32 protein-coding genes and 2 pseudogenes (1 of these 34 running past the window's edge) are annotated in these 57671 nt (G+C 72.7%); 23 read left to right on the top strand and 11 right to left on the bottom strand.

Features of this window, described 5'->3' with window-relative positions; all coding sequences use genetic code 11:
• The 10 genes and pseudogenes from ACIQAK_RS22175 to ACIQAK_RS22130 form a co-directional block, all read right to left on the bottom strand.
• A pseudogene (locus ACIQAK_RS22175) lies at positions 1–702 on the bottom strand (FHA domain-containing protein) (it extends 109 nt beyond the left edge of the window).
• Between the two features lie 250 nt (positions 703–952).
• Complete coding sequence (locus ACIQAK_RS22170; protein WP_366390624.1) at positions 953–2365, bottom strand: glycosyl hydrolase family 32; 1413 nt, start codon at positions 2363–2365, stop codon at positions 953–955.
• A 42-nt stretch (positions 2366–2407) separates the two neighbouring features.
• Positions 2408–2566: a hypothetical protein gene (locus ACIQAK_RS22165; RefSeq protein WP_366390623.1), complete on the bottom strand. Its 159-nt coding sequence runs from the start codon at positions 2564–2566 to the stop codon at positions 2408–2410.
• A gap of 54 nt (positions 2567–2620) precedes the next feature.
• A complete protein-coding gene (locus ACIQAK_RS22160) occupies positions 2621–3727 on the bottom strand; it encodes a BTAD domain-containing putative transcriptional regulator (RefSeq protein ID WP_366390622.1) in 1107 nt (368 codons plus the stop codon).
• A 129-nt stretch (positions 3728–3856) separates the two neighbouring features.
• The gene (locus ACIQAK_RS22155) at positions 3857–5158 is read right to left on the bottom strand and encodes a YrhB domain-containing protein (RefSeq protein WP_366390621.1); all 1302 of its coding nucleotides are present in this window, start codon (positions 5156–5158) and stop codon (positions 3857–3859) included.
• A 4-nt stretch (positions 5159–5162) separates the two neighbouring features.
• Complete coding sequence (locus ACIQAK_RS22150) at positions 5163–5465, bottom strand: YrhB domain-containing protein (protein WP_366390620.1); 303 nt, start codon at positions 5463–5465, stop codon at positions 5163–5165.
• Positions 5466–7175, bottom strand: coding sequence for a putative T7SS-secreted protein (locus tag ACIQAK_RS22145; RefSeq protein WP_366390619.1), 1710 nt, complete (start codon positions 7173–7175; stop codon positions 5466–5468).
• Positions 7175–7837, bottom strand: a complete 663-nt coding sequence (locus tag ACIQAK_RS22140; protein WP_366390618.1) for a hypothetical protein — start codon at positions 7835–7837, stop codon at positions 7175–7177. Before ACIQAK_RS22140 ends, ACIQAK_RS22145 begins: the two co-directional genes overlap by 1 nt.
• 9 nt (positions 7838–7846) lie before the next feature.
• The gene (locus ACIQAK_RS22135) at positions 7847–8455 is read right to left on the bottom strand and encodes a hypothetical protein (RefSeq protein WP_401848735.1); all 609 of its coding nucleotides are present in this window, start codon (positions 8453–8455) and stop codon (positions 7847–7849) included.
• Positions 8456–8524: 69 nt separating this feature from the next.
• Positions 8525–9568: a mannose-binding protein gene (locus ACIQAK_RS22130; RefSeq protein WP_366390617.1), complete on the bottom strand. Its 1044-nt coding sequence runs from the start codon at positions 9566–9568 to the stop codon at positions 8525–8527.
• A gap of 291 nt (positions 9569–9859) precedes the next feature.
• On the opposite strand from ACIQAK_RS22130, the gene ACIQAK_RS22125 reads away from it, so the two are divergent.
• The 4 genes from ACIQAK_RS22125 to ACIQAK_RS22110 all read left to right on the top strand — a co-directional run bounded on the left by ACIQAK_RS22125 (position 9860) and on the right by ACIQAK_RS22110 (position 16587).
• On the top strand, positions 9860–10516 hold the full coding sequence (locus tag ACIQAK_RS22125) for a type VII secretion system-associated protein (protein ID WP_366390616.1): 657 nt from the start codon (positions 9860–9862) through the stop codon (positions 10514–10516).
• Complete coding sequence (locus tag ACIQAK_RS22120) at positions 10513–11847, top strand: ricin-type beta-trefoil lectin domain protein (protein ID WP_366390615.1); 1335 nt, start codon at positions 10513–10515, stop codon at positions 11845–11847. The genes ACIQAK_RS22125 and ACIQAK_RS22120 overlap by 4 nt, the downstream gene beginning before the upstream one ends.
• Before the next feature lie 145 nt (positions 11848–11992).
• A complete protein-coding gene (locus tag ACIQAK_RS22115; protein WP_366390614.1) occupies positions 11993–15304 on the top strand; it encodes a right-handed parallel beta-helix repeat-containing protein in 3312 nt (1103 codons plus the stop codon).
• Positions 15301–16587, top strand: a complete 1287-nt coding sequence (locus ACIQAK_RS22110; protein ID WP_366390613.1) for a S8 family serine peptidase — start codon at positions 15301–15303, stop codon at positions 16585–16587. Before ACIQAK_RS22115 ends, ACIQAK_RS22110 begins: the two co-directional genes overlap by 4 nt.
• 55 nt (positions 16588–16642) lie before the next feature.
• Here the strand turns inward: ACIQAK_RS22110 and eccCa are convergent, their stop codons facing one another.
• Positions 16643–20656, bottom strand: a complete 4014-nt coding sequence (eccCa, locus tag ACIQAK_RS22105) for a type VII secretion protein EccCa (RefSeq protein ID WP_366390612.1) — start codon at positions 20654–20656, stop codon at positions 16643–16645.
• Positions 20657–21058: 402 nt separating this feature from the next.
• Here eccCa and eccD point away from each other — a divergent pair, with 402 nt between their 5' ends.
• From eccD to carB, 19 genes and pseudogenes are all read left to right on the top strand, one after another.
• Positions 21059–22465, top strand: coding sequence for a type VII secretion integral membrane protein EccD (gene eccD / locus ACIQAK_RS22100; protein WP_366390611.1), 1407 nt, complete (start codon positions 21059–21061; stop codon positions 22463–22465).
• 81 nt (positions 22466–22546) lie between these two features.
• Positions 22547–24088 carry a type VII secretion protein EccB gene (gene eccB / locus ACIQAK_RS22095; RefSeq protein WP_366390610.1) on the top strand — a complete coding sequence of 514 codons (1542 nt, stop codon included), beginning with the start codon at positions 22547–22549 and terminating at the stop codon, positions 24086–24088.
• Positions 24089–24516: 428 nt separating this feature from the next.
• Positions 24517–24852: a hypothetical protein gene (locus ACIQAK_RS22090; protein ID WP_003970669.1), complete on the top strand. Its 336-nt coding sequence runs from the start codon at positions 24517–24519 to the stop codon at positions 24850–24852.
• Between the two features lie 91 nt (positions 24853–24943).
• A complete protein-coding gene (locus ACIQAK_RS22085) occupies positions 24944–25252 on the top strand; it encodes a WXG100 family type VII secretion target (RefSeq protein ID WP_109163159.1) in 309 nt (102 codons plus the stop codon).
• Positions 25253–25360: 108 nt separating this feature from the next.
• A complete protein-coding gene (locus ACIQAK_RS22080; RefSeq protein ID WP_366390609.1) occupies positions 25361–25834 on the top strand; it encodes a type VII secretion system-associated protein in 474 nt (157 codons plus the stop codon).
• Between the two features lie 49 nt (positions 25835–25883).
• Positions 25884–29513 carry an AAWKG family protein gene (locus ACIQAK_RS22075; protein ID WP_366390608.1) on the top strand — a complete coding sequence of 1210 codons (3630 nt, stop codon included), beginning with the start codon at positions 25884–25886 and terminating at the stop codon, positions 29511–29513.
• 106 nt (positions 29514–29619) lie between these two features.
• Positions 29620–30075: a YbaB/EbfC family nucleoid-associated protein gene (locus tag ACIQAK_RS22070; protein WP_366390607.1), complete on the top strand. Its 456-nt coding sequence runs from the start codon at positions 29620–29622 to the stop codon at positions 30073–30075.
• Between the two features lie 3 nt (positions 30076–30078).
• Positions 30079–30447: a hypothetical protein gene (locus tag ACIQAK_RS22065; RefSeq protein WP_366390606.1), complete on the top strand. Its 369-nt coding sequence runs from the start codon at positions 30079–30081 to the stop codon at positions 30445–30447.
• A gap of 114 nt (positions 30448–30561) precedes the next feature.
• Positions 30562–45537, top strand: a complete 14976-nt coding sequence (locus tag ACIQAK_RS22060) for a hypothetical protein (RefSeq protein ID WP_401848793.1) — start codon at positions 30562–30564, stop codon at positions 45535–45537.
• A gap of 390 nt (positions 45538–45927) precedes the next feature.
• Positions 45928–46938 carry an Inducer of phenazine A gene (locus tag ACIQAK_RS22055; protein WP_366390604.1) on the top strand — a complete coding sequence of 337 codons (1011 nt, stop codon included), beginning with the start codon at positions 45928–45930 and terminating at the stop codon, positions 46936–46938.
• Positions 46939–47191: 253 nt separating this feature from the next.
• Positions 47192–49459 carry an iron-containing redox enzyme family protein gene (locus ACIQAK_RS22050; protein WP_366390603.1) on the top strand — a complete coding sequence of 756 codons (2268 nt, stop codon included), beginning with the start codon at positions 47192–47194 and terminating at the stop codon, positions 49457–49459.
• 96 nt (positions 49460–49555) lie between these two features.
• The gene (locus ACIQAK_RS22045; RefSeq protein WP_366390602.1) at positions 49556–51394 is read left to right on the top strand and encodes a carbamoyltransferase; all 1839 of its coding nucleotides are present in this window, start codon (positions 49556–49558) and stop codon (positions 51392–51394) included.
• A 76-nt stretch (positions 51395–51470) separates the two neighbouring features.
• Positions 51471–51620 (top strand): hypothetical protein, encoded by a 150-nt coding sequence (locus tag ACIQAK_RS22040; RefSeq protein ID WP_366390601.1) that lies wholly within the window; start codon positions 51471–51473, stop codon positions 51618–51620.
• Between the two features lie 43 nt (positions 51621–51663).
• Positions 51664–52617: a TauD/TfdA family dioxygenase gene (locus tag ACIQAK_RS22035; RefSeq protein ID WP_366390600.1), complete on the top strand. Its 954-nt coding sequence runs from the start codon at positions 51664–51666 to the stop codon at positions 52615–52617.
• Positions 52618–52701: 84 nt separating this feature from the next.
• Positions 52702–53955, top strand: a complete 1254-nt coding sequence (locus ACIQAK_RS22030; protein ID WP_366390599.1) for an ATP-grasp domain-containing protein — start codon at positions 52702–52704, stop codon at positions 53953–53955.
• A 493-nt stretch (positions 53956–54448) separates the two neighbouring features.
• Positions 54449–54739: a hypothetical protein gene (locus ACIQAK_RS22025; protein ID WP_366390598.1), complete on the top strand. Its 291-nt coding sequence runs from the start codon at positions 54449–54451 to the stop codon at positions 54737–54739.
• On the top strand, positions 54736–55986 hold the full coding sequence (locus tag ACIQAK_RS22020) for a biotin carboxylase (protein ID WP_366390597.1): 1251 nt from the start codon (positions 54736–54738) through the stop codon (positions 55984–55986). The genes ACIQAK_RS22025 and ACIQAK_RS22020 overlap by 4 nt, the downstream gene beginning before the upstream one ends.
• Entirely contained in the window at positions 55983–57122 is a 1140-nt protein-coding gene (gene carA, locus ACIQAK_RS22015; RefSeq protein ID WP_401848725.1) for a glutamine-hydrolyzing carbamoyl-phosphate synthase small subunit, read from the top strand. Before ACIQAK_RS22020 ends, carA begins: the two co-directional genes overlap by 4 nt.
• A pseudogene (carB, locus tag ACIQAK_RS22010) lies at positions 57115–57671 on the top strand (carbamoyl phosphate synthase large subunit); the annotation flags it as partial. The gene carA and the pseudogene carB, both read left to right, overlap by 8 nt.

Raw genomic sequence — 57671 nt, 5'->3', positions numbered from 1 at the left:
TCCCGCTTGCCGTTGCGGCGGTCGCCCTTGCCGGGCTCGTGGGCGTCCGGGGCACCGATGCGCAGCTTCTCCTCGGCGAGGTAGTCGATGTGCGAGCTGACCGCCCGCGCGGTCAGCTCTCCGGAGGTCTGGTGCCCTCGGAGCCGCTCGACGATCTGGGGAGTCGTGGGCACCGCCACGCGTGACTGGTCGCGCGGACGCGGTTCGCAGAGCGCGACCAGGACGAGGAAGTACGTGGCCGTCTCGTTCAGGGAGTACGCGGTGACCGTGCTGCTCCCCCAGGGAGCACCCAGGGCCTCCGGGTCCAGATAGATGTGGTCGGGAGCGAACACCTGGAAGGAGACCGTGACGTCACCGCGCGTGGGCAGCACCACGCGCGAGAACTCGAACGGGATCGGCGCCCCGACCCGTCGCGGTAGAACCCTCAGGTATTCCCCGGCCCCCTCCGGGTTCTCCACGAGATAGCTGTGCGTGGTTGCTGTGGTTCGTCAGCTGCCAGTGGTCGTCGGTCACCCGGATCTCCCCGGCCAGCCGGGAGACCGCCGGGTCGTCGAGGAGCAGCTCGACGGGGACCGCCGTGGAGTCCCGCCCGAAGCGGGCGACCTCGCCCGGGCCCAGCCGTAACGTCACCGCGTCACCGCGCGGTTCGCCGCCGACGGCGCCACCGCTTCCCTGCGGCAGATGGACGACTACGCCACTCACCGCTCCCCCCCCCGTCCCTCGCGTCGCTTGTCGGACGAGCGGAACGATACTCATCTCTCGGGGGAGTTCATCGGCGTACTTCGGCCACATCGCCGGAACCCGTCGCCCGGGGCCATGGATGCCCCGTTCTGGACCGGGCGCAGTGGGGAAAGTCACCGCAGGGGGCGGCCGGGAGCCCCGGGTGGCGGGCGGGCGCGATGGGAACGAAGCCCCGGAACCCCCCTCACCTGGCCAGATCCGCACCCTTCGCTCAGAGGGCGGGGCTGCCCGACACGAGGGGCGCGACCGTGTGGTCCCCGAAAGCCGTCCACGGCTGCCACCCGCCGCTGGGCCGGGCCTGCACCCGGGTTCGTACCCGGCCCGCGGCGGTGACGGCGAAGACGTGCAGCCGGCCGGTTGCGTCCAGAGCCGTTGTGGGCGTGGCGGCGAGCCGGCTGCCGGGCTCGCCGAACTCCCCACCCGGGTGCGGGTCCCCGCCGGGAGCGACCTGCCAGCGGTGGCTGAGCCGGGCTCCGCCGGGGGTGAGCGAGAACGCCTCCAGCCGGCCGTCGGCGTTGACGGCGAGCGCGGGGGCGGCGGCGCTCCAGCCGAACAGCGGCAGCCACGCGCCCCAGCCGCCGCTCGGCACGGCCTGGCGCCGGACGAAGGTCCCCACACCCGACGGCCCGATCGCGGCGACGCCGAGCCGGCCGCTGCCGTCCCTGGCCACCCGGGGCGCGGCGCCGGACGCGGTGCCGAACCGATGCCAGGACGCCGTCCAGGCGCCACCGGCGGCCTCCTGCCAACGGTGGTCGATGCCCGCACCACCGGGGGTGAGGGCGAACACCTCCAGCCGGCCGTCGGCGTTGGACGCGACCACCGGGGGCGCGCCCGCCGCCCCGCCGGATCCCGGCTCCCACGGGTCCCAGGTGAGGGACCCGGCCGACCTCTGCCGCCGCCGCGCCAGGGAGACGCCGCCGGGGGCGAGGGCGAAGACCTCCAGCCGGCCGTGGGCGTCGCGCGCCACGGCGGGGGCGGCGCCGGCCGGGCCGCCGAACTCCTCCCAGCCGTGCCAGCCGCCGTCCGGCCGCTGCACCCGGTGGTGCAGGCCGGCGCCGCCCGGGGCCAGCGAGAACACCTCGAGCCGGCCGTCGGTGGTGCGCCCCAGCGTGGGGACCGCTCCGGCCGGCCCTCCGAAGGGCTCCCACTCCGACCAGCTGTCCGCGTACGGGTCGAGCTGGACGCGCCGCAGCATCGCGCGGTCGGTGGCGTCGAGTGCGAACACCGTCAACCGGCCGTCCACGTCGAGACCGGCCACCGGGTTGTCGGGGCTCTGCCACAGTGGTGGCGTGTCCCGCCACGACAGGGGTGCCACGTACAGCCCGTTCCGGAACCAGCCCGCGGCGCTCGCGTACCAGTTCTCCCCGTCGCGGACCACCTCCACGGCGTGACCGGCCACATGCCCCGCCCATCCGGCGAGCTCGAAATGGAACGGGTCCCGCGACGCGAGGACATCTGTGCCCTCGTAGCCGTTGCGCGGACCGATGAACAGGTAGTACCAGCCGTCCCGTTCGACGACGTACGGGGACTCGGTGACCGGGACGGTCGCCTCCGTGCTCGCGTCGGTGAACGCGACACCCGGCTCACCCCAGTGCGACAGATCGGCGGAGCGCCGGAAGGCCACCAGATGGTGGCCGCCGGCACCCGTCGCGGAGAGTTCCGTGTACTACATGACCCACCCGTCGCCGACCCGCAGCACCATCGGGTCACGCGCCGCGATCCCCCGGAACAGCGGGCCGGAGGGTTCACGGGTCCAGGTGAACAGGTCGGTCGACGTGGCGAGGTCGACCGCCGCACCGTTCGCGCCGCCCGCGGCGTAGAACATCCAGAACCTGCCGTCCGCCTCGACGACGTGCGGCGCCCACAGGTCTCCTGGTGATCACGGACCGGTGCCGGACCCGGCCGAGGGGCTGAGTCCGAGGCCGGCCTCGTCACCGCGCAGAATCATCTGGTGCGCCCGCCGCAGCATCCTGCTCGGGGGAACCCCGAGGTCGTCGGCGAGGCGGCGGCGGGCGCGTTCGAACACCGTCAGGGCGTCGGCCTGGCGCCCGTCCCGGTACAGCGCCCGCATCAGCATCGTGGCCAGCGGCTCGTCGAGGGGGTGCGCCGCCGACAGGGCGAACAGCTCGGCGATCGCCTCGGCATCCTGGCCGAGACGCAGCTGCCACTCCGCCTTCCGCTGCGCGATGGTGATCCTGCGCTCGGTGAGCCGCAGCCGCTCCAGCTCGGCGAGCGGCCCCGGCAGACCGGCCAGGGGCTCCCCGCCGAACATCTCCAGCGCCCGGGCACAGAGGTGGACCGCCTCCCGTGGTTCGCCCGCCCGGTCGGCCTTCCCGATGGCGGTGACCAGCTCCTCCATACGGGGCACGTCCACGTCGACCGCGCCGGGGACCAGCCGGTGACCGCGGGGGCCGCGTTCGATGACCGGGGCCGGGCCGCCCCCGCCGCACAGGGCCTTGCGCAACCGGTAGATGTACACCGGCACCACGTTGGCGGCCGGCGGCTCCATCCCCCATACGCCGTCGAGCAGTTCCTGCTGACTGAGGGACCACCCCAGACCCAGCGCCAGGACTGCCAGAACGGCTTGCTGGCGCAGATGCCCCAGGTTCAGAGGCCGCCCGTCCCGCCACGCCCGCAACGGCCCGAGCAGGGAGATCCGGACCTCCGGCCCCGCCGCGCGCGCGGCGGCGGTCCGGGGAACCGGCTTGGCCGGCCGCGTGCGAGGGCCCCGCCCGGCGACGGCCAGCCCGCAGTCGAAGGCGTGGACGATGGCGGCGGCCCGGTCGCGCAGACCGAGCTTCACCAGGATCCGCGCCAGATGCCCGGCCACGGCGTCCTCGGTGAGGGCCAGGGCGGCGGCGATCTCGTCGTCCCGCAGGCCGCAGCCGACCGCGGAGAGCACCTGGCGTTCCAGATGCCCGAGCGCGGTGGCGGTGCCGCGGTCGGTGGCGGCGGCCGGGCGGTCGGTGGTGAGGGTCGTCGGCATCGCTGCTCCCCGGGCTCCGGACGGGTCGGTCTGGCGGGCGCCGTCGTCAAGGTAGTGGGGGGAGCAGGGCGCAAGGCATCCGGAACGATCCGGAGTGACAGGCGAGCACGCGCCGTCCTCGGGGGCGCGTCAGCGGTACCGGATCACGTGCAGTGCGTGGACTCCCGTCGGGTCGAACGACACGGGCTCCTCGGACGCGCCGTCGAAGAGCAGCACTCCTGTCGCCGTGGTGAGTCCGTTGACCAGCCACCCGACGGCCTCGCGGCCCCGGCCGTCCGTCCGGCGGATCCAGATCAGGGCGCGTGCTCCGGGCGGGAGGGACGCCAGTTCGTCGACCGCCGACGACCAGATCTGATGGTCCGACGTGGACAGGACGGGCCCGAGCTCGGCGAGGGTCGGCTCGAACCACAGGGCACGGCCGGGCGGGGGTGGCGGGGGGAAGCCGCCGGTGCCGGGAGTTCCTCCGGCGTCCCAGTGGGCCAGCCAGTTCCAGGGGTCGGAGTTGGGCAGGCCGAAGGGCTCGGACGCGTCCTTGGGGACGACCAGCGACGCGTCGAGCATGGTGTCCTGCCAGCGCTGTCCACGCAGATGACGCCCGGTGTCGCAGGAGAAGACCCAGCCCCGCCGGGTCTCGTCGCCGGCGGTCGGACCGACCAGCTCGGCCTCGCCTCCGTAGGCGTTCTCCAGCCACAGTCGGGCCTTCGCCAGCGCCGCGTCGAAGTCGAGCGCCTCCCGCTCCCAGGGCAGACGCCGGGCCGCCAGCGCCTCGGGCAGCGCCCGGACGAGGACCAGCTCACGCACGTGGTCGGTGTCCAGCCGGGCGAGCGACGACGTCAGGCTGTCGAGGAAGACGACCCGCCCCTTGTTGTTGTGCGCGTAGAGCAGATTGCCCGTCGCTTCGAGCCCGCCGATCTCGCGGCGCACCCACACCAGGCCCCGGGTGTCGGGCCCGGTCTCCGCGAGCGCCTTCACGATCTCGTCCCAGCCGGTCGCGTGCACGCGCTCGAACTCCGGGAAATACCGCCGGGTCAGCCTGCTCCACCACCCGGGAGCCTCGTCCGAAGGCTGCCAGGCGAGCGCGACGGAAGGGTTCTTGTCGATCGCCGAGTCCAGAGCCACGACCGAGCCGCGCACATTGATCCTGCGCCCCTGGTTCTGGACGCGGGCGACGGCCGCCTCGTACGACACCGCCGGCTCCAGGTCCGCCAGGGGAGCGCTCGGCGAGGGGTGGAAGGGGGAGCTGCCGTCCTTGGGTACGACGACCGAGGCCGCGAGCATCGGCGTGTGCGGGTACCCGGGCTGCTGCACGGTCCGGCAGGCCATGAGCCAGGCCGTGGGCGACTCGGCCACCGGGTGGGGAGCGGCCAGCTCCGCGAGACCGCGGTAGGTCCGGGCGAGCCAGCCCGCCGCCTGTTCTTCTGGGCGGAGCATGTTCTCAGCCTTTCCGGGGCGGCCAGTTGCCCGATGCCTGGAGGGCCATGTACTCCTCCGTCGGGGGGAAGGTGGGAGCGAAGTGTGCGGCCGATCCGTCGTGCGGGACGACGACCACGGCGGAGAACGGCGCCTGCACGAAATCACCTGTTTCGATGTGTTCCTTGAAGTCGAAGCAGACAGTCCAGCCGTAGGTGAACTCGATTGCCGTCTCCGGGAGCATCACCACGGAATCAGCCCTGTCCGGGTAAGCGACTTTTCTGAGAAACTCGGCCGCTCTCGTCACTACGTCGTCTTTTTCTACCATCTAGGGAACTACTCCATTGCGATAGGGAATGTGTCCGATGGACGTGACGTTCTTCTCCAGCATTCCAAGAGTCCCGCTCTGGCCATCGAGGAATACGACGCCGTGCGGGGTGTTGACGGCGTTGAAGATATGGGCTGTGTTGTTGGGGCGGCTGATGTAGACGGCGCTTCGCGCGCCCTCCCCGCGGGCTTCGAGGTCACGGATGATGTCATCGTAGCTATTCACGAAGTCGTACTGCCCCTTGGCCCTGTCCTTCAGGCCGAGCTGCTCCGGTGGGATGTGGTCGCCGCCCTGCTTCGGAGCCGCACTGACGTCGATGCCGTCCAGGCGGCGATCCACGGTCACGGTGTTGTGGCTGCAGTTCATGGTGTAGCCGGGCTGCCCGGTGTTGTTGACGTCCCGCATCCACGGATACTCGGAATCCAGGAATTCCTGAGCCTTCTTCGGATCCACCGAGTCATAGTGGATCGCCTTCTCCTTCACCGTGTCCGTGCTGCGCGCGAGGTCGTTCCACTTCGACGGCACGGGACCGGCGGCTTCGTCCGCGTACTTCAGCCCGAGCCGTGCTCCACCGCGGGCGAGGCCGGCGCCCTTGGTGCCGACGACTTCGGGGAGAAGGCGGCCGAAGAACTCGGAGGGATCCTTCTTGAAGCCGTCCACGGCTGCCTGGACGACCCGCTCCGGGTGTGCGGCCGTGGACACCAGCCCGGCCAGCGTCGTGTTGACGTTCTGGACGTACTCGGCGGGGTGGGTGAGGTTGTAGGGGTCGAGGGGGTTGAGGCCACGGGCGAAGTTGAGCAGCCCCGCGGTGCCTTTGAGGGCGCCGCCGACGACGTGGGTGAGCTCGGTGTTCACGGCGTGGTAGCCGTCGACGAGGTCGTTGCCGAGCCGGTCCAGCGCCGGGGGCTCGGCGGGGGCGTGGGCCAGTGCCGCCTTGATCTTGCCGCGGGCTGTCGCGGCAGCCGTGTTCCGCTGCCCGCGGGCCTCGGCGAGCTTCTCCCGTGCGGCATGGATGTCGGCCCTGCCGGGGTCCTTGAAGGGCTCGGGCACCGGGCCGGGGTCCTGGTCGGCCTTGACCTTCGCGTTGTACGCGTCGATGCGCTGGTTGTACGCCGTCACCGCCTGCTGGGAGGCGAGCTTGCCCCTCTTGTAGAGCGCGATGGCTTCCTTCGCCTGGCCCTGTGCCCACTTGACGGTCTCGGCGTACGCCTCCAGGGCTGCTCCCGCGCTCTCGCAGGCGTCGGATGCGTGAAGCCACTTCGTGGGGTGCATCTCGAACTTCTGGCGGAAGGTGTCACCGCCCTCACCTTTCCAGTGGGCGGAGTCGAGACTGCGCATGCCCTGGCCGACCTTGTCGAAGGCCGACTGGAAGTCCTTGAGGTGCTTCGCGCTCGCCGAGATCTTGCCAGGGTTGCCATGGACGAGTTCGTCGGCGTCCTCGGTCTGGCCGAGTTGCTGTTCGCCGGGGGTGGCGCCGAGGTCGGAGGCGACCCCGTCGCCCCAGTCCTGGACGGCGTCGGCGGCGCCGTGCAGGCCGACCTGGTCCAGGCCGTCGCCGACCTTGTTCGTGCCCCAGTCGACCCCTTCGCCGACGATTCTCTTGCCCTCGTCGATGCCGTCCTCAAGCGCCCCGAGGCCGTCGTTGAGGCCGTCCTTGACGTCGCTGCCGAGGTTCCTGAGACCGTCGCCGAGGTCCCCGAGGACGCCCATCAGCCCTCGCCCCCGCCCTGCTGCTGTCGGGCGGCGGCCTCGGCGCGTGCTTCGGGAGACGGCCCGAAGGTGTCGTCCAGCATGCGGTCGTACTCGGCATCGGAGACGCCCAGTCCGCTGCGGAGGGTCTCCGGGCCGATCCCCATCGGCCCGACGGTCCGGGAGGTCATCACATCGCGCCCGGCGTCCTTCCAGCCCTGCTCGATGTTCTCCCCGGCCCGGTCCCACGATTCCCGGCTGTAGTCGACGCCGCCGAAGGCGCCGGAGGTGGCGATGTCCCCCCAGCCCTGCTGGGTGACCTCGTCCTCGGAAGCGTAAGGATTGCCGATCGCCGCGTTCGTGACGACCTTGAAGGTGCCCTCGACGTACTGCTCGGTCTCGTAGTAGGTACCGGCCGACAGGCCCGTGCGTACGGCGAACCCGTTGCCCTCGCTGATCAGTGAGCGCACGCCCCACTCCCAGCGCTCGCAGAACGAGGTGAACTCATCGGTCAGTCCTGCCTCACCCAGCTCCAGGCCCGACAAGGCGATTTCCTCGAAACCGCGCCCCCTGCCGGCCTGTCCGACCATGCCCAGTTCCTTCAACTCGCTGAGCGCGTCGGTCAGGCCCTTGGCGATCAGATTCAGGCCCTGGGTCCTCAGGTCCTCGCCGCCCCCGTTCATGGTTCTCCCCTACTCGTACGTGTTGGTTGTGCCGGCGTCGACCGCGGCCCCGCCGGGCACGATCCCCTTCACCGGCGGGAAAATCACACCGTCCGGTCCGTCCGCGCAGTCGAGCGCGACCCCGCACGGCACTCCGGCCGCAGGAACGGCCACGTCCAGCAACCGCGCACCGAGGACGGTCCGATAGGCCCACTCGCGGTGGAACTCCCCGCGGACCTGGGCGTATCGGGCGAGGGCCTGCTGATCGGAGAAGGCCAGGATGAAACGGATGCCGTTGAGGTCGGCGGTGAGCAGACCGCGTTCGGTGTCGGTCGACGGTCCCTCGCCCAGCGGCACCAGGACCGCCGTGGACCGGAACCTCTCCAGCAGGGCGGCGAACTCCAGCCGCCTCGCGGTGACGAGAGGGTCCTCCGGCGACGCGGGCACGGCCGGGCCGGTGTCCGGCTGTGCCGGAGTGTCCGGTCGCGCGGGTGCGGGCTCGGCGGGAAGGCTGCCCGCCGCACCTGCCGCCTCATCCTGTTCCCCTGCCGGACCGGCCATCTCCACGTATTCCGCCAGCCGTGACCTCGGAATGTTCGGCCGTGGCTCTCCGTCTGCCGGGCCTTCGTGCTCAGACATGGTTCACATCATCACATCTGCAATGTCGCAGAACAACGTGGCCCTGGAGCCGTCCCGTCGACCGGCGCGTCAGGTCGACCAGACCACCCTGCCGTTGTGGACGATGACCACCTTGGCGTCGGCCCCAAGGACCATCTGGGCGCCTGCGAAATCATGGGTCCTGGAAGCCCAGATCGCGCGGTCGTCCCCGTTGTGGATGACCAGGTTGCCGTCCGGCTGGAAGATCGCCCGGTGGTTCCCGCCGAAGGTCATCGCGGCCCAGATGGGCTTGTTCTGCTCGTTGTAGACGACGAGGTTGCCGTCCTGCTGCATGGTCATGCGGATGCGGTTGGTGGCCCAGGACTGGCCGACCCCGATGGAACTGGTCGCGGAGACCGTCTGGGTGCCCCAGTTCGGCTGGGGCGTCGCTTCGGGCTTGGGTTCGGGTTTGGGCTCGGGGGTCGGTTTCGCCGACGTCCTCGGCTTCGGCTTCACGGTGGGGGCGCTGGTCCGGGGCTCGGGCGCGGGGGCGGCCTTCGGCGGGGTGATCTTCTTCTGCTCGCTCGGGGACGGCGTGGGTTTCACCGCCACGTAGTCGTCCAGGGCGGCCGGGGCGGACTCCGGGTCGAGGACCGTGTCGGCGCTCCCGGCGATCGGTGCCGTGCCGGTGTTGCGGGCGTCCTCGTCGTTCGCGCTGCCCATGAGGAGCACGGGTATCGCCACCAAGGCGGCTCCGAGGAACACGGCCCCCGCCAGGACCGGTGTGCGGGGGCGTCCCTTGTCGGTCGCGGTGACCGTTCTGGTGGCCGGCGTCGTGCCGATGGCCGTCGCCGTCGCCGTCGCAAGGCCCGTCGTGGGCGCCTCGGGTTCCTCAGCCCGCTTCGCCTCGGCGGCGGCCTTCCGGGCGGACTCCGCCTCGGCGGTTGCCTTCGCGGGCGACGGGGCGGCCTGCTCGGCCTCGGAAGCCGGGGACGGGGTCTTCGCCTCGGAGACGGGGGGTGGGGACTTCGTCTCGGCGGTGGGGGGTGGGGTCTTCGTCTCCTCGGGCGGTGCGGCGGCCGTGGGGCCCGCCCTCTCCGTGCGAGGGGCGGCTGCCGCGGTGTCGGTGCCGTGGGCGGGGTGCTCGGGGGGCATGCGGTGACTCCTCCTCGGTGGCGCGCCCAACGTAGCCCGTCGCGGCGAGGGCGGGCGGTGTCTCGCCCCGAACGCCCTCGGCGCTTTGTCCTTCCACGCCCAACTGGTCCCGGAAAGTTCTCTGTTCGGGCAGCAAACGGGCACGTGGGCGACCGATACGGATTCTTCGCGGAGCCCCGCGGCAGGGGCTCGTATGACATCCTGTTGGCTCCCCGATCTGATCACGGTCGGCGGTGCGCGTGTGCCGTCCGGCGCTCAAGAATTCGTACGGAGCCAAGAGTTCAGGTGGAGATGCGGCCCGGAGAACGGCAAGAGGACGGGCACGGCGACCCGCCCGCCATCCCCGAGGCGGTGAGGGACGCCGCCCGCCGGGCGCCGGGGCACTGGGTCGGGATCGTCGACCCGGAGTGGACCGAGGAGCGCACGCCCCCGGAGTGGGCCGTGCTGGGGGAGTGGCAGTCGGACGCGAGCGGGAGCGTGGGGGAGTACCGCGCCAACCCCGCCTACCGCCCTTCGGCTCGCGTCCTCGGCTGGCCGGAGCCCACCGATCCGGTGGACGCGGCGGCTCAGCGGGCCGCCACCGGGTACGGAACGGTGGACGAGGTGCTGGCCGCCCTCGCGGACGCGGACGTCACCGTCGTACGGGGGCCGGACGGCGGGCCGCTCCTGGCCGCCGGGCGGGACGGGGCGCCGGTGGTGCTGGTGTTCACCTCGCCCACTCATGCGTTCATGTCCGCGGCACTTCACCATGACCACCTGGCCGCCGGGGAGTTGGCCCGGTCGGTGGCGACCGCCGGCGCCCTGTTGTCGGTCAACTCCGGTGCCGCGGCTCCCCTGCTCGTCCCGGCCGACAGCCTTCTCGGGTCCGTGCGTCCCGACCCCGCGACCGGGGCGGCCGGCCCCGACTCGATCGACACCTGGCCCCACACCACAGGGAGGACCCCGTGACGCGTCCGTCGCCCCAGCAGACCCCCGCCTCCCCGGAGGCTCGCCCGGAGTCCGGCACCGAGAGGGAGGGGGCGGCCGCGAAGTCCGGTGCGAGCGCTGCCCCCGTCGAGCCGGTCGCTCCTGACGCGGCTGCCGCGCCCGACTCCGCTTCCGTACAGGCGAAGACCGAAGCAGCGGCCACCGAGGCCCCGGAGACCGGGAAGGAAGCCGAGGAGCGCAAGCCCCTCGCGGTGGCCCAGACCGCCCCCGCGGCCCAGGCCGCCCCCGAGGCTCGAACCATCCCTGAGGCGCAGGCCGCCCCCGAGCCCCAGACCGCCCCCGAGCCCCAGACCACCCCCGAGTCCCGAACCATCCCTGAGGCGCAGACCACCCCTGAGGCCCAGGCCGCCCCCGAGGCCGACCCCGACCCCAGTGCCTCCGCCGCCGCCCACAGCCGGCTCCCCGCCCTCGTACGGACCATGACCGCCACCGCCATCGGCCGGCCGCAGCAGGAGACCGGGCCGGTGGGCCGGCCGGGCAAGGCCGCCCTCGCCGGCGCGGCTGTGGTGGGGGCGCTGCTCGTGTCCGTGCCCTTCCTCGTACTCGCCGGGAGCGACGACGACGGGCCGAAGCAGCCGTCCACGGCGGCGGCCGGGACGGTGCTCGACGGGAGTGACCAGGAGGCGCCCGGCGAATTCGCCGTCACCGTGCCCGAGACCAGCTCGCCGGCCGAGGACGAGAAGGGCGGCGGTGAGCCGAAGAAGCTCGACAGGCCCGTGCCGGTGGTTCCCGCGCCCGAGCCGTCGGCCGGCGGCAAGGACGGACCGAAGAAGGAGACCGCGCCCCAGGACCCGCCGAAGAAGGCCGACGGTCCGAAGGCGCAGCCCGAGAAGGCGAGCGGGCAGGCGAAGTCCGGCGGTACGAGGAACCAGCCCGCCAAGGCCGGGCCCGGCGTGACCTTCAGCGGGCCCGTCTCCTTCCGCAGCCATCTCTCCGGCCGCTGCATCGACGTACCCGGCCACAACTTCAACGACGGCCAGCCGCTGTTCATGTGGGACTGCAACGGTGCCGACGCCCAGAAGTGGCGCTTCGGCTCCGACGGCACCATCCGGGCCAAGGACAAGTGCCTGGATGTCGCCAACGCGAACTTCAACGACGGCGCACGCATCCAGCTCGCCTGGTGCAACGGGTCCGCCGCCCAGAAGTTCGCCCTCAACGGCGCCCACGACCTGGTCAACACCGTCGTCGGCAAGTGCGTCGACATCCCGAACCACAGCCGGGGCAAGGGCCCGGAGACCTATCTGATCCTGTGGACCTGCACGGGCCTCGACAACCAGAAGTGGAGCGCCTGACCCGGACGCCCCGGTGCCGGCAGCCCCGCTCCCGGCATCCGTGCGCACCGGGCGAGGCATGATGGCATCGCCGGGACCGCCGAACCGCGTCCCCGGCGAAGAGGGGCGTCCGTCGAGGACGCCGCCGTAGCGAGGAGGTTGGTGCGTGTCGCGCCAGGTACTGTCGGTCGGCCCCGGGGACCGCTTTTCGACGATCGGCGAGGCGCTGGCCGCCGCCCGTACCGGCGCGCTGATCAGCGTCCGGCCCGGAACGTACGCGGAGAATCTGGTGATCCACACCCGGGTCACCCTCACCGCCGCCGAGGGGCGGGGCACGGTGGAGATCCGGCCGCGTTCGGGCAGCGTGGTCGCACTGCGCGCCGACGCCGTGATGCTCTCCGAACTCACCCTGCGCGGCGGGGACTCCGAGCTGCCCGCGGTCGATGTCCGGCGCGGGCAGGCGGCGTTCGACGGCTGCGAGGTCATCGGCGCCGCCTGGACGGCGATGCTGGCCGGCGGCACCGGCTCCCTCGCGCTGCGGGACTGCCGGGTGAGCAACCCGCAGGGTGCGGGCATCGTCGTCACCTCCACCACCCCCACCACCGTCGAGTCCTGCACCCTCGAACACCTCGGCACCAGCGGCCTCGTCCTCGCCGAGCAGGGTGAGGCACGCATCCGCGACTGCACGGTACGCGGCGCCCGCGGCAACGGCCTGCTCGCCAACGGCGAGACCCGCGGCACCGTCGAGGACTGCGACATCTCCTCCACCGACAAGCCCTCCATCGCCCTGGAGGAGAACTCGGCCGTCTCGGTCGTCCGGACCGTGGTGCACGACACCAGCACCGGCGTGCACCTGAGCAGCGCGGGCCGCACCACGCTGGAGGACGTCCGCGTCACCGGCTCCTCCGGCAACGGGATCGCCCTGGCCGGGGGCACCGACCCGGTCCTGCGCCGCTGCCGTGTCTCGCGCGTGCGCGGTCACGGCGTAGTGGTCACCGACCGGGCCCGCGGCACCTTCGAGGACTGCTGGGTGGACGGGGCGCAGGGCGCCGCACTGCGCGTGGCCGGGGCCTCCTCCCCGGCGCTGACCGGGCTGACCGTCCGCGACTGCGAAGGCGCCGGGCTGCTCCTGGAGGAGGACTCGGCGCCCGAGCTGGACCGCCTGGAGGTCATCGGCTCCTCGCCCGCCGTCGCCCTGCAGGGCGGCGCCAACCCGCTGCTGCGCCGCGCGCGCCTGGTGGAGCCCTCCGGCGACGGGATCGTGGCCACCCGGGACGCCCGGGGCCGCGTCGAGGACTGCGAGATAGTCCGGCCCAAGGGCGCCGGCGTACGGGTGGCCTCCGGCTCCACCCTCTACCTGGCCGGCGGCGGGGTCTCCGACACCGCCACCAGCGGCCTGGTCGTGGAGGACGGCGGCAACGTCACCGTCCGCGACTTCCGCGTCGAGATCTCCGGCGAGGAGGGCGTGGTCGTCGCCGCCGGAGGCGAACTGACCGCCAACCGCACCTCCGTGCACGCCCCCAAGGGCCACGGCTTCCTGCTCCGCGAGGGCGCGCTGGCCTCGCTCAGCGGCTGCGAGGCGAACGGGGGCGCCCAGGACGGCTTCCGGGTGGAGTCCACCGCCCCCGTCTCGCTCGTCAACTGCGCCGCCCGGGAGAACGAGGGCGGCGGCCTGGTGCAGACCGCCCCCGGCGAACGGCTCGCCGTGGAGGGCCTGAACAGCGTCGGCAACGGCAAGCGGGACGCCTGGGGCAGCGGCAGCGCCGAGAACACCGACCCGGCCGGGTCCGGCGCCGCCGACGCGCCCCCGCCGGACCGTGCGGACGGCCCGCTCGGCGCCCTCAACGCGCTGATCGGCCTGGAGAACGTCAAGCAGCAGGTGCGCACCCTGGTCAACCTCACCCAGCTCGCCCAGCGCCGTGAGCAACTCGGCATGCCCGCACCGCCGATGAGCAGGCACCTGGTCTTCGCCGGCCCGCCCGGCACCGGCAAGACCACCGTCGCCCGTCTCTACGGGGCGATCCTGGCCGAGCTGGGTTCCCTGCGCAGCGGCCACCTGGTGGAGGTCTCCCGCGCCGACCTGGTCGCCCAGGTCGTCGGCGGCACCGCGATCAAGACCTCCGAGACCTTCCAACGGGCCCTCGGCGGGGTGCTGTTCATCGACGAGGCCTACACGCTCACCACCGACAGCGGCAACGGCGGCGCCGACTTCGGCCGCGAGGCCGTGGACACCCTGCTGAAGCTGATGGAGGACCACCGCGACGACGTGGTGGTGGTCGCGGCCGGCTACTCCCGCGAGATGGACTCCTTCCTCAGCTCCAACCCGGGTCTGGCTTCCCGCTTCTCACGGACCGTCGAGTTCGAGAACTACTCGGTGCCCGACCTGGTCTCGATCATGGAAAGCATGTGCGCCCAGCACCAGTACGAGCTGGGTGAGGGCACGGCCGAGGCGCTGGCCGCCCACTTCGGCGCGATGGACCGGGACGCGGGATTCGGCAACGGCCGTGCCGCGCGCGGGGTGTTCGAGGAGATGGTGGACCGGCAGGCAGTCCGGCTCTCCGCGCAGCCGCAGGTCAGCGAGCACGATCTGCGGCTGCTGCTCCCCGACGACGTCTCCGCCACCGCCGCCGCGTCCGTCGCGGGAGCCGCCGCACCGGCCGACGACCCGCTCACCCGCCTCGGCGACATGATCGGCCTGGCCGAGGTGAAGCGCGAGGTCGCCGACCTGGTCAACCTCATCACCACCGCCCGCCACCGCGCCGCCGCCGGGCTCCCCGTCCCCTCGCTCAGCAACCACCTGGTCTTCACCGGACCGCCCGGCACCGGCAAGACCACCGTCGCCCGCCTCTACGGGGAGGTGCTCACCCAGCTCGGCGTCCTGGAACGGGGCCAGTTGATCGAGGCGGCCCGCGCCGACCTCGTCGGCCGCTACATCGGCCACACCGCCCAGCTGACCCGGGAGGTCTTCGAACGGGCCCGTGGCGGAGTGCTGTTCATCGACGAGGCGTACACTCTCACCCCGCGTGGCGGCGGCGCCGACTTCGGCCAGGAGGCCGTGGACACGCTGCTGAAGCTGATGGAGGACCACCGCGACGAGGTGGTCGTCATCGTCGCCGGCTACACCGACGAGATGGAACGCTTCCTCGCCTCCAACCCGGGCCTCTCCTCCCGCTTCCCGCGCCGGATCGCCTTCGCCGACTACTCCTCCGAGGAGCTGGTCACCATCGTGCGCGCCCAGGCCGCGAACATGGGGTACGAGTGCGGGCCCGGCACCGGGCCGCTGCTCAGGGAGTACTTCGACGCGCTGCCCCGGGACCGCTCCTTCGGCAACGCCCGCCTGGCCCGCCAGGTGGTCGAGTCGATGGTCACCCGGCAGGCGGGCAGGCTCAGTTCGCTGGCCGCGCCCACCCTGGACGACCTGCGCGTCCTCCTGCCGGCGGACGTCACGGCGGTGGCCCCGAAGGCGGTCCCCCGGTGAGGCCGCCCGTCCGGGGGACGACCCGCCTGCTGTACGGTGCCGGGCTCGCGGCCGCCCTGGTGCTGCCCGCGGCCGTCGCCCCGGCCCAGGCGGCGCCCCTCTCCCGTACCCCTGCTTCGCCCCACCCCCGTACGCCCGTGGTCCTCCCCGCCGCCGACGGGAAGAAGGGCCAGGAACTGCCCGGCATGCCCACCGCGCTCGACCCTGGGGCCGAGGCGGTGGCCTGCACCCCCGCCTCCGAGGAGAAGGCGAAGAAGCAGGACTGGTCGCGTCAGCGCCTCGACCTGGACCGGCTGCGCCGGCATTCCACCGGGGCCGGGGCCGGGGTGACCGTCGCGCTGATCTCCACCGGGGTCGACCCCGGGGCCGCCGGGCTCGACGGCCGGGTCACCGCGCGGGGCGAGGCCGCCGACGACTGCGTCGGGCACGGTACGTTCCTGGCCGGGCTGATCGCCGGGACCGGCGGGAACACCCCCCGGCTGGCCGGGGTCGCCCCGGGCGCGAAGATCCTGGCCCTGCGCGGCACCGACCGGCGCGGGCAGCCGGACCCCGAGCTCGTCACGGCGGCGGTACGGGCCGCGACCACCGCCCGGGCCGACGTGATCGCGGTGGCGGTGGCTTTCCCGCGCAAGGACACCGCCCTCACCCGTGCCGTGGCCGAGGCCCGTAAGGCCGGGGCGGTGGTGGTCGCCGCGGCCACCCCGGACCCGCCGTCGCGCGGCTCCGCCGACGAGATGGCCTCCCGTACCTACTGGCCCGCCGGAGAGCCCGGCGTCCTCGCCGTCGCCGACATGCTGCCCGCCGGCACCCGCCCGGACGGCGCGCTGCCCACCGGCACCGTCGACCTGGCCGCCCCCGGCGCCGGGGTGGTCTCCGGCGGGCCGCGCGGGAGCGGGCACTACCTCGGCAGTGGCGTCGCGGTGGCCACCGCGTACGCGGCCGGTACCGCGGCCGTGGTCCGCGCCACCCACCCCGACGACTCGGCCGAGGCGGTGACCCGTCGGCTCACAGCCACCGCGTACCCGGCCGACCTCCCCCAGCTGGACGCCTACGCCGCCGTCACCACGGTCCTCGGCGAGCCCGGCGCGCCGGCCGCCGGGGCCGGGCGCGCCGCCGGTTCCGTGACCGTACGCGACACCTCCGACACCGACCGCGCCACCGGCCGGGCCACCCTCTTCGTCCTCCTCGGGTCGGCCGGTGTCCTCGCCGTCCTCTGGGCCGGTTTCGCCCTGACCCGGGCCCGCGCCCGGGGCTGGCGCCCGGCGGGGGCGGACCAGGCGTGAACGGCTGAGGCGCCCCACCGCGAAACCTCCACGGCAGGGCGCATCAGCCATGCCCTCAGCCCTCCTCCACCAGCGCCGTCTGTATCAGCCGCGGCTTGCGGCGGGCGATGTGCAGGGCCCGGCCCGGCGGCAGGTTCAACGGCTTCGCGTTACCGAAGAGGCGGCCCTCCGTGGGCGGGCAGGAGAGCAGCACGGCCGGGTTGTTCGCCTCGTCCAGGCGGCGGACCAGGCCGTCGCTCAGGCCGCGTCCGGCGCCCATGGCGCTGCGGGCGACGACCAGGTGCAGGCCCATCTCGAAGCCGAGGGTCAGATGCGCGAACAGCGGCTCGAAGGGGCTCTGGAAGGAGTTGCCGGAGACCATGTCGTAGTCGTCGACCAGGATGAACAGGCGCGGGCCGGTCCACCAGTCGCAGGTGCGCATCCGGGCCGGAGCGATGTCCGCGCCGGGGACGCGGGTCTTCATCGCACGGGCCGCGCCCTCGATGGTCTCGTTGAGGTTGTCCAGGGAGATGACGTGCCCGATGCGGTACTCCTCGGGGATGGCGTCGACCAGGGTGCGCCGGTAGTCCACCGCGATGATCTTCGCCTCCTCGGGGGCGTACCGGGCGGTGATGCCCTTGGTGATCAGGCGCAGCAGGTTGGTCTTGCCGCTCTCGGTGTCGCCGACCGCGATCAGGTGCGGGGTCCGGCTGAAGTCGTGCCAGACCGGTTCCAGCGCGTCCTGGTCCAGGCCGAGCGCCAGGCGCACACCGCCGCCCTCGGTGGCCTGGGGCGCGGGCAGGTCGGTGAGCGGGAGGCGGTGCGGGAGCATCCGGACCTGCGGGGCGGGCGGGCCGGACCAGTGCCGGGCGACTTCGGCGACCAGGTGGGCGACGCCTTCACCGAGGTCGTCCAGGGAGCCGCTGCCGTCCAGGCGGGGCAGACCGGCGAGGAAGTGCATCTTGCTGTCGGCGGTGATGCCCCGGCCGCCGGTGCGCGGCACCGTGCGGGCCTTACGGGTGTCGATCTCGGAGTCCATCGGGTCGCCCATCCGCAGCTCCAGCCGGGTGGCGGCCTGGTCGCGGACCTGCGCGGACAGCTCCACCCAGCGGGTGGTGGTGATAATCAGGTGGATGCCGTAGTTGAGACCTCGGGCGGCGAGTTCGTTGAACTTCGGGATCAGGTCGTCGTAGTCCTGGCGGACCGTGGACCAGCCGTCGACCACCAGGAACACGTCGCCGAACGGCTCGTCGGGGAACTCCCCGGCGGCCCGGCGCCGGCGGTAGGACTGCATGGAGTCGAGCGTGTGGTCCACGAAGAACTGCTCGCGTCGGGCCAGCAGCGCCATCACCTCGGCGACCGCCCGGTGCACCCGCTCCGGGTTGAGCCGTGCCGCGACCCCGCCGACATGCGGGAGCGCGGCGAGCTGGGAGAGACCGCCGCCGCCGAAGTCCAGGCAGTAGAACTGCACTTCGGCCGGAGTGTGGGTGAGCGCGAGGGCGGCGATCAGCGTACGGGCCAGCGTCGACTTGCCGCTCTGCGAACCACCCGCGACCGCGACATGGCCACCCGCGCCGGAGAGGTCCACGACCAGCGGGTCGCGGCGCTGCTCGAACGGCTTGTCCACCAGACCGACCGGGACCCGCAGGCGCCCGGCGCCCGGCCACCCCGAGGCGATCAGGCCGCGCTCCCCGTCCGGCGCGATACCCGGCAGCAGGGCGTCCAGCGGGGACGGCTCGTCCAGCGGCGGCAGCCACACCTGGTGCGCGTCGGGCCCGGAGCCGCGCAGCCGGTCCAGCGCCACATCGAGCAGCGCCTCCGTCTCCTCCGCCTCCGCCGTCTCCGGCTCCGGTTCGGGCGGGGTCTCCAGGGTGCGGGGGACCACCCAGCCGCTGGTCCACGGCACCACCTGGCTCGCCACCCGGGCCCGCACCACGGCACCGGTCCGCCGCCGGTACGTCCCCGAGGAGTACGCGGCGCGGAACCGGGTCAGCGCCTCCACCCCGGACTTCAGATAGCCGCTCCCGGGCGCGGCGGGGAGCTCGTAGGCGTCGGGGACGCCGAGCACACCGCGGCTCTCCATCGCGGAGAAGGTGCGCAGCCCGATGCGGTACGAGAGGTGGCTCTCCAACTGGTGCATACGCCCCTCGTCCAGGCGCTGGGAGGCGAGCAGCAGATGCACGCCCAACGACCGGCCCAGGCGCCCGATCATCACGAACAGCTCCATGAACTCCCGGTGGGTGGAGAGCAGTTCGCTGAACTCGTCGACCACCACGAACAGGCTCGGCAGCGGGGCGAGGTCCGCCCCGGCGGCGCGGGCCCGCTCGTACTCCAGGGCGGAGGTGTAGTTGCCCGCCGAGCGCAGCAGCTCCTGGCGGCGGATGAGTTCGCCGTGCAGGGCGTCCTGCATGCGCTCCACCAGGGCGACCTCGTCGGCCAGGTTGGTGATCACGGCGGAGGTGTGCGGAAGTTCCTCCAGGCCGAGGAAGGTGGCGCCGCCCTTGAAGTCGACCAGGACGAAGTTGAGGGTCTCGGAGGAGTTGGTCAGGGCCAGACCGAGGACGAGGGTGCGCAGCAGTTCGCTCTTGCCGGAGCCGGTGGCGCCGATGAGCATGCCGTGCGGGCCCATGCCGCCCTGCGCGGACTCCTTGATGTCCAGCTCGACCGCGCGGCCGTCCACACCGACCGCGATCGGCACCCGCAGCCGGCCGGCGCCGGAGTGCCGGTCGAAGAGGGTCTGCGGGTCGTGCCGGTGCAGGTCGGGGATGCCGAGCAGGGTGGTCAGCTCGACGTCGGTGTCCAGCGGCTGGGCGATGTCGGTGCCCAGGCTCATCCGGCGCGGGGTGAGCAGCCGGGCCAGCGACTCCGCGCCGAGCGGGCCGAGCCGGTCGGGGCGGCCCAGCGGTACCGAGCGCTCCTTGCGGCTGCGGTCGGTGCGCACCAGGCTCACCTGGTCGGGCCCGGCCGTCAGCCGCAGCGTGTTGCGGCCGGGGCGCCAGCGCAGCGCCCCCGACACGTCGAGGACCAGGGCGTTGCGGTAGCCGTGGCCTTCCCAGCGGTGGCCCTCCGGGACGGTGACGCCGTCCAGCACCACGACCGTGTACGGCTCGTCGCGGCCGGGGCGGGCGTCCGGGTCGAAGCCGGGGCGCTCGGCGAACTCGGCGCCGAGCAGGTCCTCCAGCTCGTTGAGGTCGGCGGTGATCCGGCGGGCCGGCCCCGCGCCGTCCTCCTCGTGCGGATCCAGCACGTGCGGGAGCCACTTGACCCACTCCCAGTCGGGCCGCCGCTCGTCGCTGACGCAGAGGGCGATCCACAGCTCCTCCGGCGCGTGGAACACCGCGAGCTGGCCGAGCACGGCCCGCACCAGGGAGCGTACGGCGTCGCCTCCGTCCTCGCCCGGCTGCGCGCTCCGCGCACCGGGCGTCCCCTCCGGGCGCAGCAGGATCCGGGCCGAGGAGCGCAGGTAGAGGCCCAGCGGCTGCTCGGGGATGGTGGAGTAGGCGCGGATGAAGCGGCGCAGGGCGTGCGCGCAGAGAGGCTCCAGGTCCTCCACCGGGCGGGTGGAGACCGGGTTCAGGGTGAGCGCGAGCTGCTGTTCGCCGACCGCGAGACGGACCTCGCCGAAGTCCTCGTCGGCCGGGCGGCGTTCCCACAGCCGGGAGGTGCGGGCCAGCGAGCGGAGCGAGGCGGGCTCCGGGTGGCGCCACGCCAGCGCCCGCTGCTGCTCCGCGATGGTGGTCCGCACCCGCTTGCGGGTCTGCGCCAAGTAGCGCAGGTAGTCCCGTCGTTCGCCCTTGAGTCGCTGCTTGCGCTCACTGGAGCGGCGCATCAGCTGTCCCAGCAGCATGGCACCGGCGGAGAGCGCCATGACACCCATCGCCAGGTACATGAAGACGCCGTTCCCGCCGCCGGGGCGCAGGAACATCAGCATCATCGACACCGACATCAGCGCCATCGGCAGGTAGGTCCACACCGCCGAGGTGTCGGGCACCGACTCGGCGAGGACCGGGGGCTCCTGGAGGGTCAACTGCCCCTCGGGCATCTCCGGCCCGCGCCTGCGGGCCGGGCGGCGAAACAGCACGACACTCAAGGAACAGAACCTCCGGTTCACTGACTTTCCGGCCCGCACCGAATACCGGCGGCACCCGGCGGGGGAAAGACCGCACCAGGCTGATTCTCCGGGCCGCAGGTGCCCGATGAACGCCGGGTGAATGTTTCGAGCGGATAGCGGGGGACGGCCAACTTCCGGGCTGACCAACCGCATACCGGATTCGGCGCCCGGCCCGCAGCACGACCGGCGGCCGCAGGCAGTAGTCTGCATTCACGGAACGCGACCTGTCCACGCGGGAGCGGTGTCCGCCGGTGCACGGGTGCAATTTCCCGGCCCGGCCCCCCGGTTCACGACCGTGTGGACTTATCCGTACTGTTCGCACATTCCCTCTTCGGGGGAAGTCTCCTGTCAAAGCCTGCACGGAAGACGAGAGTTCTGCTGATGACCGACAGTGCGGTGGCCGAATCGTGCCGCCTGACCGTACGTGCGCCGAGCGTCACCATCGATCTGGCCGTGCCCGCCGACGTACCGGTCGCCGATCTGCTCCCCACCCTCCTGCGGTACGTCGGCGAGGAGGCCGAGGAGGCCGGGCTCGACCACGCCGGCTGGGTGCTCCAGCGGCTCGGCGACGCCCCGCTCGACGAGGAGACCACCCTGGCCGGCGCCGGGCTCGCCGACGGAGCCGTGCTCCATCTGCGCCCGCACACCGAGGCGCTGCCCGAGGCGCGGCTCGACGACCTGGTGGACGGGATGGCCGAGACGGTGGGCCGCCGACTGCACACCTGGCACGCCGGGGCGGCGCGGGGCCTGCTGGTGGGCACGGCGGTGGCGACGGTGGCGGCCGCCCTGGTACTGGTGTTCCGGCCCGGAGTGACCGGCTCCGCCACCACCCGGGCGGCCCTCGCCGCCGTGACCGGACTGCTCCTCCTCGCCGGCGCGGGCTCCGCCAGCCGCGCGGTCGGCGACCGCCTCTCGGCCACCGCGCTCGGCCTGCTGGTCGCCCCCTGCTTCGCCCTGGTCGGCTGGGTGCTGCCCGGCGGCGACCTGACCGGCCCCGACACGGCGCAGGTCGCGGGCGCGCGGCTGCTCGCGGCGGGTGCCGCGGCGGCGGGCGGCGCGGTCCTCGCGCTCGCCGCCACTGCGGTCGGCGCCCCCGCCCTGCTGGCCACCGCCCTCGTCGCGGTCGCCACCGCGGTCTCCGGGGCGCTGATGGGCTACACCGGCCTGGACATGCCGGCCGCCGTGGCGCTGGTGGCGACGGTCGTCGCGCTCGCCGCCGGAGCGGTGGCACCGTTCGCCTTCAAACTGGCCGGAATGCGGATGCCCGCGCTGCCGTCCTCCGCCGGACAGCTCCAGGAAGGCATCGACCCGTACGCGGGCGACGAGGTCGCCGAGCGCACCGAACTGGCCGGGCGCTGGGTCACCGCGCTCTTCGCCGCCACCGGCACCATCGCCGCCGCCGCCCTCGCCGTCCTCGCCCGGACCCCGGACCTGCCCGAGACGCTCGCCGCGCTCGCGCTGACCCTGCTGCTGCTCCTGCACTCCCGTGGCCTGGTCAACATCGGCCAGCGCCTCACCCTGGCGGTGCCCGGCATCTGGGGGCTGCTGCTGCTCGCCCGGGCCTGGGCGGTGGACAGCGACGCAAACGGCCGTGTGGTGGTCTTCGCGGTGCTGCTCGCCGTCGCCGCCGGCCTCGTGACCGCGTCCTGGATCGTTCCCGGGCGCCGGGTGCTGCCGTACTGGGGCCGGGCGGCGGAGCTGGCGCACACCGGCCTCGCCGTCGCCCTGCTGCCGCTCACGCTGTGGGTGGCCGGTCTCTTCGGCTGGCTGCGCGGCCTGTTCGGCTGAGCACCCGCGTACGCCGGTCCATCGCACCGGAGCCGGGCACCCCCGTACGCCGGTCCATCGCACATGAGTTGAGGAGAGGCTGTGCAGTCCAAACGCGACCAGGTCCAGGCCCACGGTTTCATGATGGGCAGGCTCAGCTCGGGCCTGCTGACGGCCGACCCGGACGCCCCGGAGAGCCCGCTGGGCCGCACGACCCGGGGCGTGGTCTTCGGCCTGCTGGTAACCGTCCTGATCGGGGCGGGCGCCACCGTCTACGGGCTGCTGCGCCCCGGCGGCAACGACACCTGGCGCAAGGGCGAGCACCTGGTGGTCAACCGCGACACCGGCGCCCGCTACCTGTGGACCGGCACCGACGGCGTACTCCACCCGGTGCGCAACTACGCCTCGGCGCGGCTGATCGGCGGCCCGGACCTGAAGGCCGTGGATGTCTCCACCGCCTCGCTGCGGGACGTCCCCGTGGGGACCCCGGCCGGTATCCCCGGCGCCCCCGACACCCTGCCCGGCCCCGGCCAACTCGACTCCGGTGCCTGGCACATGTGCGTCACCGGACCGGACGGCGCGCTGCCCAGCACCTCGGGGGCCGTCGCGGACGCCGGCGTGGACGAGCCGGGGGCCACCACCGTGGTCGCCGGGGCGCCGCTGGACACCCGGGGCGTCGGTGCCGACCGCGGGGTGCTCGTGAGCGGACCGGACCGCACCGAGTACCTGGTGTGGCGGGGCAGCCGGCTCGCACTGGACCCCGACTCCGACGCCCGAAACGCCCTCGGTTACGGCTCCGAGCGGGCGATGGGGGTCTCGGCGGCCTTCCTCGACGCCCTGGCCCCCGGCCCCGCCGTCAAGCCGCCCGCCGTCCCGGGGCGCGGGGGCAGGGGCCCGGAGATCGGCGGCGAACCGAGCAGGATCGGCGAGCTGTTCGAGGTCAGCGTGGTCGGCGGCGGCAGCACCTACCACCTGCTGCGCAAGGACGGCCTGGTACCGCTGTCCCGGCTCGAGGCGGCCCTGGTGCTGGGCGACCCGGCCACCCAGAAGGACGCCTATCAGGGACGCTCGCCCGAAGCCCGACCGGTCGGCGCCGACGCCCTGCGTACGCACCGCGCGAAGGAGACGGCCGCCGCCGGACCCGCGGCCGCCGAGCTGCCCCGTACGCCGCCGATCCCACAGTCCGCGCCGCGCGGCACCGCGCTCTGCGCGCAGGTGGACGGCGGCAACGGCGGCGCCCGGATCGGGTCGGTGCTGGTCCCGCTGACCGCTCTCGCCCCCGTCGCGGTGTCACGGGGAACCGCCCAGCCGCTGGTCCCGGCCTGCGCCCGGACGGATGCCACGGTGGTACGGCCCGGGCGCGGTGCTTTGGTCAGGGCCCTGCACGCGAGTGGCGCGGCGCACGCCGGGACCACGTATCTGGTGGCGGAGAACGGCGTGAAGTACCGGGTCCCGGCCAAGGAGTCCCTGGGCGCGCTCGGGTACGGCCAGGGGGACATCGGCTCGGTCCCCGCGCCGCTGCTCGCCGCCCTGCCGACCGGCGCGGACCTGGACCCGGCCGCCGCGTCCGGTGGCGCGGAGCCCAGGGTCACCGCCCCGAAGTGCGTTTCCGGCAAGGGCGACACAGTTGACTCCCGGCCGTGATCCAGGCAAACACCCCATACGGTGCCGAAGAAAGGGAAAGGGGCGGGGAGCGAGAACGTCGTACATGACTCGGCGCCGACAGGAGGGGATGCGGCGTCGAAGGAGAGGGATTCGGCGTCGAAGGGAGGAGATTCGGCGTCCACCGAGTTCGGGGAACCTCAGAAAAAGCTCAGACAGTGGGCGATCCCGGTGACCGTTCGGATTCCCCGGCTGCCCGTTTCCCGTCCGTATCCCAAGTTCTGGCCGGTCGGGGCCGGGGGTGCGTTCATTTCCCGGAAACCTCCGGACAACTCCGCTGGCATGCAAGGATTTTGCCGAGCTGACCTATGCTCAAATCTTCCCGACATACGTTGCGCCGGACGGTGAGTTCTCCTTAGCCTCAGCGGGCAGCGATGCGACGAGACATGACTCAACGAAGGGAGCGCGACATGGCGGACAGTGGCCAGAGGCGGGCGGACTATGCCAAGGGCTTGGGAGGGGTCTCCTCCCTGGAGTCGGCCCGGGCCGCGGTCGAGAAGATCCAGAACAACGTCGCCGAGATCGCCGCGCGTTCGGGCGTGGGCGGTGACGAGGGCCAGGCCCTGCTGAAGCTGTTCCGCAGCTGGAACGGCGAGGCGCAGAAGGTCGTCGTCCAGATCAGCAAGATGGTCGACGCGCTCCAGGAGAACGTGACGTCGGCCGACCGGCTGGCGAAGGAGAACCAGGACCTGACCGAGGTGCTCAACAGCAAGACCAGCCAGGGCGTCTTCGAGGCACTGCGCTGACCCGTCCCCGGCGGACCCGGCCCCTCGTCCGGAGGCCGGAACCTGTGAGCACTCCCGGGCCCAGGCGCCCGGCCACCCGAGAGGAGATGTCATGGCCGACGGCATCATCGATGTGCAGTACTCCACGGTCCGCAACGCGATCGAGGAGCTGAAGCAGCAGACCCAGCAGATCATCACCACCCTCAACAACCTGGAGGACGAGCTCAAGCCGCTCATCACCTCCTGGGAGGGTGACGACCAGGCGATGTACCGCGGGGTCCAGGCCGAGTGGGACCAGGCGACCAAGAACATGGCCCTGCTCCTCGGCGACAGCGGCGATCTGGTCCAGAGCATCCACGACAACCACTCCCGGGACGAGCGCAGGAGCGCCGACAACTGGGGCGGTGTGCGGGCCCGTTAGCCCGCCGTCCGGGGTCCGCCTCCCTGCCGTACACGGGGCGGCGGACCCCGGCTTCCCGCAGCTCCGTCCCAGTGACCCCGTCCGGGTCCGATCGCAGGAGGACGTCCCATGGCCGGTGAGCAAGCCGACGTCAAGCATTTCGACCTCAAGCAGATGGAGAACTTCCGCGACAACGAGGTGCACCCGGTCTACACCAAGGCCAAGAAGCACAAGGAGGAGGGCGAGGGCGAGGGCGAGAGCCGCATCCGCCCCCTCGGCGAGCTGATCGGCGGCTACACCACGGCCGACAACCTCGACCAGGACCGGCAGCTCCTGCGCCTCGGACTGATGAACACGCAGAAGCTGGTCTCCGGTCCGACGCTGGTCGAGAGCGTGAAGGCCGTCGCCACCTCCGTCGACAAGCTGCTCGGCGACCAGATGGAACTCTTCAAGGAACTCAAGGAAGCCCTCACCGACACCATCGAAGAGGCCAACAAGACCAAGAACAAGAACCTGGACGCGATCGACGCCCAGACGCTGCTCCAGACCTTCGAAGAGGTCGACACGCTCACCAGCGGCTCCTCGGGCACGGAAGAGAAGTAGCCGCCCCCGCGCACCGGGGTGGACGGCGAGAGACGAGAAAGGGCGCGCGGTGGCCGACCGGTACGACGAATCATCCGTGGGAAACGTCGACGAGTACGAGAACAGGGACGCGGCATCCGCCGACAACTGGGCCCAGCTCGTCACGCACATCACCGGCTATCCCGTGCCCGAGCGTGGCAAGATCTTCGACACGCTCCGCTCCGACCACGGCGGCAAGCTCTTCCGGATGGACATCAAGGAGCGCAGCCTCGGCCTCCTCGTCAAGGACTCCGGCTTCCTGCGGAACAAGGGCCAGGACTACGACATCTGGTTCTTCGACAGCGGAAAGAAGCGCTCCATCATGCAGGCCCGGATCGTCTTCGAAGGACGTGTGAAGGCCGGCGACGAGATCATCTTCGACGGCACCGACTCCACCGACGTCGAGAACGTGTCCGTCCGCGAGGGCAACGAGTTCACGGACTACAACAAGGACAAGTTCAGCACCATCCCGCTGGCCCAGTACATGAACGGGCCACGGGCAGCGCTTCTGGCCCTGCTGAAGGGAAACAGCGGCGACGGCCACTTCAGCGGTCTGGTCGCCAAGGAGTCCGACGTCGTCGACCTGGACTCCTTCGACAACGCGGGCCACTCCTTCGACTACGCGGCCAAGTTCTTCAAGGACCACGCACCGCTGCTGAAGGACTGGGAGGACCGCTTCGGCCGGGAGGACGCGAGCTGGAAGGGCGAGGCGGCGGATGTCTTCCGCGGCCTCATCAAGAAGATCCGCGAGAACTACGACAGTTACGTGGAGACCTTCGACAACACGGCGGGCACCGGTGACAACACCGGCACCGGCAGCACCGTCTACTCCCGCGCGCTCTCCCTGGGCCGCTCCCACCTGGAGCAAGCCGCCAAGGACCTGCTGGGCCACTGGCTGACCTGGGCCCAGTCCGACTACTACGACCCGCACCGGGTGCTGCGCTACGTCCTGGACGACCTCGCCCAATGGGTGGACGCGGAGAACGTGGCCAAGACGGACATCAAGTCGTACACCACCCGCTATGCCACGACCGTCAGCCACAGCCCGCGGGACGGCTTCTCCCAGGTGCACCCCGACTACGGAGACCTCACCGACATCGCCAACTGGGCGAAGGTCGGCGACAAGGCGGTGGACATCTGGAGCCGGGCTGTGGACGACATGCTCGTGGAGCCCGCCCGCGAGGTGCAGTCGAGGCTCAACAACCAGTTCCTCTCGCTCTCCAAGGACTTCTCCGAGAACGTACCCGAGCCCAAGTCGACCAGCACGGCCGGCGAGGAGTACGAGAAGAAGAAGCTGGAGGAGGAGAAGGAGCAGATCAACAAGGAGAACGAGGAGAACCGCCGGTACCAGGACGAGCTGCGCGAGGAGCAGCGCCTCCAGCGTGAGGAGGACAAGAAGCTCCAGGACGAGCTGCGCGAGGAGCAGCGCCTCCAGCGTGAGGAGGACAAGAAGCTCCAGGACGAACTGCGTGAGGAGCAGCGCCTCCAGCGCGAGGAGGACAAGAAGCTCCAGGACGAGCTGCGCGAGGAGCAGAACCAGCAGCGCGAGGAGGACAAGCGCCTCCAGGACGAGCTGCGCGAGGAGCAGAACCAGCAGCGTGACGAGGACCGTGAGTACCAGGACGAGTTGCGCGAGGAGCAGCGGCGCGAGCAGGAGGAGGCCAAGCGGGAGGCCGAGGAGCAGGCCAAGCAGATGGAGGAGAGCCTCGGCAACATCAACGGGCCCGGCGGCGGGGGTGAGAACCTCGGCGACCTCGACGATCTGCTGAACCTCAAGCAGGACATCCCGGTGACCGAGAGCCTCGGTGACCTCGGCGGCATCAACTCGCCCGGCCCCGGCGGCGGGAACAGCCCGAGCCTCGACGACGTGAGCAACGCGGTAACGGAGAACCTCGGCGGCCTCGGTGACGTGAACAATCCCGGCGGCGGCCCGCTCCCCGTGAGCCAGAACCTCGGCAACTTCGGCGGGATCAACGGCGGACCCGGCAACGCGAAGAACTCCACCGACGCGGCCAACGACGCGATCACCCAGAACCTGGGCAACCTCGGTAACATCAACGACGGCCCGGGCGCCTCCCTCGACACCCCGACCGGCGGTACCACCCAGCTCGACGGGAATCAGCTCACCACCGGCTTCCCGGACGGCAGCAGCACCTCCTTCGACCCGGACAGCGGGGTCCTCACCACCACCCACCCGGACGGCAGTGTCACCACGCAGGACCTGGGTGACGGCGCCCGGGTGACCAATCCGGACGGCTCGGTCACCTCGCTCGGCGACGACGGCAAGCTGACGACGACGTTCCCGGACGGCACGACGCAGGTCGTCGACCCGGCCACCGGGCAGGCGGTCTCCACCGCCCCCGACGGCACGACCACCACCGAGAACCTCGGCAGCCTCGGGAACCTGAACGGCCGCGACGGGATCGGGGACCTGGGCGACCTCGGCAACATCGGCGCCGACCTGCCCACCGAATCGCCCGGTGACCTGGGCGACCGGGAGACCGTCGACGACCTGGGCCGCCTCGGGAACCTCAACACCGCAGGATCCGGTCTGGAGACGCCGACGGGTGGTTCGACCGAGCTGGAGGACGGCGACTTCGTCACCACGTTCCCGGACGGCGGCAAGGCCGTCTTCGACCCGGACAGCGGGCTGCTCACCAGCACCGGGCCGGACGGCACCGGCGTCACCACCGACCTCCGGCACGGGGCCGAGGTGACCAACCCGGACGGCTCGACCACCCGCCTGGACAACGGCCGGCTGGTCAACTCCTTCCCCGACGGCTCCCGCCATTCCATCGACCCGGACACGGGCATCGCCACCGTCACCGACCCGCAGGGCAGGACCGAGACGGTCGACCTCGACGATCTCAACTCGCGCGGCGCCGACGGCAGGCCGGACTTCCTCGACAACCTGCGGGACCTTGGCCACAACCGCGACCTGGGCAGCCTCGGCGACCTCAACGGGAACCGGGACCTCGACGGCCTCGACGGGAACCGGGACCTCGACGGCCTCGACGACCTCAACGGGAACCGGGGCCTCGACGGCCTCGACGCCGGCCGCGACCTCGATCTCGACGCCCTCGCAGGAGTCGGCGGCGGGGGAGGAGGGGGAGGCGACGGGACCACCACCCGGGACGTCTCCTTCTCCGACCTCGGGCTCGCGGCCCAGGCCGGCGCGGGACCGTCCGGCGGCGGCCTCCCCGGCTCGGGCATCCCGTCCTCGGAGACGCTCGGCCAGGTCGCCCCGCTCTCCGACAGCGCCACGAAGGACGCGGCGACCCCCGGCCCCGGCGGCAGCGGTCCGGGGGCACCCGGCGCCCCGGGCACACCGGGCAGCCCCGGTATGCCGATGGGCGGCGGCATGGGCGGTATGGGCGCGGGCGGCGAGAAGGGCAACGGCGAGCGCGTGCGTGCCGTCCTGGTCGACGCGGCGGAGGAGAGCGAACGCCGCAACCGCCGCAGGCGCAGCCCCTGGAACCGTCAGGAGGACAGCGACACCTTCCTGACCCCGGCCTCCCGGGTGACGACCACCGGCGGTGACGCCCCCGAGGAGGAGCAGGAGGAGGGACGCAGGCCCATGACCTCCGCCGACTACCTTGAGGAGGACGCGGACGTGTGGGGTACCGAGGAGGGCGGTACCCCGGCCGTCATCGGCAGGTGACGGGCGCTCAGTTCCGCGCCCACTCACAGGACGCGCAGACCGGACGTGATGGCCGCCGACGCGTCCGTACGTACGGGAAGACCGAGGCAGAAGGAGGGGAGCGGGCGTGACGGAACCGCTGGAGAAGCGCCTGGAGAAGGCCATGGCCGAACTGCAGGCCGCCCAGGAGGCGGTCGCGCGCACCGAGCGCGAACTGCGGACGGCGTCGTTCTCGGCGCTCTCCTCAGACCGCGCGGTGCGGGCCACCGCGGGCCCGCAGGGTGAGCTGACCGGGATCGAGTTCCTGGAGAACAGGTACCGCGACATGTCCCCGCAGGAGCTGGCCGCCGGCGTCCTGGAGGCGGCGAGCGCGGCGCGGCTGAAGATGAACCGGCATGTGATGAAGGCGATGGCCCCCTTCGCCGAGCCCAGCAGCAACGTGCCGGAACTGAAGGGCTTCGAGCTGGACTGGGAGCGCATCTTCGGCCCCGAGGTGCTGCGGGAGGACGACGAGGACTCTGCGCGGTCCGGCCCGGCCACCCCTGCCTGGCGGGACGCGCTCGGCGACGAGGGAGAGGACTGACGGATGGGACAGCGGTACTACGTCGACCCGCAGCGCATCGAGGCCCTGGCCCGGCAGCTGGAGGAGATCGGCACGCTCACCCGGTCCATGACCGAGGAGTTCCTCGACGAGCTCGCGCCCACCGTCAGCTGGCCCGGCACCGACAGCGAGTTCTCGGAGAAGGCCACACCGCAGGAGCAGAAGGAGCGGCAGACCACCAAGGACACCATGCTGTCCATCCGCGACGCGCTGGTGGGCATCACCGACGCCACCATCGGCAACGTCCGCATGATGAAGGACACCCGTGACCGCAACATCGACGAGATCGAGCACGGCAACAGCCGCCTCGAAACCGATGGATTCGACGGCCCGGGCGGGCATGGCCGCCGCTGACCCGCGCAGCGCGGGCCGCTCCCGTACGGAACCGGGGGCGGCCGCTGCGTCCTGCCCGCGCACCCCCCGTGGCGGCCGCAGGTGAGCATCCAGGTATCGCCCGAGGTCAACGCCATGATCTTCATCCTCACCGGGGAGAAGCTCATGAACGCCGACGAGGACCTCGCCTTCGAGAGCCGTCGGCCCTACTCCGGCCTCGGGCGCAAGCTGGAACGGCTGTCCTCGCTGATCGACAAGTCGATCCACGACATCGGCGAGTCCATGCCGGACGACCTCGCCTCGTCGTACGCCAAGGCGATGGGCATGCTCATCGACGACGGCGGCAAGAACTACCTGCGCGACTTCGCCGAGCAGCTCGACAAGATCGCCGAGGGCCGCCGCAAGACCTCCATGGACATCATGGAGTCCAAGTGGCAGGTCATCGCCGAGATCATCCGGCTGCTCATCGAGATCGCCATCTACCTGGCGATGTCCTTCTTCACCGGGGGTGCCTCGGCCAGCCAGATCATGATGGCCAAGCTGCGCAGCCGCTTCTTCATCCTCACCACCCTCAGCCATCTGCTCCAGCGGCTGCATCTGGCCCCCTCGCTGACCGAGGCGTTCGCCGAGGCGTTCACCACCTTCGCTGTGCGGCTGGCGATGATGAACTTCGCCCCGGACGGCCGCCGCCCCGACGGGATCGACTGGAGCGACATCGGCAAGGCGGCCGCGTTCGGGGCGGCGGCGGGCTTCTTCACGAGCGTCTTCGACAAGTTCGCCAAGGACATCGTCAGGAGCTTCGACAACAACTTCCTGAAGAACGGCCCGGACCTCGACTTCAAGAACCCCAACCTCCGGGACACCCCGGACATCGACCTCAAGAACAACGGCCCCACGCCCAACCCCCGGCCCGGCCCCGACGGCGACACCGTCCCGAAGGACCGCCCCGACCCCACCCCGAACGGCAACGGCCCCACGCCCTCGCCCAACCCGCCGCCCGTCACCTTCCGGGACGGCCCGCTCTCCTTCCGGAACAACCCCGAGCTGTGGCGGAACAACCAGATCCTGCGCCACAACTCCGACCGGCCGGGCGCGCTGGCCGGGCACTACGGACTCAAGGGAACGGCCGACTTCCTCGCCGCCGGCTCCGGCGAGGCGCTCGCGGAGATCCTGATCAAGGGGGCCTTCGACGGGGACTGGTCCACCAGCTGGTCCACCTTCGTCGGCGCGGGCATCAGCAGCCAGGTCGAGTCCACGCTCTCCGACACCGCGCTGAACAGCGGCGCGGAGCTGCGCCACGCCATCGACAAGCTGCGCGAGCAGCCTCCGCCGACCGGCTCCGGCGGCGACTCCGGTACGCGCGGTTCCGGCGACGGATCTGATCGCACCGAGGATTCCCCGCGCACGGACACCGCCGGGGGTGACGGTCCCGGTCCGGGTCCCGGTCTCTCCTCGATTCCGCCGGTCGTGCCGCAGACCACGGGCCGGGGCGACCTCTCCGGCGGCCAGGCGCCGCCGCCTTTCCTGTCGCAGGACCCGCCGCCCTCCGTGTCGCAGGACCCGCCGTCCTACTTCTCGGCCGACCCGCCGCCGTACACTCCGGGGCCGCTGCCCGTGACCTCCGCCGAGAACGCGCTGTGGCAGCAGGTACACCAGGGGCCGGCCGAGGTGCGGGAGCAGGCGCTGCGGGACCTCGCCGCTCTCCGGGGTTCGCAGCCGCCGGGCCCCGCCGAGATCGGCGTACGTGACGGGCTGCACGCCCAGCTGTCCCAGCTGCCCGAGATACGGGTGGTGCCCACCGGGAACAGCCCGGCGGGCCAGGTAGACGCCGATGCGGTGCGCCGGGCCCTGGAGAGCCTCGGCACGACGGTGCAGCTGGCAGCCGGCCCCCCGGCGGTGGCCGACGGCCCCGGCACCGGTGTGCCCCCACTCACCATCGTCGTCTCGGAGCTTCCGCCACCGGTCACGGCCTCGCCACAGGCGGCCGAGCTGCTGGACGGTGCCGGGGCCGACCGGGCCGTGGTGCTCGGCCCGTCGGCCGGCTCCGACGCGACGGGGCAGCCGGTGCGCGAGGCGGTCGAACTGACCCGCGAGGGCCCCGGTGAGCCGGTACGGGTCCGTCCGCTCGCCGGCCCCGAGCTCGCCGTGACACCGGACGCGGGCGCGAACACGGCGTTCCCCGGAGCGAACGTGCTGCTGCCGCTCGCCGACGCCCTCGGCGTACCGCCCGTCATGCCGGCCGCGCCACCGCCGACCGCTGCGACCACGTCACCGACGGCTGCCTCGACCACGTCACCGTCGGCTACCTCGACCACCTCACCGCCCGCTCCCTCAACCCCCTCACCGTCGGCCGTTGCGACCACCTCACCACCCGTTCCCTCGACCACCTCACCACCCGTTCCCTCGACCACCTCACCGCCGGCCGCTGCGACCACCTCACCGCCCGCCACCTCCACGACCTCATCGCCCGCCGCGCCGGTCAATGAGAACGCGCCCCGCCACTCCGGGGCCGGGCAGCGCGACACCGGCCCTTCCTCCGTGAAGGTGGTCTCGGGTGAGCCGGCCCCCGTGACCGGCGACACGTCCGGCCCGGACGTCACGCCGACGGCCACCACCACGGACCCCGCGCCCGGCCCGGATGTCAAGCAGCCGGCGCTGATCACCACCGGCTCCGCTTCCGGCCCGGCCGCCGAGCCGGCCGCCGCCACCGGCTCCGCTGCCGGCATGGACGTCAAGCCGACGGTGATCACCACCGGCTCCGCTTCCGGCCCGGCCGCCGAGCCGGCCGCCGCCATCACCGACCCCGAAGCCGCCCCCGACAGCAAGCCGGCGGTCTTCCCGGCCTCCTCGGCCCCCACGACCACCACCGCCGACGTTCCCGCCGCCTCCAAGTTGGCCGTCGACTCCCGGCCGTGGGCCGAGACGGCCACCGAACTGCATCTGGAGTCGGGCCGCGGCGACGGCAACGCCACCCCTTCGGCCGCAGCGCCCCCGCCCGGCCGGATCGTCGTGCGGCCCCCGGACCCGGAGCACCCGCAACAGCCGCCCACGTTGCGGGACTTCCTGCCGGAGGACCGGTGGTGGACCTTCTACATCGACCCCAAGAACCACGACGCCGCCCAGGCCGCCTTCCCGGACGACCCCGGCTCCTACTACGACCACGACCGCTCGCCGGGGTTCCAGCAGGGCATGGTCGCCGCCTACACCCAGTTCCTGGGTGACCCCGGGACCGTCGCGGCACCGATGGACTCGTCCTCGTACCGGACCATGCACGGCCTGGCCACCGGCCACCTCGGCCGGACGATCGGCTGGTCCGGCGGCGGGGCCACCCAGTTCCCGCTACGGGGTGACGAGCTCGCCGACGACATCTTCGACGAGCGCATCGGTGACCAGCTGCTGGTCTACGACACGACCGTCCGCGACTGGTCCACGCCGTTGCCCAAGCCCCGGCCGGTCACCATCCTGACCCGGTTCATGCACAACAACCCCTCGCTGGCGACCAACTACGGCAAGAACGCCGCGCCCGGCCTGGTCGACACGCTGTTCCAGCAGCACTACGCGCGCGTCGTTGACCCCGACGCCGACGACGCGGCCAAGCTCGCCTCCATCGTCCGCACGATCCGGGCCCTGCACGTGGTCCACCCGTTCCAGGACGGCAACCTCCGGTCCAACGTCCAGATCCTGTTGCCGAAGCTCCTTCTGGAGCAGGGGCTGCGCCCCGTCGTGCCCGACGACATGTACAGCCTGTTCCAGGGCGGCCGTTCGGTGGAGCAGATGGTCGAGTCCCTGGTCCGCAACGGAGCCCTGGACACGGGTCGGCCGCACCCCTCGCAAGGCGAGACCGCCTCCGACCAGCACCTGGAGTCGGGGCGGGACGGCGACACGGGCACCACGAGCACCACCGACGGGCACGGAACCACCCCGTCTCCCACGGCCCAGCCGTCCGTCACGACGCTCAGCGGTGACACGGTGCCCTTCACCCAACTGCGCCGCTGGGTCCCGGACGCGGCGGTGCAGCAACAACCCGGTGTCGCCGTCCGGACGTTGACCATCTCGCAGGGCCCGGCCGAGGACGGTACGACCCGGAGCGCGGGGCGCCGGGCGCTGCTCGGCCAGGACACCTTCCGCGGTGTGCGCACCACCTCCTCCGAGCAGGCTCCGGCTCCGGGAACCGTCGAAACCCCCGCCCCCCGTACGGTGTTCACCGGCCCGCCGGCCCCGCTCCCCGGTTCCGGGAACGGGCGGGGCGCCGACTACTTCGCGGGCCACGGCACCCCCCGTACCGTCACGCTCGGCACGGACGACGCCGCGCATCCCACCGTCAAGGTCAGCGGTGTGCAGCTCGGCGAGGTGCTCAAGTCCTGGGCGCAGGACGGGGATGAGGGCCGGCCGCTGGTGCTGTTCTCCTGCGAGACGGGCCAGCAGCCGAAGATCGCGGGACTGCCCGTGGCCCAGCACGTGGCCAACCGGACCGGGCGCCAGGTGTACGCGCCGACCACCGAGGCGGGCACGGCCAAGGACCGGGACGGCAACGTACGCGCGGTGCTCACCGAAGGCCCCGACGGGCCGGGGCGGTGGCGTCTGTTCACCCCGGAGCCCGGCGGCGCCGAACTGGACGCGCTGGCACGCGAGGCGGGCCTCCACGCGGGCCCGGACCCGGCCGACGCCTTCGCCCGGGCGCGTACCCTCCAGCAGATCCGTACGCTGCGCGATGTCCTCGGCACCGACGCCGAACAGCAGCCCGAGAATGGCGAGTTGCTGGCCGGACTCGCGTACGTGGACGGCCTGCGCTGGCTCAGCCAGCACACGGCGGCCCGTTACGGGGACGGCCGGATGACCCCGGACCTGCTGCGCCGGATGGTCATCGACCGGCGCGGCGCGACAGGTGCCACGGCCGGCACCGCCCCGGCAGGTCCCCCCGGTACCAACACCGACACCGACACCGCCACCGGGACCGGGGATGTTGCGGCTGACCCCACCCCCGAGGAGTACCGGACCTTCCTGCGCGCGGCAGCCGAGCTGCGGGCCGCCGCCGGGCCCGGCACCACCCTCGACGCCCTGCTGCCTCCGCCACCCCCCGCGCTGCCGCCCGGGACCCTGGTCTCGCCGCAGGACGTACGCGGTCTCGCCTACGCGCCCGCCGCGCGGATCACCTGGTCCCTCTCCGACACCCCGCTGCCCCTCTCCGACCTGGCCCTGAGCCCCGAGGACACCGCCGAACTCGCCCGCCGCAGGCCTGACCTGGCGCCCGCACCGAGTCGACCGGAGAGTCTCGCCGAAGACCTGACCCTGTTCAGCAAGACCCCCGGGGCGGCGGGACTCGCCGACGCCGTGCGGGCGGACGGGCTGGCCTTCCACCGGCTGCGCACCCCGGGCGGCGGGAACTGCCTCTTCCGGGCGCTGCTCGACAGCGCGCGCAGCCGGCCCGTGCCACCCGCGTGGGCCGCCCGGGACGTCGCCCGGCTCCGCGAGCTGCTGCGCGACCGGCTCACCGGCTCCGAACTGCTCGCCACGGCCGCCGAGGCCACCCCGGACCCGGTGCTCGCCGTCGTCGACGACCTGCGGATGACCGCCCTCGCCGGGGTATGGGACCCGGGCGCGCAGAGCCGGATCGGCCGGCGCTGGGACCGGATCGCCCAAGCGGTCGTCACTGACGGCGATGCCCGCCGGTGGCGGCGGATGCTCCGGGACAGCGGTTACCCGCGCCTCGCCGATGTGGCGCCCACCCCCGCCGACGCCAGGCGGCTCGGCACCGAGGGGCTGATCGTCGCCGCGGCCGAGCTGCCCGCGCTGTGGGCCTCCCCCTTCGCCGACGTACTCCCGCAGGCGGTGGCGCACACCCTCGACCTCGACCTGCGGCTCGTCCAGGCCGACCCGCCGGCGCCGGGGAGCACCTTCGTCACCCCCCTCAACCCGGGCGGCCGGAGCGGCACCCTGCACCTGGCCTACAACGGCACCGACCACTACGACGCCCTGGTCCCGGCCACGGCCCAGCCGGCCCCCGCCCCCACTCCTTCCTCCGTCCCGGCGACCCGGGACCCGGTCGGTGCCGATGCATTCGGGGAGTGGCTGCGGAGCATGGGCGGGATCACCGACCTGGACGGTCCTGGGGAGGAGACCCCGGACCGTGGGGACCCCGTACCGCTGGAGACGCAGCTCGAACGGCACCGCCCGGCGCGGCTGTTGACCGGCGAGGACGCCCGGCCGCCGGGCCCGGCACCGCGTACCGTCACCTTCGACGACGGCAGCCGGCTGCCCGCGGTCCTCCTCAGCCCGGACGCCGACCCGGACGGCGACCCGGACGGCGACCCGGACGGCGACCCGGGCAACGACGGCGATGGGACGGGCGCCCGGACCGGCGGGACGCCGAAGACCGGCCTCCTCAACGGGCTGGGCGTCCTCACCCTGCGCTCGCCCGAGCAGGTGGCCAAGGAGGTCTTCGACCACCTGCCGAAGAAGCTGCGCGGTCAGTTCGACGAGGCGGAGCTGCTGCGCCTGCTGGCCGATCAGCCCGGCGCCTTCACCGCCCCGCGCGGAGCCCGTCTCGTGGGCCGGGAGAAGTCCGGGGTCGGCCACGAGATGGTCGTCGAGGCCGTTCCGTACCACCGCTGGGAGCGTTTCTCCGAAGTCGGCGGTGCCACCGTGCGGCTGGACACCATGCGGCGCGGCCAGGCCGGTACGGGCGGCGGGCGCAGTGTCGGCGTCGGACGCCGGGTCGCCGCCGCGCTGGGCATGGGACCGCCGCTCACCTGGATGCTGAAGATCGGTGTCTCTCTGGGCTGGACCCGCAGGACCGACTACACCCTGGGCACCGCCGCCTACCACCAGACCGAGTACCGGGCCTGGGAGGGGTCGCACCTGCACCTGGACGACGTCCACTACCGGGTGCGCGTGGAGCGGATCACCGAGGCGCCGAAGAGCACCGGGCCGGGCACCGGGCCCGCCACCGCACCGCGCTGGCAGCGCACCTCGGTGCACACCGCCGGGTTCGCCATGCGGGACGGGCTGAGCTGGCGGCTGCCGGACGACCTCACCGTGCCCTACCAGGGGCCGAAGCGGGCGCCGCGGACGCTCACCTTCCCGGACGGTGCCGAGCCACGGATCGCCGACACCACCGCACTGCACCTCACCGACCCGCCGGAGGACGTGGCGCTCGCCATCTCCGGTGCCCGGCCCGGAAGTTCGGCACACCGCACGCTGGTCTCCTATGTGCGGCCGGGGCGGCTGCTCAGCCTGTTCGGGCGGTTCTCCGGGCCGGTCAGCGGACCCGAGCTGACCCGGGGCAGCGGGCAGCACCCGCTGGGCCACCTGATCGTCGAGCGGTCGATCCCGCACCGGGCCACCCTGGTCACGGAGTCCGTCAAGGCGGAGGTGCGCGACCTCACCCAGACCACGTACCAGAACCAGCGCGTCCACGTCCGTGACACCCGTCTCGGCGTCCAGGTCACCGCCGGGCCGAACTACACCCTCATCGGGCCCGAGACCGACGTACGCCTCCAGGGCGGCCCGCTCGTCCGCGCGGACCTCAGCACCGGGCGCGGCCATCACCTCGGCACCGACGCCGCCCGCAAGGTGACCGGGCGGCTGCGGAACCAGCCGGTCGCGCTCTACCGGGTGGAGCGCACCCTGATGGTGCGGGGGGCCGGTCAGCCGGCCTCCGCCGCCCGCCCGGTCCGGGTGGTCAGCCTGGACTGGATCTCCACCCAGGACGCGCGCCGGCTCGCCGGCTGGGACAGCCGTACGCCCGGAGCGACGGGCCCCGATCCGGACGCCGAGCCGCCGGTGCCGTGGTACCTCACCCGGGAGGACCCGGTACACCTGGGCGGCCAGGTCCGCGCCGAGGGCTTCCGGCCGGACCAGCGGCCGGCCGCCCAGCAGAACCAGCAGAACCAGCAGAACCAGCAGAATCAGCAGAACCGGCAGAATCAGCAGAACCGGCAGAACCGGCAGAACCGGCAGAACCGGCAGAACCGGCAGAACCAGCACAACCAGCAGAACCAGCAGAACCGGAACGGGCAGCCGCCCGCCGCCCAGCCAGCCCCGGCCCCGGTCCCTGCCGCCGCCGCGCCCGCCCCTGCGCCCGCCCCCCAGGACCCCCTGCGTGCCTTCGCCGACACGGTGCTGGACACGCTTCACCGCTCGTACCCGTCGCTGTTCGTCCCGCCGCTGATGCTGCGGCACCCGCGACTGGCCAAGTTCTGGTACGGGGACGGGCGGATGCGGACCGCCCTGCACAACGACCGCCAGGTGCGCGAGGCGCTGAACCGGCCCAGCCTGGCGCAGAGTCTGGACGACCTGACAACCACCGGGGTGCCGGTCACCCTCACCGAGGACGGCAAGGTGCGACGCGGCCACCACACGCTGATCCTGCGGGCGCGCCTGACCGACCGGCGGTTCGAGACCACCCTGAGCGAACGCTCGCTGCGCAACGCGGTGATCGGCACCGAGGTCTCCGGGCAGGGGCAGCAGGCGTCCACCACCCTTTCCGCCGGTGTCGAGCTGGGCATCTCGCCGCGCGACCACGACAAGGTGCCCGAGGTCGGGTTGCCCCGCCAGGCGGGCAGCGTCGCCCTCGGCGCCCGTTACGCGAAGACCGGCACGAAGGCCACCAGGAACACCGTCGCGGTCGCCCACGACCAGCTGACGTTCCAGAACGGCGCCGATCTCTACAGCTACCAGGTCGAGTTGGGCGCCACCTTCGAGGGCCACCGCCGCCCGCGCGGCTGGGCGCGGCTCGTCTCGGTGGGCCTGCTCGGCGCCGGCGTCTTCGTCAGCAAGGCCGAGGAGCGTCCGCTGTTCCGCCGAGGCAGCGAGACCGTGGGCCGGGTGGAGCTGGCGGTCCCCGCCGCGCACGGCTCCGACCACCACGCCCCTACCGACCCCCCGGCCACCGGCCCGGCGACGGCGCCCGCGCCCACCCCCCCGCCGCGCCCGCTCTCCTCCACCGAAGCCGACCACCTCCTCGACGGCACCCGGCCGTTGCCCCGCTCCGGCATCTCCGACCGGCAGCTCGTCCACAAGCTGCTGAGCGCCCCGCACGTGGTCCTCAGCACCGAGGGCGGCCGGCAGCGCCAACGACTCGTCCAGGACACCGCCGACCGCGCCTCAGGCACCTCGTGGCACGTCAGCGCACCCGGTGCCCCGGTGCGCACCGCTCTGCGCCGGGCGATGGCGAACCTGAGCATCGCCGGACAACTCGGCCAGTACCTGGGCCCGTTCGGCTCCCGCATCACCGGCCTCACCGGTGCCGGTCCCCTCGCCACCCACTACCTGAAGGCGGCGGTCCGCGGCGAGTTGAGCAACGTACGGGTCAGGAGCGACCCGAAGCCGGGCAGCCTCGAAGCCACGATCGGCAACGAGCACCGCGTCGCCGGCAGCTCCGGCACCGTCTCCCGGACCACGCTCGGTCTCCAGGGCGCCGTGACGCCGTTGCAGCAGGCCCCCGGCCAACAGGCGGTGGTCGGGGCCTACTCCACCGCCCTCCAGTACGCCTGGGGCCAGGGCCGCAGCGTCTCGCAGACCCTCACCCGGGGGCGCAACACCACCCTCAGCTATGCCGGGCGGATGTACCTGGTGGTCGCCGACGCGGCCGAGACCGTCGCGGTACGGGACCGCTGGACGGCCGCGATGGGGGCCGTCGGCACCCGTGCCGGGGCGGGGATCAGCTCCGCCGCCGGGCGGGTCTCCGAGCGGCTCGGGCGCGGCCTCGCCCCGCGCCGGGCCGCCGCAGCGCTCCAGCGCATCCGCGACGCGGTGATGTTCCACCTGCCGATGCAGGACGCCATCGAAGCCGGGCTCGCCCCGGACGGCCTGGGCACCACCACGCCGAGCAACCTCGGCGGCGGCTACCGGCTGCCCCCCTTCCTGCGCGGCCGCCGTTTCCCCTCCCACCCCAGCGGCCAGCTCGACGCGAGCCGTGCGGCGCAGCAGCTGATGGGGCAGCTGGAGAAGGCCGGCGTGCCCTCGCACGACCGGGAGCAGGTCCTCCAGCGCCTCTCCCCGGACTTCCTCCGCTCCCATCTGCACGAGCTGACGGCCGGCGGGGTGACCCTGCCGGTCCGCTACCGCGCCTGGTCCAGCCCGCACCACCTGCCGGTCGGCGGCAGCCCCGGGCAGCTCCGGTTCACGCTGACGCCGGTCACGACCACCGTGGAGCGGCTGCGCACCGGCTACGAGCTGGAGGACTACCGCACCACCGCCCGCGACGACGCCGAGGGCACGTCCCAGGACCGCGGCGGGGACGTGACGCTCAGCGGAAGCCAGCGCGCGGCGGGCAGCGGTGTGCTGGTCGCCAACCCGGCGCTCCAGGGCACCGCCGCCAAGCAGCGGTCGAGCACCCGGACCGAGACCACCGGCAGCACCGCGATGCCGAACATCGCCACCACCCAGACGCACGCCGAGACCGTGACCACGTACACCCTCACCGTCACCATGACGGACGCGACCGGCGAACCGCTCGGCCCCACCGCCACCGCCCCCGTCGGCAGCCTCAACGAGATCCTTCCGACGAGCCTGCTCACGCCGGACGGCGACGGCGCCGACGGCGCGCTCACCGAGCAGGACGTGCCCGAACCGGGCCGTGCCGTAAAGCTGCTGACGGCCCATCAGGCCCGCCCCGAGGGCATCGCGCGGTGGCGTACCACGGAGACCACGGAGACCACGGACACCACGGAGACCACGGACCGGGGCACCGGTTCCGACGCCACCCCGGCCACCCCCGACCCGGACATCCTCCCCTTCGACGACGTGATCGGTTCCGGCATCCTCGCCGTGGACATCCTCGGCGCGGCCAATGTGCGGGACGCCCTGACCCTCGCCACCGCGCGCGCCGACGGCTTCCCCGGTGACACGGACCTCGGCAAGCGGCACACGGGCACGTCACTCGCCGAACGCGTACGGATGGCCCGTCACACCCCGCTCACCGGCCTCGGCACCGCCCCCGCCCAGGCCCAGCAGGAGGCCACCGCACAGGTCGGCCTGACCGCCGGCTTCCGCGAGGCGCTCAGCGCGAACGGCTCCCCGCTGCCCACCCAGTCCTCCGCCCGCCTCCTGGGCCAGTCCCACACCGCCGACTCCCGCCTCTACGCCAGGATGCACCGCCGCGGCGCCCGGCTGCTCGCCGTGGAGAACAAGCCGCGTATGGAGGCGATGCAGCGGCGCAAGACCTCCGACGCGCTGGAGGCGGGCATCACCGACAATGTCGAGGGAGCGGTGAGTACGTCGCCGCTGGCGGGTAACAGCAACGCGGGCGTGACCAACCCCGGCGCCACCGTCCCGATCGGCGGTGCGAACGACTCCACCGCGCTCAAGGCGGCCACGGACACCACCCTCGGCACCCACGTCAAGGTCCTCACCGACCGCAGCATGCTCTTCGCGGTGCCGGTGAGCTGGCTGGCGGTGGCCGAGGTCGACCACAAGGTCACCGACAGCCGTCCGATGCAGGCCCTGGGCAAGCCCCGCCGCGGCCCGCGCGCCGCCGAGGCCGAGACCACCGCCCTGGTCTGGCTGCGTGAGGACATCGCCCGCGACCACGGCCTCCTGGACGACACCACGTTCCCCGATGAGGTCCGCACGGCCTGGGACGACCAGGCCAAGGCGGCGGCCGACCTCGCCACCGCCGAGAAGAACTACTACGACGCCCGGGCGAAGGCCCGGGAGGCCTGGCTCGGCCTGAGCGCGGAGGAACAGGCCGCGCTCGGGGACGGCCACCTCGACCGGGTGACCGTCCCGCCCCGGTCCGTGGCCCAGTCCCCGGCCGTCGCCACCTGGCAGGCGGCCCGTGAGGACGTACGCCGCTGGCAGCAGCGCACCGACGCCGCCGCCACGGACCACCACCGCCTGCACCTCGCCGCCTCCCGCCTCACCGCCCACCACCAGGGCTCGGCCTCGGTGCCGGTGAAGGACCTGCCGCAGGAGTACGCCACGCCCGACTGGCGCTCCGAGGCGCCGGAGCCGTACCAGGTCACCGCCGCCACCGACTCCGCGCCGCGCACCCTCACCTCACCGGACGGCGCCAGGACGCACGAGGTGCACGAGGTGCCGCACGACGGTGCCTCGTTCTTCCACGCGCTGCTCGCGACGGCCCAGGACCGGGGCCGCCTGCCGTACCTGCTCGACACGGACCTCGCCGCCCGGTTCGCGGCCGGCCCCGGTGACCCGGCGGTCACGGCCGAGGCCATCGACACCGCTCGCCGCCGCCTCGCCTGGGCGCTGGCCGACAACGGCAACGAGGATCTGCTCGACAGCCTGGCCCTGGACGCCGCGGACACGTTCACACAGGACGAACTCGACGCCGCAGGGGTGGAGCTGACCGCCGCCCAGCAGGCGGAGTTCGACGCCGTCGGCCGCCTCCCGCAGACCTTCTGGCCGAGCCCGGCGCAACGGGTCGCGCTCGCCACGGCGGCCCTGTTCCGCCCCTTCGCAGCCGAGCCCACGGAGACGGACCCGGCCGCCGGGGACCCGCCACCGCCCGAGCGCCGTGCGGGCGACCACGGCGGCGCGGACCTGCTGCCCGCGCTCGCGGCCCGGGTCCTGGGCACGCCGGTGACGGTGGTGACGGGGGAGGGGCGGCCGCAGCTCTTCCTCCCGCACGGCGCCGACCCGGCGACGGCCGACGCCGTCGGCGGGCCGGTGCTCTTCGCCGCGGACGGCTTCTTCTCCGCCGCGCTCCCGCCCGGCACCACGCCGCCGGTCGCCACCCCGCTACCGGCCCCGCCGGGGACGACCGCGGGGGGCACCAGCACGACCACGGGCACGACGGACACGACCACGGGCACGACGGACACGACCACGACCCCGGGCACCACGGGCACGGACACGACCACCGGCACCGGCACCGGCACAAAGGCGACCACCGCCAGGCCGCCCGCGCAGCAGCCCCCCGCGCAGCAGCCCCCCGCGCACCGCAGCCACGCCATCCCGCCCTGGCTGCCGCCCGCCGACGCCACCGGCCCGCGCTACCGCCTGGACCGCGACGGCGTCCTCACCGCACCCGACGGCGCCACCTACACCCAGGGGACCCCCACCGGCCGGGGCAACGGGTTCTTCGCCGCACTCTCCACGGCTCTGCGCCAGGCGGCCGAGCAGCCCGGCCCGGACCGCCGGGAGGCGGGTCGGCTGCGCGCCCGCGCCGGAGCCTCCCCCGCCCAGCTGATGCGCCTGAACGGCCTGCCCGGCGACCCGGGGGAGCACGAAGCGCTCTTCACGCCCCCGCCCCTCCGCTCCCGGCCGGACGCCCCCGCGCCGAGCCGGGACGCCCGCGAGAGCCACCTGCGCCGCCACCTCGCCGGGGCCCCCTGGGGCCCCGGCGCCGACCGCGCGGTGGCCGAGTGGGCCGCCGCGGCGACCGGCACCACCGTCACCCTGATCGAGGAGAACGGCACCGCACACACCTACGCCGGCCCCACCGCCGACGCTCCCACGCTCCGGCTCCGCCGCCGTGGCGGTGACTTCGTCCCCCTGCTCCTCCGCACCCCGGCGCCCGTGCCGAAGCCGCCGGTGTCCCCGGGCGAGGAGGAGGCGTACGAGCTGAACACGCTCTCCGGAGCGGAGACCGGGACGAACACGGCCCCGGACTCGGACGTGGACATGGACCTCGCGTCCGAGCCCGAGGAGGCGGCCGTACGGACCGGCCCCGAGAACGCCTACGCGGCAGAGCTGGCCGATCTGCTGAGCGAGCCCCAACTCCGCTTCCCCGCACTGCTGGACGTGGTCCGACGACGCAACGCACACCTGGGCGGCTTCCCGGATGTGGCGTTCGACAGCGCGTTCACCGAGCACGCGGGCACCGGCGTGCCCGAGGCTCTGGACCAGGCGGAGCAGGAGGGCAGGCTCCGCCCCGAGGAGTACGAGGAACTGCGCGAGGCACTCGGCCTCGGCACCGACGGCCCCTTCCGGCAGACGCGCCCCAGCGGCACCTCGGAACGGGACCGCCAGGTCACCCTGCGGATGCTGGACCGGGTGGCCCGCCTGGTCAAGGAGGTGTTGCGCAAGGACGACCACCGCGCCGACGCGCAGGTCACCCCGCACATCGCCGTAGGCCTGCTGCCGGACGGTTCCCTCGGCATCGCGGGCAACACCGGCGCGAAGGCGCTGACCAGGGCCGAGGCGGAGCTGGTGGCGGAGGAGCTGCGGTGGTTCGTCACCGGCCAGGAGGCGGAAGGGACACCACGGCAGCGGAAGCTGGAACAGTGGACCCGGGACGAGGAGAGCCACCGCCAGTGGTCGGCGCGGCTGGACCGGCGGGAGCGGGATCTCGACGACAACGGTGCGACGGAGCGGGAACGCCGGGAACTGGCCGCGGAGCGGCGGAAGTGGCAGGGCGACGAGAGATGGCTGGCCCGGCGGCGGCCCGCCATGGCCCGCGAGATGCGGGACCGCACGAAGCTACGGGCCCTGGCCACCGGCTGGTACCGGCTCTACCACCCGGAGTCGCCCGAACTCGACCTCGTACAGCGAGCCTTGACGTCCCCACGCATCCTCAACGTGGCCGACCTGGACGCACCGACCGGATCGTACGGCTCCGAGCACGGTGAACTGACCCTCCTGGGCCAGTGGGTCGAACACTGGGAGAACCACCCCGGCGACCCGGCCGCACCCCGAACGCTGCACCTGGGCGGCTACAAAATGGCCTGCGCCTCCTGCGACCTCGCCTACCGGGCGGTCAACGAGCACATCGGACCCGGCCTCGGCCACCGGGTGCGGGCGGCCGGTACCCACGGGATGTTCTTCCCCGGCTGGCGCATGCCGGAGTGGATGCGGCAACGGCCGGAACTGTGGGCGTACGTCCGCGACCATGCGGAGGACATCGGCGCGTACCTGGACCGGAACGGTGTACTCCAGGGCGAGCGGACGCCGAGCGGGAGTCCGCAGAACCCCGCCCTCTCCGAGTCGGAGTACGCGTCCGGGGACGACTCCGGACGAGAGTCCGAGGACGACTTCGCACGCGAGTCCGAGGACGACTTCGCACGAGAGTCCGGGGACGACTCCGCGCGCGAGCCCGGGGGCGACTTCGCACGAGAGTCCGGGGACGACTCCGCGCGCGAGCCCGGGGACGAGGAGATGGGAACGGACTCCGCAGCCGGTGCCCCCGCCCCGGGCCGGGGCCGGTAGCGGCGGACCGAAGCACGCGCTCCTCCTGCGCGCCCTCGCCCCTTCCCCGCCCTCGCGCTGGTGAAGCTGCGGCCCTGATCCTCGCCTACGGTGCCGCGACGGTGGCCGGCAACTCGATCCCGGGCCGTCCCGCCGCTCCCCGTAGCGCGATCGAACCGGACACGGCCGCGGCGCCGGACGTGCCGGTGCCCTCCCGACCGCCGGCGAACTGAGCCCTTCGCCCGCTCTGTCCTCTCTGTCACCTCTGTCCCCCCTTCCGGAACCCGCAGTGCGCGTTCCCGACCCCAGGGGCCCCTTCAGTCAGGGCCGCCGACCGGCAAAGCTCGTCACGTACGGCGCCGAGACATGCCCATCGGAAGAGCGAGCCCTGAATCGAGGAGCGTCCTGCCCGTGAAATCCCAGCGTGAAATCCTGACCCCGCAGATGCTGCGGTACGACGACTTCGACGACCGCGCGGAAACCCGGTACCTGCCGTACCTCATGTATTTCCACCGGGCCGATTACCGTTCCGCGACGATAAACACCGATCGGCTGGGATTCCGGATCTCCCACGGTGCCACCGAGCAGGGATCGGTGGCGAACGCGCCGAAGGGTCCGGTCCGGCTGCTGGCCGGCAGCTCCACCCCGTTCGGTATCGGAGCCACCGGCGACGCCGCCACCATGGCCTCCCGCCTCTGGAGCCGGTACGCGCCCTCCGTCCCCTGGCTCAACTTTGCCGGACGCAGCCACAACTCGATGCAGGAACTGCTGCTCTTCCTGATGCACCGGGAACTGGTCCCCGAGATCGAGGAGATCGTCGTGTTCTCCGGACTCAACGACCTGGCGCTCAGCCGACTGCCCGACGCCCAGCGCGGCGACCACGGCGGGTTCTTCAACTGCGGTGAGTACTTCGACCAGATGGAGGAGCTGCGCGCCGCCCACCGCAAGCCCAAGCGCGGCTTCGGCCGGCGCCCCGGAGGGCCGGGGGACGAGCCCCACGTGGTGCCCCCGCTCGCGGACCGCATCGCGTACGCCGTCGACCTGACCGCCCGCCACCTCGCCGCCCTGCGCCTGCTGGCCGGGCCGACCGGCGCCCGCATCACCTACGTACTGCAACCGCTGGCCACCTGGGTGCGGGAGACCGGCTCACGCGAGGAGAAGGCGGTCTTCGGCGAGCTCGACGAGGTCTCCAACTTCTGGGAGCTGTACGGCGACATCGCCACCCTGGAGACCGGCCGCCGCTACGCCGACGCGCTCCAGGTGGCCTGCAAGGAGCAGGACATCCGCTTCCTGGACATGAGCCCCGTCCTCGCCGAGTCCGTCACGGGGGACGACTGGCTCTATGTGGACCGCGCGCATTTCACCGACCACGGTACGGAGATCGCCTCCCGCGTGCTCGCCGAATCCCTCGGGCTTTCCTGACCGATCCGATCCGATTAGATCCGACCCGGTCCGGGGCGATCCCCATTTTCCTTCACTGCAAGAGAGGGCTGTTCAGTCATGTCATTCGTACGGAAAGTCTTCGCCAAGGTGTTCCGGCGTAAGCGGAAGGCCAAGAACGACGCCTCCATCTACCCCATGTTCTGACCGCACGCGCACAGCAGGCACGCGCACCGCGCGCACCGCACAGCCCCGGGTGCTCCACCACGCGGGAGAGACGCCAGAGAGGGGAACGATGCACAGCCAACAGGCAGCTGCCACGGCCACGCTGCCCGCAGAGCACCAGGCGGGGCGCCCGCACGGCCTGCCGGAGGACGGCGGCTCCGCACGGACCGTGTACGCGTACGCCGCCGACCCGGAAGCGTCCCTTCCGGAAGGCGGGTTCGTCAAGGAGGTACGGGCCGTACTCCGCCGCCACGCCACGGCCGCCGCCACGGACGACGACAACACGCTCGACGCCCTCGTCCGGCAGGCCGCCGACTGGGGGGCCGGTGAGCGTCCCCGCTTCCGCACCCTCGTCGACGCCGAGGACGAGGAAGCGGGCGACCGCCCCGAAGGCCACCACCAGGTGCTCGTCCGGCGGGCTGTCCTCGGCTGCGCCCCGCTCGCCCTCCTGTCCGGCGCCTGGCTCCAGTGGCTCAGCGCCCCCGGGAACGCCGACGACCCCCTGGTGCTGCGCATCCTCGCCCTGTACGCGTCCGATGTGGGCGCCGGCCACCCGGCGGCCTCCCGGGGCAGCGCCTACCTCGAACTGCTCCGCCGGCTCCGGCTCGCCGAGAACGCGGCACCGGCCGCGCGCCTCACCGGCGACCAGCGCATCCCCGACGGGGCGTTCCGCCTCCCGGCGCTGCTCCTGGCGATGAGCCGGCGCCCCGACGACTTCCGGGGCGAGATTCTCGGCGCCGACCTGTGCCTGCGCGCCGTCGGGCCGCTGCCCGCGTTGGCGCTGGTCCAGGAGGTGCTGCCGACGGAGGCGGACTGGGCGACGCTGGACCCGGCTGGCCGGCGTGAGGCCGAAGGGCCCTCACCCGTCGAGCGGTGCCGCGCCGCGGTGGCCGCCCTGGTCGAGCGGGAGGGCGAACGGGGTGCCGCCGCGGTGCGCTCCGGCTTCCGCTGGATGCTGGCCGGCCTCCGCGACTGGTCCCAGGCGCTCCACGCGGAGCTGGTGGCCGCCGGGGACCCCGCGTTCGACATGGCCGAGCTGATGCGGCTGCGGGCACGTGAAGGCGCCGTCTACCACCACCAGTTCCTGCTGGAGGGCAAGCCGCTGGCCCGCTGGCTGGCCGAGTGCCGCACCGACCCGGGCCCGCTGCTCGACGTCCTGGCGCGCAGCAAGCTGGTCAAGCCCGGGCGTTCCGGAGCCAGTTCGCTGGTGCGGGGACTGGTCGGCGAGCGCGGACCGATGTTCCGGGTCTTCTCGCCGGAGGACCTGACGGTCATCCGGCGGTGGATCGACTCACTCCCGGCCAGACCCGTGGAGGCCTCCGAGGCGGGGCCGGAGGGCGTACGGGCCGGCGGGTCGCCGGGGCAGTCCTCCGTGGCCGGAACACAGGACCCCCTGGCGGCCGTCGCCGGAGCCCTGCGGGCCGGGGCGCGCTCCCCGGGCCGTGCGCCGTCCGGGCTGCGCGAGGCGTACCACCTGCTGATGAACCGTACCGACACCCCCGCCCTGCGCTCCTGGGCCATGGAGTACGTGGCCGGCTGGCTCGCCCGCTCCGGGCACGGTATGGACCGTACGGTGATGCCGCTGCCCGAGCGCTGGGGCCATGAAGGGCTACGTCCCTGGCTCCAGGCGCAACACGACCGGCACGGGGCCGAGTTCGAGGAGAACGCGGCGATACCACTGCCCTCCAAGGAGGCGGTCGTCGACGACACCGTGCAGACGGCTCCGCTCACCCTGATCGACGGCAGCTGGCTCCAGGGATTCACCGACTACGAGCAGGCCTCGTCCGCGATCGGGCACTCCCTCTTCGAGACCTACTGGGACGAACTCGGCAACGGCGAACCGCACTTGAACCATCCGCTCATCTACCGTGACGTACTCAAGGAGATGGGGGTGGAGCTGCCGCCGACGGCCTCCGCCGCGTTCGCACAGTGGCCGGGCTTCCGGGAGGAATCGCTCGAACTCCCGGTGTACTGGCTGTGCGTGGGCCGCTTCCCGCAGACCTTCCTGCCGGAGGTCCTGGGGCTGAACCTGGCCATGGAGCTGTCGGGCGTCGGCGGCACCTACCGGCGGGCCCGCCTGGCTCTGAAGGCGTACGGCTTCAGCACCCGGTTCGTGGACATCCACAACACCATCGACAACGTGGCCACCGGGCACTCCGCCTGGGCCGCCGACGCCGTGGACACCCTGCTGGCCTCGCTGCCCGACGCACCCGGGCCGGGCGCCCGGGCCGACGTGTGGGGCCGGGTGCGCGTGGGCTACCGCTCGCTCAACCCCCCGAGGAGCGTCGGGGCCCGCCTCGCCGCCCGCCGTACCCGCTTCACCGGCCGGCGCAAGTGAGGCCCCGGACGCGGACCGGCCCTCCCGTGCCCACGTGGTCCCCACCCCCGCCCCGCCCCCGATCCCGAATCCGAACCCAGCCGGAGGAACGCAGCGGTGTCTGACCTCATTCTCGGAGTCTCCGCCTTCTACCACGACAGCGCCGCCGCCCTGATCGCCGACGGCGTGCCCGTGGCCGCGGCGCAAGAGGAACGTTTCACCAGGCGGCGGCACGACCCCTCGTTCCCCTCCCGCGCGGTCGCGTACTGCCTCGACGAGCAGGGCGTGAGCCTGGACGACGTCTCCGCCGTCGCCTACTACGAGGACCCCCGGCTGAAGTTCCGCCGGGTGCTGGCGACCTTCGCGGGCGCCGCGCCCACCGGCTTCGCCTCCTTCCGCGACACGCTCCCCGCCTGGCTCGGCCCCGGCGGCAAGCTGCGCACCGCCGACACCGTGCGCGCCGAACTCGCCGCACTGGGCCGGGGCCGGGTGCCCGACCTCTCCGTACGCCGCCACCACGAGTCGCACGCGGTCTCCGCCTTCTTCCCCAGCCCCTATGAGTCCGCCGCCGTGCTCTGCATCGACGGCGTCGGCGAATGGGCCACCACCACCCTCTGGCACGGCCGCGGCACCGACCTCCGCCCCGTCTCGGAGCTCCGCTTCCCGCACTCGCTCGGCCTGCTGTACTCCGCCTTCACCTACTTCTGCGGCTTCAAGGTCGACTCCGGCGAGTACAAGCTCATGGGCCTCGCGCCCTACGGCACACCGCGCTACGCCGACCTCATCCGCGAGAAGCTCATCGACCTCAAGCCCGACGGCTCCTTCCGCCTGGACATGCGCTACTTCGCGTACCTGCGCGGCCAGGTGATGACCGGACGCGGCTTCGAGCAACTCTTCGGCGGCCCGCGCCGCACCTCCGAAACCCCGCTCACCGAGAGGGAGTTCGACCTGGCCGCCTCGGTGCAGGCGGTGACCGAGGAGGCGGTGCTCCGGCTTGCCCGGACGGCCCGCGAGCGTACGGGGGAGTCCCGGCTCTGCATGGCCGGCGGCGTCGCCCTCAACTGCGTGGCCAACGGCAAGGTGATCGACGCCGGGATCTTCGACGAGGTCTGGGTCCAGCCCGCCGCCGGCGACGCCGGGGGAGCCCTCGGCGCGGCCCAGGCCGTGGCGATGGAGCGGGGCGCCCGGCGTGACCACGTCCGTACGGGGTTCGACGCGATGAGCGGTTCCCTGCTCGGGCCCGCCTACGGCGACGAGGAGATCGCCGCCTACCTGGACGCGCACGCCATCCCGTACCGGCGGCTGGACAGCGACACCCTGGCCGCACAGGTCGCGGACGGGCTGGCCCAGGGGAAGATCGTCGGCTGGTTCCAGGGGCGCATGGAGTTCGGGCCCCGGGCCTTGGGCGCCCGTTCCATCATCGGCGACCCGCGCAACCCGGACATGCAGTCGGCGATGAACCTCAAGATCAAGTTCCGGGAGTCCTTCCGCCCGTTCGCACCGGCCGTCCTGGCCGAGGACGCCAAGGACTACTTCGACCTGCCGCAGGAGAGCCCGTACATGCTGGTCGTCTCCCAGGTCGCCGCCGCCCAGCGGCTGGAGGCCCAGGACGGCGGCGCCTCGGGGCTCGACCTGCTGAAGGTGCGGCGCTCCACCATCCCCGCCGTCACCCACGTCGACCACTCGGCGCGCGTGCAGACGGTGACCGGCCACAGCAACCCGGCCTACCACCGGCTGCTGACCGCCTTCAAGGCCCTCACCGGCTGCCCGGTGCTGGTCAACACCTCGTTCAACGTACGAGGCGAGCCGATCGTCAACTCCCCGCAGGAGGCCTACACCTGCTTCATGCGGACCGACATCGACATGCTGGCGCTCGGCAACTTCCTGCTGGAGAAGGGCGACCAGCCCGCGTGGCAGGAAGCGTCCGACTGGCGCGACGAGATCCCTCTCGACTGAGCCCCGTCGGCCCCGTCCTGGCCCCCCGGGGCCGGAGCCCTCCGCATCGCCGCCACGAGAAACGGAACGAACACCCATGCGTACCTTCCTGCTCCTCATCGCCTACTACCTCGTCGTGACGCCCGTCGGCCTGCTGAGCCGACTGGTCGACGACCCCCTGGCCCGCCGCTGGAACCGGCGCGCGGCCACGTACTGGAACGCGCCGGCCCCGTCACCGGCCCACTGAGCGATGCAACGAGGGCGTACAACCGACCTAACGGAGACAGACGATGACCAGCTTGCTCCAGTTCGCCCGGTACCGAGTCGAGGACAACGCCCGGGACCTGTTGCGCAAGGAGATCTCGGCCCGGGTATCGGAGACCAGCCTCGATTCCGACCTGGACGACGCCATTCTCGGCTCCATCGGCGCGTACGCGCTGCGACGCCATCTGCCCGGTGACATCCTCCAGGGCAGCCAGGTGTTCACCGCGGCGGGCTCCCACGCGTTACTCCTGTCCAACCTGCCCACCCAGGACTTCCCCGCCACCCCGGTCAGCGGATTCGCCGACGAGGCCGAACTCGCCGTGACCAACGCGATCCACCTGGGGCTGATCCGGCTGCTCGGATGCACGCCGTTCGCGGTGAGTTACGAGAACGACGGCCGGCTCATCCGCAATGTCGTGCCCAACCCGGCGGCCTCCGGAACCACCAGCTCCTGGGGGGCCGACTCGGAGTTCTTCTGGCACTCCGACAACCCCCACCAGCCGTTCGGCCCGCCCGGATCGGACCCCCGGCTCTACACACCGCCCTACCTCACCTTCTTCGCCATACGCAACGAGGAACGCATCCCCACCGAGATCGCGGCCCTGGACGACGTCGTCGTACGGCTCGACGAGGACACCCGATCCGCCCTCAGCGCACCGGAGTTCGAGGTCGGTGCGCCGGACTCCAACGACGGCGGGACGATCGGCCCGCTGGTGAAGACCCCGGTCCTGGAGTCCGGGCCGGACGGCCGCCAACGCGCCCGCTACGACCGGGGAACGACGGCCGGCCTCACGCCCGCCGCCCAGCAGGCGCTGGAGCGGTGGCGCGAGGTCCTGCTCGACATCCCGTCCGCCGACCTCATCCTCCGGCCGGGCGACTTCATGATCTTCGACAACCTCCGGGTACTGCACCGCCGCAAGGCGTTCACCCCGCACCCGAACACGACGGCCCGCTGGCTCCGCCGCTGCTACGCCGCCTGACCACGTCTGACCACGTCTGACCACGAGAACGCTCCGCTTCTCCGCTCACCCCGCACCCACCGCACACACTCCGAAGGGAACCCCATGGGCAAGTACCGCGTGGCAGTCATCGGCGGCCGGCCGGCACCGGTCGCAGGAGCCAAGGAACTCGGCATCGACGTCGTCCTCGTCCACGAGGAGGGCGCCTACGACGTGGCCGTCGCCCAGCACTGCGAGCGCATCATCCACGGCCCCCTGGACGACGGCCCGGCCATCCTGGAACTCCTGAAGCCGCTGCACGACCAGCGCCCGTTCGACCGCGTCCTCACCACCACCGAACCGGCCGCCGAATCCACCGGCTTCGTCGTGGACGCCCTCGGCCTGCCCGGAGTCACCGAGTTCACCGCCCGCGCCCTCAAGGACAAGGCGCTCACCCGGCAACTGCTGGACGAGCACGGCATCAGCCCGGTGCGCTACCGCATGGTGCAGAGCGCCGAGGAGATCGCCGCGTTCCGGGCGGAGGTGGGTGACCGGATCATCGTCAAGCCGGTGGACGGCGTCGCCAGCCTGCACATCCACCCCGTCGATGGCCCCGAGGACGCCGCGAAGGCCTGGCAGGCGCTCCAGGAGGCGGACATCTCGACCGTCATCGCCGAGGAGTACCTCGACGGCCCCGTCGTCAGCGTCGACTCCTTCTCACACGCGGGCCGCCACCTGACCATCGGCTACTCCGAGTACCGCATGAACGAGCGGTACGTCGAGTGGGAGGTCAGCACCCCCAGCCGGTACGCCGCCCCGTGGCTCGCCGAACTCCGCGAACTCACCCCGAAGCTGCTGGACGCGGTGGGCCTCACCGAGGGGCCCTCGCACAGCGAGTTCGTCCTCACCCCGAAGGGCCCGCGCGTCCTGGAATCACACGCCCGCCTGGCCGGCAGCGGCGCACCCGAGCTGGTCCGCCGCGCCTTCGGACTCAACCTCAACCGGATGTTCCTCACGGTCCCGCTCGGCATCGACGAACTGCCGCAGAACTCGCCCGAGCCGCTGGGCGGCGCCGCGGTCCGCTTCTTCACCCCGGAACCGGGCACCGTCGACGCCATCGAGGTGGACGACGACGCGGCCGACGAGATCCGCCGGGTCCCGAGGGACGAGAAGCAGCACGTCTTCCTCCCGTACCTGGACGAGTTCACGGACACGAAGGTGGCGGCGGTGATCGGCAAGAGCGTCGGGGAGACCGTGCCCCCGCTGCTGACCGTGGCGGACTGTGTCTCCGGGTACGTCATCGCCTCCGGGCGCGACGCGGACGACGCCGTGGCCAGGTGCGAGGCGACGAACGACCGCATCCGCTTCAAGACGAGCTGACGGCGCGGCGCCACGGCCTTCCGGCCGCCCGGTTCCGCCTCGCACGCTGCCGACCCGGGGTCCGGGTCCGGAACGACCGAGTGCGGAACGGCCGGGTGCGGAACGGCCGGGTGCAAAACGGCTGGGTGCAAAACGGCCGGGTGCAAAACGGCCGGGACTCCTTCGAACCGTGGCGTCCGCCGTTCCGGCTCCCCGGCCCCCCGGCCGGTCCGCCCCGCCCTGGCCGTTCCGGCCCCTCGGCCCTCTGGCCGTTCCGGCACCCTGGCCGTTCCGCCCCTGCCGCCCCGGCCGTTCCGCCCCCTGCCGCCCCCTGCCGCCCTGGCCGTTCCGGCCCCGGCTGCCCTGGCCTCCGTACGGCCTGCCCTTCTGCCCCCAGCCCCTGCCTGCTGCCCCCCGGCCCTGGCTCTCTCCTGCTGCCTGCCCCCCGGCCCCGGCCCCGGCCTTCGCCTGCTGCCCCGGCCCACGGCCCCTGCCTCCTGGGATGGACTCACCCATGAACACGATCATTTGCCCCGCCGTGGCGGAGGGGTCCTGGCCGGACCCCGTCGCCCAGTTGCACACCGTCCGCCAACTGGTCGAGGACCGGTACAGCAGCGAGCAGCCCCTCGCCCGTGCCGCGCTGCACCTGATCGACTGCGCCACCGACATCGTGGGCCAGCTCCCGGACGGCGACCTGGACGCGGCGCGAGGCGCCCTCGGCTCGGCCCGCGCCGCCGTGGTCTCCGCGACCTTCGCGGTGGGCCGGGTCCGGGACATGTCGGCCGCCGGAGCCGATGGGGCATGAGCGAACACATCGTCGTCATCCACCGCTGGCGCGACCGGCACGCCCATTACGAGGACTACATCGACCACCGGGCCCACCGGGTCACCTACGTGACCACGGAACTGGCACTCGACTCCGTGCCCGGCGGCGCGGCAGCCGCCCGTACCGTCCCGGCCACCGACGATCTGGACGCCGTCTGGCGCGCGGTGACCGAACTGCGGACCCATTTCGGTGTCCCCGAGCGCGTGGTGGCCCTCAACGAGGGCGACCTCGACACCGCCGCACTCGTCCGCGAGCGGCTGGGCTGCGCCGGCCAGACCTCCGGCCCCCTGGCCCGCTTCCGCGACAAGCTCACCATGAACCAGGTCACCGCCGGCGCCGGGATACCGGCCCCCGCTTTCGCGGACGCCCCCGACGAGGCCGCCGTCCTGGCCTTCGCCGGACACCACGGGTGGCCCGTCGTGGTCAAGCCGCGCCGGGGCACCGCCAGCCGGGGCGTCGTACGCCTCGCCTCCGAGGCCGACCTGCCGCTCCTGCGCACCTCACCGCCGGAACCGCGCCTGGTCCAGGCGTTCTGCGCCGACCCGATCTTCCACATCGACGGCCTGTGGACCGGCCAGGAACTGGGCCCCTGGCGGGCCTCCCGGTACGTCAACACCTGCGTCGACTTCACCCAGGGCGAGGCGCTCGGCTCGGTCGAGGTCGACGACCCCGAACTCCTCGTTCCGCTCGGCGCGTTCACCTCCCGAGTGGCGGGGGCGCTCGGCCCGGAACCGTGGGTCTTCCACCTGGAGGCGTTCGTCGGTACGTCGGCCGACGGCTCGCCCTCGATCCAGTTCCTGGAGGCGGGCTACCGGGTCGGTGGCGCGGAGATCCCGTTCGTCTGGCGGGAGGTGCACGGCATCGACCTCGCCCGCGCCGCCGCCGACGTCCAGCTCGGCCGGCGCCCGGAACTCCCCGTACCGGACGCATGGTGTACGGGCGGCTGGCTGCTGGTGCCCTCACCCGTACCGGCCCCCTGCCGCGTGACGGCCTGGGAACTCCCCGAACCGCCGACCCCCGGCGAGGGCCCCTACGCCTCGGTGGTCCCGGCCGTGGGCCAGGTGGTCCCGCGGGTGGGCGGGTACGAGCACGTGGGCGCCCGGTTCCGGTTCCGCGGCGGATCGAGCGGCGACGTGGAGAAGGCCATCCTCAGGACGGCGGCCCAGTTCCGCCTGGAGTGCGTTCCGCAACGAGGAGCACGTGTGGCCTGCGGACTGGACCGATGACGGGGAGGAGCAGAGGAGGGGCGCCGCCCGCCGTACTCGTCCTGGAGGACGGTCGTGTGTTTCGCGGTCGTGCTTATGGGGCTGTGGGGGAGACTTTTGGGGAGGCGGTGTTCTCGACCGGGATGACCGGTTATCAGGAGACCCTCACCGATCCTTCCTACCACCGGCAGGTGGTCGTTATGACGGCCCCGCATGTCGGGAACACCGGTGTGAATGACGAGGATGCGGAGTCGGCGCGTATCTGGGTTGCGGGGTATGTCGTTCGTGACCCTGCGCGTAGGGCGTCCAACTGGCGTGCGCAGCGGTCGTTGGATGAGGAGCTGGTGGCGCAGGGCGTTGTCGGGATCTGTGGTGTGGACACGCGTGCGCTGACCCGGCATCTGCGGGAGCGGGGGGCGATGCGGGTGGGGATCTTCTCGGGGAGCGCGATCGCGGATGAGGGGACGCTGCTGGCGAAGGTGCGCCAGGCCCCCGAGATGGCCGGTGCGGACCTGTCGGCCGAGGTGGCGACGAAGGAGGGTTACGTCGTCCCGGCGGTCGGGACGAAGAGGTTCACGGTGGCGGCGGTGGATCTGGGGATCAAGGGGATGACGCCGCACCGGATGGCGGAGCGGGGTATCGAGGTGCATGTCCTGCCGGCGACGGCCACGCTGGAGGAGGTGTACGCGGTCGGGCCGGACGGGGTGTTCTTCTCCAACGGTCCGGGTGACCCGTCCACCGCTGATCACCCGGTGGCGCTGATGCGGGGTGTGCTGGGGCGGTCCACGCCCCTTTTCGGGATCTGTTTCGGTAATCAGGTCCTGGGCCGTGCGCTGGGTTTTGGGACGTACAAGCTGAAGTACGGGCACCGGGGGATCAATCAGCCGGTGCAGGACCGCACCACGGGGAAGGTGGAGGTGACGGCGCACAATCACGGCTTCGCTGTCGATGCCCCGCTGGACAGGGTTTCGGACACGGAGTTCGGCCGGGCCGAGGTGTCGCATGTGTGTCTGAATGACCAGGTGGTGGAGGGGCTCCAGCTGTTGGACCGGCCGGCGTTCAGTGTGCAGTACCACCCGGAGGCGGCGGCGGGCCCGCATGACGCCGCGTATCTGTTCGACCGTTTCGTTTCTCTGATGGAGGGCCAGCGTGCCTAAGCGCTCCGATATCCAGTCCGTCCTGGTCATCGGCTCGGGTCCGATCGTCATCGGCCAGGCCGCCGAGTTCGACTACTCGGGCACCCAGGCCTGCCGGGTCCTGAAGGCGGAGGGGCTGCGGGTCATCCTGGTGAACTCCAACCCCGCCACGATCATGACCGATCCCGAGATCGCCGATGCCACGTATGTGGAGCCGATCACTCCGGAATTCGTCGAGAAGATCATCGCGAAGGAGCGCCCCGACGCGCTGCTGCCGACCCTGGGCGGGCAGACCGCGCTGAACACGGCGATCTCGATGCACGAGCAGGGGGTGCTGGAGAAGTACGGCGTGGAGCTGATCGGCGCGAATGTCGAGGCGATCAACAAGGGTGAGGACCGCGACCTGTTCAAGGGCGTCGTCGAGGCCGTGAAGGCGAAGATCGGCTACGGCGAGTCCGCCCGCTCGGTGATCTGCCACACCATGGACGACGTCATCAAGGGTGTTGACACCCTGGGCGGCTATCCGGTTGTCGTGCGCCCTTCCTTCACGATGGGTGGCGCCGGCTCCGG

It is taken from the genome of Streptomyces sp. NPDC088706, from assembly GCF_044752765.1.
Taxonomy (GTDB): Bacteria; Actinomycetota; Actinomycetes; order Streptomycetales; family Streptomycetaceae; genus Streptomyces.
This window is presented reverse-complemented; position numbering and strand designations above follow the sequence as displayed.

What these genes read in the sequence shown, in the direction of transcription:
- ACIQAK_RS22155 (WP_366390621.1), bottom strand. Translation starts at nt 5,158, where the DNA reads ATGCTCCGCCCAGAAGAACAGGCGGCGGGCTGGCTCGCCCGGACCTAC.
- ACIQAK_RS22025 (WP_366390598.1), top strand. Translation starts at nt 54,449, where the DNA reads ATGAACACGATCATTTGCCCCGCCGTGGCGGAGGGGTCCTGGCCGGAC.
- ACIQAK_RS22140 (WP_366390618.1), bottom strand. Translation starts at nt 7,837, where the DNA reads ATGAACGGGGGCGGCGAGGACCTGAGGACCCAGGGCCTGAATCTGATC.
- ACIQAK_RS22085 (WP_109163159.1), top strand. Translation starts at nt 24,944, where the DNA reads ATGGCCGACGGCATCATCGATGTGCAGTACTCCACGGTCCGCAACGCG.
- ACIQAK_RS22145 (WP_366390619.1), bottom strand. Translation starts at nt 7,175, where the DNA reads ATGGGCGTCCTCGGGGACCTCGGCGACGGTCTCAGGAACCTCGGCAGC.
- ACIQAK_RS22135 (WP_401848735.1), bottom strand. Translation starts at nt 8,455, where the DNA reads ATGTCTGAGCACGAAGGCCCGGCAGACGGAGAGCCACGGCCGAACATT.
- ACIQAK_RS22040 (WP_366390601.1), top strand. Translation starts at nt 51,471, where the DNA reads ATGCGTACCTTCCTGCTCCTCATCGCCTACTACCTCGTCGTGACGCCC.
- ACIQAK_RS22080 (WP_366390609.1), top strand. Translation starts at nt 25,361, where the DNA reads ATGGCCGGTGAGCAAGCCGACGTCAAGCATTTCGACCTCAAGCAGATG.
- ACIQAK_RS22125 (WP_366390616.1), top strand. Translation starts at nt 9,860, where the DNA reads ATGCGGCCCGGAGAACGGCAAGAGGACGGGCACGGCGACCCGCCCGCC.
- ACIQAK_RS22050 (WP_366390603.1), top strand. Translation starts at nt 47,192, where the DNA reads ATGCACAGCCAACAGGCAGCTGCCACGGCCACGCTGCCCGCAGAGCAC.
- ACIQAK_RS22130 (WP_366390617.1), bottom strand. Translation starts at nt 9,568, where the DNA reads ATGCCCCCCGAGCACCCCGCCCACGGCACCGACACCGCGGCAGCCGCC.
- ACIQAK_RS22060 (WP_401848793.1), top strand. Translation starts at nt 30,562, where the DNA reads ATGATCTTCATCCTCACCGGGGAGAAGCTCATGAACGCCGACGAGGAC.
- ACIQAK_RS22065 (WP_366390606.1), top strand. Translation starts at nt 30,079, where the DNA reads ATGGGACAGCGGTACTACGTCGACCCGCAGCGCATCGAGGCCCTGGCC.
- eccD (WP_366390611.1), top strand. Translation starts at nt 21,059, where the DNA reads ATGACCGACAGTGCGGTGGCCGAATCGTGCCGCCTGACCGTACGTGCG.
- ACIQAK_RS22090 (WP_003970669.1), top strand. Translation starts at nt 24,517, where the DNA reads ATGGCGGACAGTGGCCAGAGGCGGGCGGACTATGCCAAGGGCTTGGGA.
- ACIQAK_RS22160 (WP_366390622.1), bottom strand. Translation starts at nt 3,727, where the DNA reads ATGCCGACGACCCTCACCACCGACCGCCCGGCCGCCGCCACCGACCGC.
- ACIQAK_RS22035 (WP_366390600.1), top strand. Translation starts at nt 51,664, where the DNA reads ATGACCAGCTTGCTCCAGTTCGCCCGGTACCGAGTCGAGGACAACGCC.
- ACIQAK_RS22150 (WP_366390620.1), bottom strand. Translation starts at nt 5,465, where the DNA reads ATGGTAGAAAAAGACGACGTAGTGACGAGAGCGGCCGAGTTTCTCAGA.
- ACIQAK_RS22020 (WP_366390597.1), top strand. Translation starts at nt 54,736, where the DNA reads ATGAGCGAACACATCGTCGTCATCCACCGCTGGCGCGACCGGCACGCC.
- carA (WP_401848725.1), top strand. Translation starts at nt 55,983, where the DNA reads ATGACGGGGAGGAGCAGAGGAGGGGCGCCGCCCGCCGTACTCGTCCTG.
- ACIQAK_RS22165 (WP_366390623.1), bottom strand. Translation starts at nt 2,566, where the DNA reads ATGTTCTACGCCGCGGGCGGCGCGAACGGTGCGGCGGTCGACCTCGCC.
- ACIQAK_RS22030 (WP_366390599.1), top strand. Translation starts at nt 52,702, where the DNA reads ATGGGCAAGTACCGCGTGGCAGTCATCGGCGGCCGGCCGGCACCGGTC.